Below are 50,938 nucleotides of genomic sequence, written 5' to 3'. Positions count from 1 at the left end.
GCCACAATCGCAAAATTCTTAACGGCAAGGACACCGCTAACGAATTTTACTGAGAGAGTAGCTTTACTATCTCTGCAGCCGACACCTGGCTCAAGGAAGCTCAGCGCAATATGGAAAGCGGTTTTCAGGCACGCGCTAATGGCCTTCAGGCTTAGTGCGGCTCCGAGCAGTAAGCAAGTAAACAGACACTCGCCTAGCTGCCCGTTGACGTCGATAAGCTTTCAGCCCAGCCAGCACTAGCCAAAGCGCGGCCAACACCCCTCTTTTTTACAAGTTCGTACTCCCCTCATGCTACGCTTAACGCTAATGTCTCGGCCCTTCAGGCGGTTCCCAATGCAGTTACAACATTATTTGCGAGTGCTTTTTGCAGCAACAACGCTAATGCTGACACTGCCCGCCCAGGCGCAAACTGGAGATGAGTGGGCCACGTACGACCGCGTGTTCGAGAACGGGGCGCGTCAGGCGCAGTGGTGGGAGGCGGGCTGGAGCGGCATTTACGCGGCCAGCCTGGTGGTCGATGCCTACCAGTCCAGCGAGGCCAGCAGCCGCGATGACCGTTTCGATGCGCGCATTGGCGTGGTGAAGTCGGCGCTGGCGCTGGCGGGGACGCTCACCGATCGCCAACCACATCGGGCGGCGCTGGCAGAGTATGAGCGGCTGAAGGCCCAGGGCGAGTTGAGCGGGGTGCAGGCGTTGGGCCTGCAGTTGGCCCAGGCAGAACGCGAACGCCGTGGCTGGGAAGCGCGGGTCAGCTCTCTGGTGGTGAACAGCGTGGCCGGCGCGGTGATTGCGGCCGATGGCCGGGAGCGGGATGGCGCGGTCAATTTTGCCACCGGCATGCTGATCAATGAATTACAGATCTGGACCCAGCCTAATCAGGCGTCCCGCGCGATCAACCACTTCCAACCGGCCCGTGTGTCGCTGGGCCCGGTCACGCTGGAAGGCGAATATGCCCTGCTGGTTACCCCTCAACAGCTGAGCGCGACCTGGCGGTTCTGAAGGTGGGCCAGGCTGCTTTCCGTGCTCGGCTTGCCGGGCACTTTTTATAGGTACGCTTGTCGTTGTCAGGGCCGCATGAGCGCGTAAAATATGCGGCTCTTTTTTGTTTCCCTATTCGTTATGTTATAACTTATTTATTCGTGAGTGAGGTTGCTCGATGAGTGAGCACATGCATCGCCATAACAAGGAAGGTCCTTGTCATTTTTCGCTGATGTCGTTGTCGGCCACCAAACGGCTGGGGTTGGTTGCCCTTCCCCTGCTGGCGTTGTGGGGGCTGGTGGCGTGGGCAGGCGGGTGGCCGCTATGAGTGAGCGTTCCTCTTCGCGCCTGCAACTGCACGACCTGCACCTGGCACAGGGTGGTCGCACCGTGCTGGAGCATGTGGACGGCGACATCAAGCGCGGCGCGATCACCGCGCTGATTGGTGCCAACGGCGCAGGTAAAAGCACCCTGATTCAGGCCATCATGGGCGAACTCCGGCCCATCAGCGGCAAAGTGGTGTGCACGGTAGACAAGGCGCGTCGTGCCTGGTTGCCGCAGCAGTTGGCTCTGGATCTGACCTTCCCCATGAGCGTGGAAGAGCTGGTGATGACCGGCAGTTGGCCAAGCCATGGAGCCATGAAAGGTTACTGCGCGGCGCACTACCGCAAGGGTCGCGAGATCATGGCGCGGCTAGGCATCTCCCATTTGGCACATCGGCCACTGGGCGAGCTGTCCGGCGGCCAGCGCCAGCGGGCGCTGATTGGCCGCACGCTGATGCAGGAAGCCGAGCTGCTGCTGCTGGATGAGCCGTTCGCCAATGTAGACAGCGACACAGTGGATATCTTGATCCGTATCCTGCGCCAGATGGCCGATGAAGGCGTGACGATCATCATCGTGCTGCACGACATGGACCACCTGCGCCGCCTGGCCGATGAGGTGCTGATGCTGAGCGGCGGCCATGGCCGTTGGGTGGCACCGAGTGCCTTGAACACACAGCACGCTCCCGCCCAGGTGGTGCCCTTCTCGTTGGGAGGTCGTCATGCTGGCACTGCTTGACGCGTGGTTTATCGCGCCGTTCGATTACGGCTTCATGCGCCGCGCCGTGGTGGGTGGGCTGGCACTTTCCTTGGCCGCGCCGCCGCTGGGCGTGTTTCTGGTGCTGCGCGGCATGAGCCTGATTGGCGATGCCATGGCCCATGCCATTTTGCCGGGGGTGGCGCTGGGCTTCTTGCTGGCGGGGTTTTCGCTGCCGGTGATGAGTGTGGGCGGCGTGCTGTTCGGGCTGATGGTGGCGCTACTGGCCGGGGCCGTTTCCAAAATGGGCGGCCAGCGGGAAGATGCAGCCATGGCGAGCTTTTTCATCATTTCGTTGGCGGCGGGCGTCATGTTGATATCCATGGGCGGCAGCAGCGTGGATTTAACCCACGTGCTGTTTGGCTCCATTCTGGCCATCAACTCGACCGCCCTGCTGCTGATTGCCGGTATCAGCACGCTCATCGTGGTCACGCTGGCGGTCGTTTTCCGCTCGCTGGTGGTGGAGTGCCTGGACCCGCTGTTCTTGCGCGGCCAAAGCCGCCGCAGTGGCTGGGTGCATAGCGTGTTTCTGGGGCTGCTGGTGCTGAACCTGACGGCGGGCTTCCAAACCCTGGGCACGCTGATGGCCGTGGGGCTAATGATGCTGCCCGCCACGGCAGCCCGGTTCTGGAGCAAGCGGCTGGAAGGGTTGATCGGCATCGCGGTGGTGCTGGCCATGGTGTCGAGCACTGGCGGGCTGCTGCTGTCGTTCCATTTTGATACCCCTTCGGGGCCAAGCATTATCCTGCTCGCAGGGGTGGCTTACTTGTTGTCAGCGCTGTTTGGCCGCTATCACAGCTTAGCGGCCAAGCTGCGACGCAAGACCACGCCACTCGCCCTGGAGCAGACATCCTGATCATTCACTAAAGGAGTTTGTCATGTCCCTTTCCCATACGTCCCGCTGGCTGGTAGGCGTTTCCGCCATGCTGGCCCTGCCTGCCGCCATCGCCAATGAGCGTGTGCAGGTGGTCACCAGCTTCTCGATTCTGGCCGATATGGTCGAGAACGTGGGCGGTGAGCATGTCGAGGTCACTTCCCTGGTCGGCCCTGACGGCGATGCACACGTCTACTCGCCGCGCCCAGGTGATGCCCGTGCGCTGGCCGAGGCCGACCTGGTGGTCTTCAACGGCCTGCTGTTCGAAGGCTGGATGGAGCGACTGATCGACTCCAGCGATTATCAAGGCCCGGTGGTCACCGCAACGGATGGCATCAACGCCCTGGCCTACGCGGGCCATGACGATCATGGGCATGACGATCACGACCACGATCATGGACATGACCACAGTCACGGTCATGACCACGAGCACGGCGACGATGATCCCCATGCCTGGCAGGACATGACCCAGGCGCGGGTCTACGTCGAGAACATCCGCGACGGCTTGATGGAAGTCGATGCGGACAACGCCGAGCAGTATCAGGCCAATGCCGATCGCTACCTGGCTGAAATGGCGGAGCTGGATGCCGAAATTCGTGCGCTGATCAGTGAGATCCCGGCTTCCGCCAGCGTCATCACCGGCCACGACTCCTTCGGTTACTTCTCCCGTGCCTATGGGGTCAACTTCCTGTCGCCGGTGGGGCTCTCTACCGAAGCAGATCCCAGCGGCGCCAGCATGGCAGCGCTGGTGGACGTGATCGAGCAGGAGAATGTTCAGGCGCTGTTCCACGAGAACATGACCAACCAGTCCATTATCGTGCAACTGGCCGAAGAAACCGGCCTGCCCATTGCAGGCACGCTTTACGCGGATGCGCTGGCCAGTGAGGGCGATGCCAGCACTTACCTGGGCATGATGCGCCACAACGCCACGGTGCTGCACGCTGCCCTGGCCGAACCGGGCCATGATGATCATGGTCATGGCGACCACGACCACGACCACGACCACGACCACGACCACGACCACGGTGATCATGGTCATCGTCACTGATCATTGAGGTCAACGGCTGCTTACCGCTCAGTCTCACGCAGGTTGATCGTGGTGAGCAGCCACTGCCTGAAAGACGCCATGGCATGGGTTTCTGCCCGCGCTTGCAGGCGTGTCAGCCAGTACCCCCCTAGACTGACAGTGGTGTCGAAAGGCTGCACCAGCGCACCACTGCTCAGCTGCCGAGAAAACATCAACGGTGGCGCCAATGCCACGCCCACCCCTTGAAGCGCGGCTTCCACCATGGCAATGGAAGAGTCGAAGACGATGCTCTGGGTCGTGGGAAGGCTACGAGGCAATCCGGCGGCCAACAACCACTCGGCCCACTCATCGGCACGATACGAACGCAGCCAGGTTTCATGCAACACATCGGCTGGCGTGTCGAGCCGTGCAGCAATATCCGGAGCACACAGCACCGAAAGCGATGCAGGCAGTAGTGGCTGAGCCGCCGTGCCATGCCAGGCGCCCGTGCCAAAGCGAATCGCAAAATCGAGACCTTCAGCGGCTAGATCGGCACGATTGTTGTGGGTGGAGAGCCGTAAATCGACGAACGGATACGCGTCATGAAAGTCTGCCAGCCGTGGCAGCAGCCAACCCACGGCAAACGTACCCACCACACCCACGTTCAAGACCTCACGATGACGGCTTTCGCCTAACCGCTCCAACGTATGCGACATCTGATCGAACGCATTCTTCAGCACAGGCAACAGCAGCTCGCCTTCCTGAGTCAGCATTAGCCCTCGGGGCAAACGTGTGAATAGCGGCACCTTCAATAGCCCTTCCAGGCGCTTGACCTGATGGCTCACGGCCGCCTGTGTCACGTGCAGCTCTTCTGCTGCACGCGTGAAGCTCAAATGTCTGGCCGATGCCTCAAAGGCCCGCAGAGCCTTCAACGGCAAATAGGAACGCACTGCGCCACCCCCAAATTTTTCTAATAGCTCATGCAAAATCTTGCCATTTGTGGAGACCCATCGCGCTCTTTATTTTAGTCACCCGTGGCTTCTGTATCGACCAGAGCTGCCTTCCACCGACATGACTCATCGCAACAGGAGTTTTGCATGCGCACGCCGTTTTCAGCACGCCGCTGTCTTCTCATGGCCTCCTCCTTACTTTTCAGCGGGGCAGCCTGGGCGCTCGAAGAGCCTAACGAGGCCGATCTTCAAGCGCTGCTGGACAGCACGATCCCCCCGCTGATGGAACAGTATCGTATCCCCGGCATGGCCGTCGCGCTCAGCATTCAGGGGCAGCCGCATTACTTTAATTATGGGCTTGCAAACCTGGAGACGGAGGAACCGGTCACGGATGAGACGCTTTTCGAACTAGGCTCCATCAGCAAGGTTTTCACGGCTGCACTGGCGGGCTACGCGCAGGCCAGAGGTGCCCTTTCCCTCTCTGACCCCGCCAGCGGCTACTGGCCAGCCCTTGAAGGCAGTGCCTTCGATGAGATCACCCTGCTGGAACTGGGCACCTACACGGCCGGCGAGCTTCCGCTGCAGTTTCCGGACTCGGTGCAATCAGAAGAGCAAATGATCGATTACTATCGCCAATGGCAACCCGAATCGGCTCCAGGGGCACAACGTCTGTATTCCAATCCGAGCATCGGTTTGCTGGGCTATCTCACCGCGCAACGTTTGGGCAGCCCTTTCGAGACGCTGATGGAAGAAGCGCTGTTCATACCGCTCGGGCTCGAACACACCCATTTTCAAGTGCCCGACGCGCAACGGGCACATTATGCCTATGGCTACTCGAAGGAGGATGAGCCCATTCGGGTGAATCCAGGCGTGCTGGATGCCCAGGCCTACGGGCTGAAAGCCAATGCCGCCGATGTGCTGACCTTTCTGGAGGCGAACATGCGAGACCCGGCCAATGCCAGCGGCACGACGGAACGGCTGGATGACGCCTTGGCAACGACACGCACAGGCTACTTCGACGTTGGCCCCATGACCCAGGGCCTGGGCTGGGAGCACTATCACTACCCGGTGACCCTGGAGACACTGCTGGAAGGCAATTCGCTCGAGATGATTTTGGCGACCAACCCGGCACATCGCCTCACGCCACCGCAAGCCCCTCGGCAAGCGGCCTACTACAACAAGACGGGCTCAACCAATGGCTTCGGCGGCTATGTGGTCTTCGTGCCCAGCGAGCAGATCGCCATGGTGCTGCTGGCAAACCGCAACTACCCCAATCAGGCGCGTATCGAGACGGCTCACCATATTCTCAGTGCGCTGACCGACACCCCGTAATGAAAAACCGCCGCTTTCGAGCGGCGGTTTGTTTGCAAATGACGAGGTCAAGCATGAGGGAAGATTGCGTTTTGCAGCGCTGATAAAGGAGACTAGCCCCTCTCCCTGCTCATCTCACTCATTGCAAAGAGCCAAGCCCATGCGCCTGAACGCCGATTTTAGCCACTTTGCCTGTATGACGCCGGAGCAGTATCACTGGGTCGCGTCGCCCAGTGCAGGCGTGGAACGTATGATGCTGGACCGGATTGGCGAGGAAGTCGCCCGCGCCACCAGCCTGGTACGTTACGCGCCGCACAGCCAGTTCAGCCACCATACCCATGGCGGCGGTGAAGAGATTCTGGTGCTGGAGGGCGTGTTTGCCGACGAACATGGCCGCTACCCTGCGGGCAGCTACCTGCGCAATCCCATTGGCACTGGCCATACGCCCCATATTGGCGAAGAAGGTGCGCTGATTCTGGTGAAACTGCATCAGTTCGATGACAACGACCTGCTGCAGCTGGCCATTCCTGCCCACCGCCTGCCCTGGCAGCCCGACCGGCGGCCAGGCATCGGCTACAAAATGCTGCACACCTACGCACAGGAGAAGGTCAGTCTGGAACGCTGGGAGCACGATGTGGCCATCGATTACCCTGCGCTACCGGGCGGGCTGGAACTGCTGGTACTGGAAGGCTCGCTCTACGAGGCGGGCAACGAATACCCGCAGGGCAGCTGGTGCCGCTTCCCACCTGGGGCTACTCCATCGCTGCGCGCCGGTGAACATGGCGTCATGATGTACATGAAGCGCGGGCACCTGACGGATGCGGTGTGCCAGGCTAACGCGCCAGCCCAATGAACGGCAGCAGGGTCAGCAGTGCGATCAGGATGACAGCGACCATCACCAGCGCGATCTGAATCGGCTGTTCCCGTAACCGCTTCCCCCAGGTCGGTGCTTCGTTGCGGGCCACCGCCTCCTGGTGGGCCTTTCGCGCGCTGGCCTGGCGTTCGACCTGGTACTGCGCCAGCAGCGCCTCGGCGTCATCTCGCTGGGCCGGGTTGCGCAGCCAGATGGCATCGACCCCCAGACGGAAGAACCCCGCCTGAGTCTCATACACGTCGAAGCCGTGTTCATCCAGCAGCTGGCGCACTTCCATGGCCTCTTCATCGGTCACGTGGCGCAACCGGAACAGCAAATGTGCCATATTAGCCGCCCAATGCGGCCATGCGATCCGCCTGAATCACTTCGATCCAGTAGCCGTCCGCGTCCTTGACGAAAATGACGTCTTTCATCTTGCCCTGGTCGGCACGCTTCACGAAGGTGACATCCTGCTCGTCGAACCAGGCCTGGGCGGCCTCCAGGTCCGGCACGCTGAAGCAGATGTGGCCAAACCCCTGGGGCTCGGCATTGCCGTCGTGGTAGGCAAAGTCCTGCTCGGTTTCGGTACCCCAGTTGTGGGTCAGTTCCAGCAGGCCCTTCTGGCTGAAAGTCCAGGCGGTGCGAGCGTTCTGCTCCTCCGGCACCTGGTCGTCGGCTTCCACGTTGGCCAGAAAATAGAGCGAGAACTGCATCTCTTCGAAATCCAGCCGCCGCAGCACCTGCATGCCAAATACGCGGGAATAGAACGCCAGCGCGCGCTCTGGGTCCTTGACCCTCAGCATGGTGTGATTCAACCGAAACCCTTGGGTCTGGGGAGCCGCAGGGGCAACACCGGGATACTGTTCACCTGAAAACGACATGACTCTCTCCTGTTGCTGTGTGATGTATCTGGCCATTGGTACCCAAGTAAGCACTTTGGTACGTAAATACTTTGACGAAGCCCATACCATGTACAAGGCTTTAGGCTGCTGTTAACGCGAACCCCATCGAATCCGCCGTTACCGCCCCTTGGACCATGTATGAGGGCGGTGCTGCGATAATTCTAGTCCCTGCCTGAGGAGGCCGCATGTCACGTGATCTCAATGTACTGGGTGAGCCGCTCACCCCCTGCTGTCACTCGCCCAAGACGGGGGGTTTATCGTGGACGCTCGATGAAATGCTGACCTACGGCACACCCAGCGCGTTTCGCTGATCTTTCCGCGCCATTGGCTTTACACTTCCCGCCTGGCCGAGGATAGTACGCCTACGACAGGGGCGCCGCGACGCGGCTGAGACGCACCCTTTGAACCTGAACCGGATAGCACCGGCGTAGGGAGTCGTGGTGCTTCCATTCACCACCTCCCTGCCGGGAGGAAGTCATGACCCTACCCAGCCCACGCGAGACGCTGCTCGCGCTGCGTGACCAGACCCCGCTGGTTCACTGCATCACCAACTACGTTGCCATGAACAGTACCGCCAACCTGCTGCTGGCCGCCGGGGCCTCCCCCGCCATGCTGCATGCCCAGGAAGAAGTGGCGGAATTTACCGCCATCGCGGGAGCGCTCTCGATCAACATCGGTACGCTCTCTACCCCTTGGGCCGAAGCCATGCAGCTGGCCGCCCAATCAGCCCAGGCCCACGCGGTGCCCTGGGTGCTGGACCCGGTTGCCGTGGGTGCCACGCGGCTGCGCCAGCAAACCTGCCTGTCCCTGCTGGCTTACTCGCCCAGCGTGATTCGTGCCAATGCCTCGGAAATCATGGCGCTGAGCGGCCTTGCCCACCAGGGCCGGGGCGTGGATGCCACGGTGAGCACCGACGATGCCACCCAAGCGGCCATCACCCTGGCGCGTCGGTATCACTGTGTCGTCGCCATGACCGGGGCCACCGATATCGTCACCGATGGCCAGTCGCTGTGTCGTTTGACCGGCGGCCACCCGCTGATGCCACGGGTAACCACCCTGGGCTGCGGGCTCAGCGCGCTGGTCGCCGGTTTCGTGGCGGCCAACCGTCACGCCCCGCTGGCCGCCACGCTCGGCGCCCTGACCTATTTCAATCTGGCAGGCAGTCGCGCCGGGCAGCGGGTCGAAGGGCCAGGCAGTTTCCATGTGGCGCTGCTGGATACCCTGTACTCGCTCACGGCAGATGACCTGCCTGCACTACCTCACTCGGAGACCCTGCATGTCGATTGATCTTACGCTCTACCTGGTCACGGATGCTCAGCTATGCGCCTCCACGGGCCTGGAACGTACCGTGGAAGCCGCCGTGGCAGGAGGCGTCACGCTGGTCCAGCTACGCGACAAGCAGGCCAGCGACGAGGCCATGATTGCCCAGGCCAAGCGTCTCAAGGAAGTGCTGGCAGGTAGCGGAGTGCCGCTGATCATCAATGACCGGCTGAACGTGGCGCACGCCAGCGGTGCCGACGGCTTGCACGTTGGCCAGAGCGATACGGACGTGATGCAGGCCCGCCAGGTACTGGGCGAGCAGGCGATCATCGGGCTCTCCATCAATACTCTGGAGCAGTTGCAGCGTGCCCCCGTGGCGCTGCTGGATTACGTGGGGCTGGGGCCTGTGTTTGCCACCGGGAGCAAGCAGGACCACGCGCAGCCCATCGGTTTTACCGGGCTGGCCCAACTGGCCAGTGCCTGCCCGCTGCCCAGCGTGGCCATCGGCGGCTTGAAAGCCGAGCACGCCGCCCAGGTGAAAGCCGCCGGTGCCCATGGGCTCGCGGTGATCTCGGCCATTTGCGGCCATCCTGCCCCCCGTCAGGCGGCCCAAGCGTTCTTCAGGTCATGACCCGGTTCGACCAACTGGCAGCCTTCGTCAAGGTGGCCGAGCTGGGCAGTTACACGCGGGCGGCGGAGGCCCTGGACCTCTCGCGCACCTTGCTATCGCGCCGAGTCATGGCGCTCGAGGAATCGCTGGGCGCGCGGCTGATACAGCGCACCACCCGGCGGCTGCACCTGACGGAAGCAGGCGAGAACACCATGACGACGACACTGACAACCCAAGCATCACACCTGCATGCCACTTCCCTGCTGCGCATCAGCCTGGGTATCATGACCCTGGCCCACGGGCTGTTGAAAGTATTCGTGTTCACCCTGCCTGGAACGGTCGGCTATTTTGAGTCGCTGGGCCTGCCAGGCTTTCTGGCCTACCTGACCATTGCGGCGGAAGTCGGCGGAGGCCTGGCCTTGCTGCTGGGTATCTATACCCGCTGGGTCAGCCTTGCCCTGGTACCGGTTTTGCTGGGAGCCGCCTGGGTACATATCGGTAACGGCTGGCTCTTCTCCAACCCGGGCGGCGGCTGGGAATTCCCGGTATTCTGGGCCATTGCACTGGTCGTGCAAGCCGGCCTTGGCGGCGGCAGCCTGGTCGTTGCACGCCGCTTCGCGTGAGCCACTGGCCTGCTGGCGTGCCTACGCTGGCAGGCCACACATTGAGGTGCCTTATGTTACCTAGCTTGTTTATCTCTCACGGCTCGCCCATGCTGGCGCTGACCCCCACGCCCGCTCACCGGTTCCTGCGTGAGCTGGGCCAGACGCTTCGCCCCAAGGCCATCGTTGTGGTCTCTGCCCACTGGGAAACGCCGGAGCTGCTCATCAGTCAGAGCGCTCACCCCGAGACCCTCCACGATTTTGGCGGTTTTCCGGCGGCGTTATTCGCCGTGCAGTACCCGGCACCGGGGGACCCAGCCCTGGCCGCAACGCTGGGCAAAACGCTCGGTGCCAGACTCGTGGAGCGCGGCATGGACCACGGCGCTTGGGTGCCACTTTCCCTGATGTACCCCGAGGCCAGGCTACCGGTCGTGTCGTTGTCGCTTCCCAGCCGGTGGAGCAACGCGGCGCTGATGGAGTTGGGCCAGCGGCTTGCCCACCTGCGCAGCGAAGGTATTCTGGTCGTGGGCTCCGGCAGCCTGACCCATAACCTGCATGCGCTACTGCCCCAGGGCAGCCAGGCACCAGGCTGGGTGGATGCCTTTGCCGATTGGGCACACACCCAACTGGAAAAAGACGCGCGGGAGGCGCTGCTGACATGGCAAACGGCTCCCCATGCCCAGCGCAACCATCCCACGCCGGAGCACTTCCAACCGTTACTGGTCGCCATGGGAGCCGGGGGTCAGGGCCAGCGGCTGCACCATAGCGTCGAGCACGGCGTGCTGGCGATGGATGTCTACGCGTTCAACTGACGGCCACGCCCAGATGGCTGGCCTGGGCGGAGGTGCGGGAGGGAGCGGTAGAAAGATCCCGCATCAACAGTGCAAACTCCCACTGCTCCGGGCCGATGGGCGCGCCAGGTAGCGCTATGCGGACACGATGCCCTGAGCCGGGTGCGGCAGTCTGATACTCGCCGCGCCCGTTTTCCATCTGCTTCAGCACGAAACGACGATTGCCAGAGGGCAGCATCAGCTCCATGGAATCGCCCACTTCGAAGCGATTCTTGACCTCGACGTCCAGCAGGCTGCCCGTGGCATCGACGCCGATGATGTCGCCCACGAACTGCTGGTGCACGCCAACGGAGTGGCCGCGCTCGTAGTTCTGAAACTCATCGTGCACATGGCGGCGGTAAAAGCCCTCGGTATAGCCTCGGTTGGCCAGGTTTTCCAACTGATCCATCAAGCCCATGTCGAAGGGGCGGCCTGCCACGGCATCGTCAATGGCCTGACGATACACCTGCGCAGTACGCGCCACATAGTAGTGGGACTTGGTACGTCCTTCGATCTTCAGTGACGCCACACCCAGGCGCGCCAGGCGTGCCACGTGCTGCACGGCGCGCAGGTCCTTGGAGTTGAACAGGTAAGTGCCGTGCTCGTCTTCGTAGATGGGCATCCGCTTGCCCGGCCGGGAGACATCTTCGATCAACGCGGCCCGCTCGGTGTCCGCCGTCACGGGTATCAGGTCGCCGGTGGCATCCCGGGTGGCATCCAGCGTCTTGTATTGCCAGCGGCAGGCGTTGGTGCAGGTGCCCTGGTTCGGGTCACGGCGATTGACGTACCCCGAGAGCAGGCAGCGCCCTGAATATGCGATGCACAGCGCACCGTGAACGAACGTCTCGATCTCGATATCCGGGCATTCGGTGCGGATCTCGGCCACCTCTTCCAGCGACAGCTCCCGAGAAAGAATGATGCGCTGGATCCCCTGCCGCTGCCAGAACTTGACCGCGGCCCAGTTCACCACGTTGGCCTGCACCGACAGGTGGATGACTTGTTCCGGCCAGCGCTCACGGATCATCATGATCAGCCCGGGGTCGGACATGATCAGAGCGTCCGGCCCAGCCTCGATCACCGGCTCCATATCCCGCAGATAGGTCGTGAGCTTGCTGTTGTGCGCAGCGATGTTGGAGGCCACGTAGAACTGCTTGCCTCTGGCATGGGCATACTCGATGCCCCGGTGCAGCGTCGCCACCTTGAAGTCGTTATTGCGCACCCGTAGCGAGTAGCGCGGCTGCCCGGCGTAGACCGCATCGGCCCCGTAGGCAAACGCGTAGCGCATGTTGTGAAACGTGCCCGCAGGCGAGAGAAGTTCGGGAGCTTGCATAACCGTCACCGTTGTTTGAACGGGCGGCATTATAGCCAGCGCACCTCGCCGGTTGCGGCCCGTCGGCCGGTTTGCTGACTTGGGTCAATTCCCGGTGCATGTCAAGCCGTGGGGCGACGTTTCAGGGTGGTGCGACGATCGTGATAGGCAATGGCCAGACCGCTACACATGATCAGCGCGCTGCCTACCCAGACCCAAACGTCCGGCAGCTCCCCCCAGAACCACCACCCCAACAACACGGCCCACAGCATGGCGGTATAATCGAAGGGCGCCGCTATGGCGGCGGGCGCATGGCGAAAGGCCAGAGTGATGAACGCCGTGGCTCCCACCCCCAACACTCCGGAGGCGGCAAAGCCCAGCCAGTGCCAGGGATGGGGCGTTTGCCATACCCAGGGCAGGCTGAGGCCCGTCAGTACCAGCGGCACGGCCGTCATGTAGAACACCATGGCCCACAGGTGCTCGTTGGCGCCATAGCGCCGCGCGGTGACCATCATCAGCGCGTAGAACACCGCCGCGCCCAGCACCACCATGGCCCCCAGTTGAAAGGCATCACCACCTGGCCGCACCACGATCAGCACCCCGACAAAGCCAAGCAGCGAAGCGGCCAGCACTGGCGGGTCGATACGCTCACCCAGTAACGGCACCGACAGCAGCGTCACGAACAGCGGGGCCACAAAGGCAATCGCCGTGGCTTCCGCCAGCGGCAGCAGGGTCAACCCCCAGACGAAGCACACCATGGTGGCGGTATAAATGAGCCCGCGCAGCAGGTGCACGCCCGGGCGACGCGTACGCAATTTGCGCAGCCCACCACCAAAATGGGCCAGCAGGGCGATCAGCGGTAGCGACACCAGCGTTCTGAAAAAAATGATTTGCAGCGGCGAGTGCACCTCACCCAACCATTTCGATACCGCGTCACCCAAGGCCAGAAACAGTACGCCTGCACACATGCAGAGAATGCCTTTCAGGGAAGATGTCATGGCGTTCCTCCTGTGGTCGCATAAAATAAAACGCCCCGCCAATGCTGCACTGGCGGGGCGTTGGCGTGATGAGTAGTGTCAAAGGCTGGCGTTCACCACCATGCAGTCCATCCCCTGTGCCTGCAGCGACTGACAGGCCTGACGGGCACGTATTTCGTCCAGCGCCACGACGCGTGCTCGGAAGACCGTCGAGCGCCCCTCGAAGGTATCGATGGCGACCTGCCCCCCCACCTCACTGGGCAGCCGCTGGGCAGCCTGTTGGGCCAGCTGTTCCGCCTGATGGGCCTGGCTGAAGGCACCCACTTGGATGCCCCAGTTACCACCGCCAGCGGCCGGTGCCGACCCCATCGAGGCAAAGCCACGCTCCTGCTCGATCAAGGCCAGCAGCGGGTCACCCTGAGGGGAAGGTGTAGGCGCCATGGTTTGTGACCACTGGGCCTCCACGGCCGCCGCCGTGACCGGTGCGCTGGTGTCGATATGCGCCATTATCGGCCGCGATGGGGGCTCGGGCGGAGGCGAGATCGCCTGCTGTGAACCCCCGAAGCTCATGTACTCCTGCGAGAAGCTGGTGTTGGCAATCCAGGTCTGGTGGTCACGTAGCGCTGCGCGCTCGAAACTGCGATCCAGCAGGCTGGCCATGTGCGTATCCCTGGAGGCGGCGGTGAATCCCCCCATCACCACCGCCACCATGCGTCGGCCGTTATGCACGGCAGTGGTGGCGACATTGAACCCGGAGGCACGGATAAAGCCGGTCTTCAGGCCGTCGGCGCCGGGATAGTCACGCACCAGGCGGTTGTGGCTAGTGTGGCGAGTGCCACGGTGGGTGAACTCCTGCAGCCCAAAGTAGTGGTAATACTGAGGAAAGTCCTGGATCACACGCACCGACAGGGTCAGCATATCCCGCGCCGTGGTGATCTGCTGGTCATCCGGCAACCCCGAGGCATTGCGGAAAGTCGTCCTGCTCATGCCCAGCTCACGGGCTCTTTCCGTCATCAGGTGGGCAAAGCGCTGCTCACTGCCGCCCAGAGCCTCGGCCACCACCACGGCCACGTCGTTGGCAGAGCGTACCGCCAGGGCGCGCATGGCGGTGTCCACGCTGATGGTGCTGCCTGCTGACAGCCACAGCTTGCTGGCGGGCATGGCCGCCGCCTGAGCCGACACCGGCAGCGCTTGGTCGAGGCGCAAGTCACCTCTCTCCAGCGCTTCGAAGGTGAGGTACATGGTCATCATCTTGGTCAACGAGGCAGGATAGCGCGCTTCGTCGGCGTTCTCGGCATAAAGCACTTCACCATGCTCCAGATCGACGACGATGCCCGCATAGCGAGGGTTGGCCTGCGCGTTGGTGATACTGCCGATCACCAATAGACCGAGCATCAACAGCCATACCGTTGCTGCTGTCCGTGAATACCTTGCCTCTGCTGACATACCTGCCCCTTGATGAATGTACATCACTGCTAAACGTCACTCGCGCCTGCTACCCTGGCACACACTTACTGATGACCTAGCACCGCCCTTGAATGGCCATGCTCAGCCGAATAAGACTAGCATGGCCTGCCGACAAATGGATGTGCCCGATGGCTTATATATAGATTAATCCAGGCCCGCCAGGCAATCCGTCTCTTTTCCATGGACATGAAACGATAGGCGTAAAAAAACCGCCCGGTGAGGGGCGGTTTTCATTGTGCCTTGGAAGGGGCGCTACGCTTACTCTGCAGCGGCTTCTTCCTGGGCTACCGGGCGGTCTACCAGTTCAACGTAGGCCATGGGGGCGTTGTCGCCGGTGCGGAAACCGCACTTGAGAATACGGATGTAACCACCCGGACGCTCGGCGTAACGCGGACCCAGCTCGTTGAACAGTTTGCCGACGGCTTCTTTGGAGCGCGTACGAGCAAACGCCAGACGGCGGTTTGCAACGCTATCCTGCTTTGCCAGGGTGATCAGCGGCTCGATAACGCGACGCAGTTCCTTGGCCTTGGGCAGGGTTGTCTTGATGACTTCATGTTCGACCAGCGAGACAGACATGTTCTTGAACATGGCCTGACGGTGCGAGCTGGTACGATTCAGATGACGACCACTCTTACGATGACGCATGGTTGTGATTCCTTACCAAACTGGGACTCAAGTCGACGCTTACGCGGAGGCCTTGTCGTCCTTCAGGCTAGCGGGTGGCCAATTTTCCAGCCGCATACCGAGGGGCAAGCCGCGCGCTGCCAATACATCCTTGATTTCATTCAAGGACTTCTTACCGAGGTTCGGGGTCTTCAACAGCTCCACTTCCGTGCGCTGGATCAGATCACCGATGTAGTAGATATTCTCGGCTTTCAGGCAGTTGGCGCTGCGAACGGTCAACTCGAGATCGTCTACGGGGCGCAATAGGATCGGATCAACGTGATCCTCTTCCTCTTCGACTTCCTGCTCTTTGTCAGCTTCCAGGTCGACGAAGGCGGCCAGCTGCTCTTGCAGAATGGTCGCACTGCGACGGATAGCCTCTTCCGGATCCAGTGTACCGTCGGTTTCCAGGTCGATAATCAGCTTATCGAGGTCGGTACGCTGCTCGACACGAGCGGCTTCGACCGAGTAGGAAACACGGCGAACAGGGCTGAAGGTGGCATCCAGCTGCAGGCGGCCAATAGCACGGGTCTCTTCATCAGAGCCACGAGCGTCAGCCGGTTCGTAACCACGACCCAGCGCTACCTTAAGCTGAATTTTCAGCTCGGCACCTTCATTGACGTGTGCAATGACGTGGTCCGGGTTGACGATTTCGACGCTATGATCAAGCGCAATGTCGCCAGCGGTGACGACGGCTGGGCCCTGCTTGTTCAGCGAGAGCACCGCCTCATCGCGGCTGTGCATCTTGATCGCAACATCTTTCAAGTTCAGGAGGATTTCGATGACATCTTCCTGCACCCCTTCGAGTGCACTGTATTCGTGCTCTACACCGGCGATTTCAGCCTCTACCACGGCAGCGCCGGGCATGGATGAAAGCAGAATGCGACGAAGTGCATTCCCCAGGGTGTGACCAAAGCCGCGCTCGAACGGTTCGAGAACGATTTTGGCATGATGTGCGCTGATCTCTTCGACCTTGATGTCGCGGGGGCGAAGAAACTCTGTCACTGAACGCTGCATATGAACACCTTTCAGGCTGCCAAACGGATACTGAGTACTCTAAAGCACAATACTCAAGAGCATCTGGGCGGTTAGCTTTGCTATCCCGCCCAGGCCTCAAGAAGCAGAAGCAACAAACAGACTGCTTACTTGGAGTACAGCTCGACGATCAGGTTTTCGTTGATGTCGGCAGTCAGGTCACCGCGTTCAGGCAGAGCCTTGAAAGTGCCTTCCATCTTCTTGGCGTCGATTTCGATCCAGGTGATATCGCCACGGTTGGCAGCAATGCTCAACGCGCTTTGGATACGAGCCTGGTTCTTCGCCTTTTCACGAACAGCTACCACGTCACCCGGCTTCACTTGGTAGGAAGCAACGTTAACGGTGCGGCCGTTGACGGAAATCGCCTTGTGGCTGACCAGCTGACGCGCTTCAGAGCGAGTCGAGCCGAAGCCCATGCGGTAGACGACGTTATCCAGTCGGGATTCAAGCAGTTGCAACAGTACTTCACCGGTCGCACCTTTCAGGCGAGCGGCTTCTTTGTAGTAGTTGCGGAACTGCTTTTCGAGTACGCCATACATACGGCGTACTTTCTGCTTCTCGCGAAGCTGCAAGCCGTAGTCGGAAAGACGCTGACGACGCTGGCCGTGTACACCCGGGATCTGCTCGGATTTACACTTTTTCTCGAAGGGAGTCACGCCACTCTTCAGGAAGAGATCGGTGCCTTCACGACGAGACAGTTTGCACTTCGGTCCAATATAACGAGCCATGAATCTGTCTCCTTAAACGCGGCGTTTCTTCGGCGGACGGCAGCCATTATGGGGGATGGGCGTCGCGTCTACGATGCTTTGCACGCGGAAGCCGGCGGCGTTCAGTGCGCGCACGGCGGATTCACGGCCGGGACCGGGGCCCTTGACCAGCACGTCTACGTTTTTCACACCATACTCGGCTGCAGCAGTTGCTGCACGCTCGCTTGCAACTTGCGCAGCGAACGGGGTGCTCTTGCGAGAACCACGAAAACCCGAACCACCGGCTGTTGCCCAAGAAAGAGCATTGCCCTGGCGGTCTGTGATCGTCACGATCGTGTTGTTAAAAGAGGCATGGATGTGCGCGACGGCGTCCACTACCTGCTTTTTAACCTTTTTACGGTTACTACGCGGGTTAGCCATGTTGATGTCTATTCCTGTCTTAACGTCAGCTCTCGATTAAAGAGCCTGCGTGTTATTTGCGGATCGGCTTACGCGGGCCCTTACGGGTACGCGCGTTAGTCTTGGTCCGCTGACCACGCAGCGGAAGACTACGACGATGACGCAGACCACGGTAGCAGCCTAAGTCCATGAGACGCTTGATGTTAAGCGTGACATCACGACGAAGGTCGCCTTCTACGGTGTACTTACCAACTTCAGAACGCAGGGTGTCCAGCTCTTCGCCAGACAGATCTACGATCTTGGTAGTCGGCGCGATACCGGCAGCAACACAGATGTGTTGAGCGCGAGTACGGCCAATCCCGAAGATATAGGTCAGCGAGATCGCCGCATGCTTGTTGTCCGGGATATTGACGCCTGCAATACGGGCCATCAGCTTACTCCGAAATTTGAGCGGCTTGCTCGTTTATTCATCTACAAAAGGCGCAACAGCATACCCCTTTAGGAGCCCGAAGGCAAGGGGTATGCCTGCACCCGCTTAAAACAGCCCAGGCTTAGCCCTGACGCTGCTTGTGCCGCGGCTCGACACAGATGACGCGTACAGCGCCATTGCGACGAATGATCTTGCAGTTACGGCACATCTTCTTTACGGAAGCTCGAACTTTCATCGTTCTTTCTCCAAAAACGGCTCGCGGCGCGCCAATTCGTTAGGGGCGCCTCAGCGCATGATGCCGCCGCTACCGTAGCCTTTCAGGTTGGACTTCTTCATCACTGAGTCATATTGATGCGACATGAGATGCGACTGCACCTGGGCCATGAAGTCCATGATGACCACTACCACGATCAGCAGCGACGTACCGCCAAAGAAGAACGGAACGTTCCATGCTACGATCAGGAACTGGGGCATCAGGGAAACCGCAGTGATATACAAGGCACCGAACAGAGTGAGACGAGTCATCACTTTGTCGATATAGCGAGCGGTCTGCTCGCCGGGGCGAATGCCCGGCAGGAAAGCGCCTGACTTTTTGAGATTGTCAGCCACATCCTTGGGGTTGAAGACCAGCGCTGTGTAAAAGAAGCAGAAGAATACCACTGCCGCAGCGAAAAGCAAGATGTAAAGCGGTTGGCCCGGGCCTAACGCCTGCGAGGCTCGCTGCAACCACTCCATGCCTTCGCCAGCACCTACCCACTGACCGATAGAGGCCGGGAAGAGTAGGATACTGGAGGCAAAGATCGCGGGAATGACGCCCGCCATGTTCACCTTCAACGGCAAGTAGCTGCTTTGACCTGCATACATCTTGTTGCCCACTTGGCGACGTGGGTAGTTCACCTTGAGGCGGCGTTGGCCACGCTCGATGAACACCACGAATGCCACGGTGGCAATACCTAGCACGGACAGCGCTAACAGCGGAAGAACATTCCAGGCCCCTTCGTTACGAGCAAGCTCGAAGGCTTGCCCCACGGCACTGGGCAGCCCAGCGACGATCCCCGCGAAGATCAGCAGCGAAATACCGTTGCCGATGCCCTTCTCGGTGATCTGCTCGCCTAGCCACATCATAAACACCGCACCCGACACAAACGTGATGATGGCGGTGAAATAGAAGCTGAAGTCAGCGCTGTAAGCGATGCCTTGGCTAGCCAGACCCACGGACATGCCGGTAGCCTGGACAAAAGCCAGTAACACCGTGCCGTAGCGGGTGTACTGGCTAATCTTGCGGCGGCCAGCCTCGCCCTCTTTCTTGAGCTGTTCAAGATGAGGGGAGACTGCAGTCATCAGCTGCATGATAATCGACGCCGAAATATAGGGCATGATGCCCAGGGCGAGGACGCTCATGCGCTCCAGGGCGCCACCCGAGAACATGTTGAACATGCCCAGGATGGTGCCCTGTTGCTCCCTGAACAAGGCAGCAAGCTGGTCAGGATTGATACCGGGAACGGGAATGTGGGCACCGATACGGTACACCACGATGGCGAGGAGCACGAAGCGCAAACGCGCCCACAGTTCACTCAGACCGCTGCCCATCGCCGGCATGTTTCCTGACTTGGCCATTTAGTCCTCTACCTTGCCGCCAGCGGCTACGATCGCTTCACGGGCACCTTTGGTGACCTTGATTCCACGAACGGTAACCGCTTTGTTCAGTTCGCCAGAAAGGATGATCTTCGCATGCAGCGTCGCATCCTTCAGCACGTTGGCTTGCTTCAGGGTTTCCATGGTGACTTCGTCACCGGCAACCTTGGCAAGTTCCGCCAGGCGTACTTCTTCAGATACCAGCGACTTGGCAGACGTGAAGCCAAACTTCGGCAAACGACGCTGCAGCGGCATCTGACCGCCTTCGAAACCAGGCTTGACGCTACCGCCACTGCGTGATTTCTGACCTTTGTGGCCACGGCCACCGGTCTTGCCCAGACCGGAACCGATACCACGACCAACGCGCTTTTCAGCGTGTTTGGAGCCCGGTGCCGGGCTCAGGGTATTGAGTTTCATGGATTACTCTCCCTCAACGCGCACAAGGTAGTTAACCTTGTGGATCATGCCGCGTACGGCAGGGGTGTCTTCCAGCTCAACCGTATGACCGATGCGACGCAGGCCCAGGCCTTTCATAGTAGCCTTGTGCTTGGGCAAAACGCCGATGGTGCTGCGGATCTGGGTAACCTTGATCGTTGCTGCCATGGTGCCTTACCCCGTGATCGCTTCGACAGACAGACCGCGCTTGGCGGCGATGTCTTCCGGTGCTTGCATGGCAGAGAGACCTTTGACAGTCGCCCGTACCACGTTAACCGGGTTGGTGGAACCGTAGCACTTGGCCAGTACATCGTGAACGCCTGCCAGTTCCAGTACGGAACGCATGGCGCCACCAGCGATGATACCAGTACCTTCGGAGGCCGGCTGCATGTACACCTTGGAAGCACCGTGACGGGCTTTTACCGGGTACTGCAGTGTGTGACCTGCAAGGTTGACCTTGACCATGTTGCGACGAGCCTGGTCCATCGCTTTCTGGATTGCGACCGGCACTTCACGCGCCTTGCCACGACCGAAACCGACACGACCTTTACCATCACCTACGACGGTCAGTGCGGTGAAGCCGAAAATACGACCACCCTTGACCACCTTGGCGACGCGGTTGACCTGCACTAACTTCTCCTGCAGATCACCGTTTTGCTGTTCGTTCTTCGCCATCGTAAAACCCTTTAGAATTCCAGGCCGCCTTCACGTGCGGCGTCGGCCAGAGCCTTGACGCGACCGTGATACTTAAAGCCAGCACGGTCGAAGGCCACCTGGGTGATGCCTGCTTCTTTAGCGCGTTCGGCAATCAGAGCGCCGACCTTGGAGGCCGCGTCTGAGTTACCGGTCGCACCCTCGCGCAGTGCTTTGTCCAGCGTAGAAGCGCTGGCCAGCACCTTGCCACCATCCGGCGAGATAATCTGCGCATAGATGTGACGCGGGGTACGGTTGACGCACAGGCGATACACGCCCAGCTCGCGGATCTTGGCGCGAGCGCGGCGGGCACGACGGAGACGAGATTCTTTCTTCGCGTTCATAACCCTGCCTTACTTCTTCTTGGCTTCTTTGCGACGCACCTGCTCGTCGGCGTAACGTACACCCTTGCCTTTGTACGGCTCAGGCGGACGGAAGGCGCGGATTTCCGCGGCGCACTGACCGAGCATCTGCTTGTCCGCGCTTTTCAGCACGATCACGGTGTTCTTCGGCGTTTCCGCTGTAACACCTTTAGGCAGTTCGTAGTCGACCGGGTGCGAGAAGCCCAGTGAAAGATTGAGCGTCTGGCCCTTAGCTTGGGCACGATAACCGACGCCAACAATTTCGAGAGTTTTTGTGAAACCCTCGGATACGCCCGTAACCAGGTTCTGAACCAAGGCGCGGGTAGTACCGGCCATTGCCCAGCTCTTGGCAGACTCACTCGGGGCGAAGGTCAGCTGGCCGTCTTCTTGACCAATCACCACGTCCTGGTGAATGGGCATAGACAGCGTGCCCTGGCCGCCTTTGGCGGTCAGCTGGCCAGCATCGATTTTGACATCAACGCCAGCAGGCACTTTAACCGGATATTTCGCTATGCGGGACATTCCAGCCTCCTAGAATACGGTGCAGATGACTTCGCCACCGACGCCAGCCTGGCGCGCGGCACGATCGGTCATGACACCATTAGAGGTGGTGACAATCGCGATACCCAGGCCATCGGCTACCTTGGGCAGGTTGTCCTTGCCCTTGTACTGACGCAGAGACGGCTTGGAAACCCGCTGAATGTGCTCGATAACCGGCTTACCCTCAAAGTACTTGAGAGTAACGGTCAGCTCGGGTTTGACGCCTTCAGCCACCGTAAAGTCGGTAATGTAGCCTTCTTCCTTTAGCACTCGGGCCACTTCGACTTTCAGTTTGGAGGACGGCATGGTAGCCGTCTCCTTGGTGGCCATCTGCGCATTGCGGATACGGGTAAACATATCCGCCAGAGTGTCTTGCATGCTCATTTAATGTGCGCTCCTGATGATTCTACGTGGCGTTACCAGCTGGACTTTTTGAGGCCAGGGACGTCGCCACGCATGGCGGCTTCACGCAGCTTGTTACGGCCGAGGCCGAACTTGTTGTAAAAGCCGTGCGGACGGCCAGTCACGCGGCAGCGGTTACGCTGACGCACCGGGCTGGAGTCGCGCGGCAGTTGCTGCAGCTTCAGCGTCGCCTCGAAACGATCTTCTTCAGAAGCGTTCACGTCCGAGATGATTTTCTTGAGCTCTGCGCGCTTAGCCGCATACTTCTCGACCAGCTGAGTACGCTTGAGCTCACGCTCTATCATACTTTTCTTAGCCATGATCCAACCCTTATTTCTTAAACGGGAAGTTCAGTGCTGCAAGCAGCGCACGACCTTCCTCGTCGGTGTTGGCGGTAGTAGTGATAGTGACGTCCAGCCCCCGTACGCGATCGACTTTATCATATTCGATCTCCGGGAAGATGATCTGCTCACGCACACCCATGGAGTAGTTGCCGCGACCGTCGAAGGACTTCGGGTTGAGACCACGGAAGTCACGCACGCGTGGGATGGCAATGTTCACCAGACGGTCCAGGAAGTCCCACATACGCTCGGAGCGCAGTGTCACTTTGATACCGATCGGCCAACCTTCGCGCACCTTGAAGCCCGCGATGGACTTGCGTGCCTTGGTCACCAGCGGCTTCTGACCGGAAAGCTTCTCCAGGTCGCCGATGGCATTGTCGATCAGCTTTTTGTCGCTGACCGCTTCGCCGATACCCATGTTCAGAGTCACTTTCGTGATCCGGGGTACCTGCATTACGTTGGCGTAGCTGAACTGCTCTTTGAGTTGAGCTACCACCTCGTTTTGATAACGTTCTTTCAAGTTCGCCATTATGCTACCCGACTCGCGTTAGGCGTCGATCTGCGTCTGCGTCGACTTGTAGATACGTACCTTGGTACCGTCTTCCTTCACCTGGAAGCCGACGCGATCCGCCTTACCGGTCTCCGAATTGAAGATGGCTACGTTGGACGCGTGAATCGGAGCCTCACGCTCGACGATACCGCCCTGATTTCCCGCCATGGGATTAGGCTTGGTGTGACGCTTGATCATATTCACACCGGACACCACGAAACGGTTTTCAAGTACCCGCTTCACCGTGCCGCGCTTGCCCTTATCCTTCCCGGCGATGACGATGACTTCATCGTCACGTTTGATCTTTTGCATATCCGCCTCGCTCCTTACAGCACTTCAGGCGCTAGGGAAATGATCTTCATGAACTTCTCATTACGAAGTTCACGAGTTACCGGCCCGAAGATACGCGTGCCGATCGGCTGTTCGTTGGTGTTATTCAACAAAACTGCCGCATTTCCATCGAAACGGATCAGCGAACCGTCACTACGACGGACGCCACTACGGGTACGAACGACTACTGCCTTGAGGACCTGGCCTTTTTTGACCTTGCCACGAGGAATAGCTTCTTTGACCGTTACTTTAATGACGTCACCAACGCGGGCGTAGCGACGGTGTGAACCGCCCAGCACCTTGATGCATTGCACCCGGCGCGCTCCGCTGTTGTCGGCGACATCCAGCATTGTCTGAGTCTGAATCATCGGTTTTCTCCAAACCTAATCTGACTGCACTGGTTGAACAGACGCAGGGGATTAACCCTTGGCCTGCTCGACCACCTCGACCAGCGTCCAGGCTTTCTTCTTGGAAAGCGGACGGCACTCCTGAATGGAAACCGTATCGCCTGCCTTTGCCTGGTTCGCCTCATCATGGGCGTGCAGCTTGGTGGAGCGCTTGACGTATTTTCCGTAGATCGGGTGACGCTCACGACGCTCGATCATGACGACGATGGACTTGTCCATCTTGTCGCTGACCACCTTGCCGGTCAGCGTACGTGTTTTTTTCTCTTCGGCCATCTCAATCACCTGCCTTCTCGTTGAGCACAGTCTTAACGCGGGCGATATCCCGACGGACCTGCTTGAGCAGATGAGTCTGGCTCAGTTGGCCAGTGGCCTTCTGCATGCGCAGGTTAAACTGCTCGCGGAGGAGCTCGAGGAGCTGCTCTTGGAGCTCTCCTACGGACTTTTCACGAATTTCCTGGGCTTTCATCACATCACCGTCCGTTTCGCAAAGGTGGTGGACAGGGGCATCTTCTGGGCGGCCAGTTCAAATGCTTCACGGGCCAGCTCTTCGGATACACCTTCAATTTCATACAGGACCCGACCCGGCTGGATCTGGGCTACCCAGTACTCAACGGAACCTTTACCCTTACCCATACGAACTTCGAGCGGCTTCTTGGAAATCGGCTTGTCAGGGAAAACGCGGATCCAGATTTTACCGCCACGCTTGACGTGACGTGTGATCGCACGACGGCCAGCTTCGATCTGACGCGCAGTGATGCGGCCACGACCGGTTGCCTTGAGGCCGTACTCCCCGAAGCTGATCTTGCTTCCGCGATGCGCCAGGCCACGGTTGCGGCCTTTCATCATCTTGCGGAATTTCATACGCTTGGGCTGTAACATCGACTCGCTCTCCCCTTACCTGGAACCTTTCTTCTTGGGCGCGTTGCCGGCAGGCTGTTGCTGTTGCTTGGCCTTGGCACGTACTTCCTCGATACCGCCGAGGATTTCACCCTTGAAGATCCACACTTTGACGCCGATGACGCCGTAGGTGGTGTGAGCTTCGTAAGTGGCGTAGTCGATGTCCGCACGCAGAGTATGCAGCGGAACGCGACCTTCGCGGTACCATTCGGTACGTGCGATTTCGGCGCCACCCAGACGACCTGACAGCTGAATCTTGATGCCGCCAGCGCCAAGACGCATTGCGTTCTGTACCGCGCGCTTCATGGCACGACGGAACATGACGCGACGCTCAAGCTGACCTGCCACGTTGGCAGCAACCAGCTTGGCATCCAGCTCGGGCTTGCGAACTTCTTCGATGTTCACATGCACCGGAACGCCCATCATCTCGGTCAGATCACGACGCAGACGGTCGACATCTTCACCTTTCTTGCCAATCACGATACCCGGACGGGCAGTGTGAATGGTGATGCGGGCATTGTTCGCCGGACGCTCGATGTGAATGCGGCTTACGGAGGCGCTTTTCAGACGCTCGTCCAGGAAGCTGCGCACTTCGAGATCGTTGTTGAGCTTATCGGCATAGGCGCCGCGCTCGGCATACCAGACAGAAGCATGGTCTTTGACGATGCCCAGTCGAATGCCTGTTGGATTGACTTTCTGACCCATCTGGTCGACTCCTACTTCTCGGCTACCTTGACGGTGATGTGGCAGGTGCGCTTCAAGATACGATCCGCGCGGCCTTTGGCACGCGGCTTGATACGCTTGAGCGTCATGCCCTCATCGACGCAGATGGTCGAGACACGCAGCTCGTCGATATCCATGCCGTTATTTTCTTCCGCGTTTGCAATGGCGGACTGCAGCACTTTCTTGACTAGCTTGGCAGCCTTCTTCGGTGAGAAGGTCAGCAGGTCGAGTGCTTCGGCGACCGGTTTACCGCGCACCTGGTCAGCCACCAAACGGGCCTTCTGGGCGGATAAACGAGCGCCACGCAGCTTAGCTGTGACTTCCATCTCTCAATCCTCTCTGGCTTACCGTTTGGCTTTCTTGTCCGCCGCATGCCCGCGATAAGTGCGAGTGGCAGCGAATTCGCCCAGCTTGTGACCAACCATTTCCTCGGAGACGTGCACCGGGACGTGTTGGCGACCGTTATGGACAGCGATTGTGAGGCCTACCATGTTTGGCAGGATCATCGAACGACGCGACCAGGTCTTGATCGGTTTACGGTCGTTCTTCTCCACTGCAGCCTCTACCTTCTTCAAAAGATGAAGGTCAATGAAGGGACCTTTCTTTAGTGAACGTGGCACAGCCGTTACCTCTTAATGTCTTGGCAATTTAGATCAACGCGTCTTGTTACGACGACGTACGATCAGCTTGTCGGTGCGCTTGTTCTTACGCGTCTTGTGACCCTTGGTCGGCACGCCCCACGGAGTAACCGGGTGACGGCCACCGCTGGTGCGGCCTTCGCCACCACCGTGCGGGTGATCCACAGGGTTCATCGCGACGCCGCGAACTGTCGGACGCACGCCTCTCCAGCGCTTCGCACCGGCCTTGCCAAGTTGACGCAGGCTGTGCTCGGAGTTGCTCACTTCGCCCAGGGTCGCGCGGCACTCGGCCAGCACCTTGCGCATTTCGCCAGAGCGAAGACGCAGGGTGGCGTAGTTACCTTCACGAGCAACCAGCTGAGCGCTAGTACCGGCACTGCGAGCAATCTGCGCGCCTTTACCCGGTTTCAGTTCGATACCGTGAACGGTAGAACCGAGCGGGATGTTACGCAGCGGCAAGGCATTGCCTTTCTTGATGGGCGCGTTGACACCAGATTCCAGCACGTCACCGGCGCTGACGCCTTTCGGTGCAATGATGTAACGACGCTCGCCATCGGCATATTTCAGCAGCGCAATGTGCGCACTGCGGTTCGGGTCGTGCTCCAGACGCTCAACGGTGGCCGGAATGCCATCCTTGGTGCGTTTGAAGTCGATCAACCGATAGTGATGACGGTGACCACCGCCCACGTGGCGGGTGGTGATGCGACCGTAGTTGTTACGGCCACCGGACTTGGACTGTTTTTCCAAAAGCGGTGCATAAGCACGGCCCTTGTACAGCTCCTCACCAACGATCTTGACGACGTGGCGACGACCGGCGGATGTGGGTTTGGTCTTGACGATTGCCATTATCCGTACTCCTGCCCTTATTCGGCGCCAGAGAAGTCTTCGAGCGTTTCACCCGCAGCCAGGGTCACATACGCCTTGCGGTAACCCTTACGCAGGCCAACGCCGTGAGCAGTACGCTTGGTTTTACCCTTGACGTTCAGTACCTGAACGCCACCGACCTTCTTGCCGAACAGTGCTTCAACGGCTTTCTTGATCTCGGGCTTGGTAGCATCGGGTGCCACCTTGAAAACGTACTGGTTGCGCTCGGCTGCCATCGCGGCCTTTTCGGTCACGTGCGGTCCAAGCAGAACCTTGAATACGCGTTCCTGGTTCATGCCAGCTTCTCCTCGAATTTACGCAGGGCGGAGACGGTGACCAGGACCTTGTCAAAGGCAACCAGGCTCACCGGATCAGCGGCAGCGACATCCACCACGTCAACGTGGGGAAGGTTGCGTGCGGCCAGATAGAGCGTTTCGTCGACTTCTTCAGTGACGATCAACACTTTCTCAAGGTTGAGCTCTTTCAGCTTGGCAGCTACCTGCTTGGTCTTCGGCGCTTCTACGCTGAACTCTTCAATCGCGACCAGGCGCTCTTGACGGACCAGCTCAGACAGGATGGAGCGCATCGCCGCGCGGTACATTTTGCGGTTTACTTTCTGGGTGTAGTCCTGAGGACGCGCCGCGAAAGTAACACCACCACTGCGCCACAGCGGAGAGCGGATAGTACCAGCGCGTGCACGACCGGTACCCTTCTGACGCCACGGCTTCTTACCACCGCCACGCACGTCGGAACGGCTCTTTTGAGCGCGTGTACCCTGACGACCAGCTGCCAGATAGGCAGTGACGACCTGATGCACCAGCGCTTCGTTGAATTCTTTGCCAAAAGTGGCGTCGGCTACTTCAACGGTACCCGCGCCTGCAGCAAGATTCAGATTCATTGGTAATTATCCCCTTCAGCCAGCTTTCACGGCGCTGCGAACGATCACGTTGCTACCGGTCGCTCCCGGTACAGCGCCCTTGATCAGCAGCAGGTTACGCTCGGCGTCGACACGGACGATCTCAAGGCTCTGCACGGTGCAACGGGTGTTACCCATTTGACCGGCCATTTTCTTGCCCTTGAATACGCGACCAGGTGTCTGACACATGCCGATAGAACCCGGCGCACGATGCGACAGGGAGTTACCATGGCTGTTGTCTTGGGTACGGAAGTTCCAGCGCTTAACAGCACCCTGGAAGCCTTTACCCTTGGAAGTGCCAGTCACGTCGATCTTTTGACCAGCTTCGAAGAGGGATACGGTGAGTTCGCCACCCACTTCAGGAGCTTCTTCGCCTTCTGCAAGGCGGAATTCCATCAGTGAACGACCAGCCTCGACACCCGCCTTGGCAAACTGACCCGCTTGCGCTTTGGTGAGGTGTTTGGCTTTACGAGAACCAGTAGTGACCTGAACCGCTGCGTAGCCGTCAGACTCAAGCGTCTTGACGCGCGTTACACGGTTAGGATCAACTTCAATAACGGTCACGGGCACAGATGCGCCATCTTCGGTAAAGACGCGGGTCATCCCGGCCTTGATACCGACTAAACCGATAGTCATGCTCAGTCTCCTATAGTGTACGGGGCTATCACCCGCTATGGCTGCCCTTTCCAGAGCATTCCACTAGCACATTGTGTGGCGCCTCACGGCGCGGCGGCTGCTGCTCTCGACAGATGGCGATGAGCGCTGGGCCGCAAAGTGTCTAGTGTATTAGTCGAGCTTGATTTGCACGTCTACGCCAGCGGCGAGGTCGAGCTTCATCAGCGCATCAACGGTTTTCTCGGTCGGCTCAACGATGTCGAGCACACGCTTGTGAGTGCGAATCTCATACTGATCGCGCGCGTCCTTGTTGACGTGCGGAGAAATCAGGATGGTATAGCGCTCGCGGTTGGTCGGCAGCGGGATCGGACCACGAACCTGAGCACCAGTACGCTTAGCGGTTTCAACGATTTCCGCAGTGGACTGATCGATCAGGCGATGGTCGAACGCTTTCAACCGAATGCGAATCTTTTGGTTCTGCATTTGCCCTAAACTCCAATGGATGTCGACGGCGCGAGCCGTCTACCCACGCATTCAAAGGATGCGCATTATAGGCACGCCAATCGGCCATGTCAAACATTTGCGATTGGTGCGCAGAAAAGGGGGCTCTTGCGAGCCCCCTTGCATCATCAAGCCAACAGCTTACTTGACGATCTTGGCTACGACGCCAGCACCTACGGTACGGCCACCTTCGCGGATAGCGAAGCGCAGACCTTCGTCCATGGCGATCGGAGCGATCAGGGTGATAACCATTTTGATGTTATCGCCCGGCATTACCATTTCAACGCCTTCCGGCAGTTCACAAGTACCGGTTACGTCAGTGGTACGGAAGTAGAACTGCGGACGGTAGCCCTTGAAGAAAGGCGTGTGACGACCGCCTTCTTCCTTGGACAGTACGTATACTTCGGCTTCGAACGTGGTGTGCGGGTTGATGGTGCCCGGCTTGGCCAGAACCTGGCCACGCTCGACGTCATCACGCTTGGTACCACGCAGCAGGGCGCCAACGTTCTCACCTGCACGACCTTCGTCGAGCAGCTTACGGAACATTTCAACGCCAGTTACGGTGGTTTTGGTGGTATCGCGGATACCCACGATTTCCACTTCTTCACCGGCTTTCACGATGCCGCGCTCTACACGACCGGTAACAACAGTACCACGGCCAGAGATAGAGAATACGTCTTCGATCGGCATCAGGAACGGCTGGTCGATGGCACGCTCCGGCTCAGGGATGTACTCATCCAGAGCCTTGATCAGGTTGGTCACGGCAGTAGTACCCATGCCGTTCTCGTCTTCACCGTTCAGAGCCATCAGCGCAGAACCAGTGATGATCGGCGTGTCGTCACCCGGGAAGTCGTACTCGTTCAGAAGTTCACGAACTTCCATTTCGACCAGCTCGAGCAGCTCTTCGTCATCGACCATGTCCGCTTTGTTCAGGAACACAACGATGAACGGAACACCAACCTGACGAGACAGCAGGATGTGCTCGCGAGTCTGCGGCATGGGGCCGTCAGCGGCAGAACATACCAGGATAGCGCCGTCCATCTGAGCAGCACCAGTGATCATGTTCTTGACGTAGTCAGCGTGTCCCGGGCAGTCAACGTGCGCGTAGTGACGCTCTTCAGACTGGTACTCAACGTGAGAAGTCGCGATGGTGATACCACGCTCACGCTCTTCCGGTGCGTTATCGATAGTATCGAATGCACGCCAGTCGCCGCCGAAAACCTCAGCAGACACGCGGGTCAGGGCCGCTGTCAGAGTCGTTTTACCGTGGTCGACGTGACCGATGGTGCCGACGTTGACGTGCGGTTTGGAACGTTCAAATTTTTCCTTAGCCACTGCTATAACCTCTTTACGTTAGCTAACGGTTAACCGTTTTGGTTGATGACGGCTTCAACGACGCTGGAGGGCGCCTCCTCGTACTTCGCGAACTCCATAGAGTAGCTCGCACGGCCCTGGGTCTGTGAGCGCAGATCGGTTGCGTAACCGAACATCTCACCCAGTGGCACCGTTGCACGAATGACTTTACCAGAGGAAGAGTCATCCATGCCCTGCACCAGGCCGCGACGACGGTTCAGGTCGCCCATGACGTCACCCATAAAATCTTCGGGGGTCACGACTTCGACCTTCATCACCGGCTCCAGCAGCACGGCCTTGGCCTTCCGGGCACCTTCTTTCACTGCCATGGAAGAAGCAATCTTGAACGCAGTCTCGTTCGAGTCCACGTCATGGTAGGAACCATCAAACAGCGTGACTTTGACGTCGATCATCGGGTAACCGGCGATGACACCGTTTTTCAGCTGCTCGAAAGCACCCTTCTCAACCGCAGGGACGTATTCCTTGGGAACCACACCACCCACGATTTCAGAGTTGAACTTGAAGAAGATCTCTTCTTCGCCTTCACCCTTCTCTTCTGCAGTCAGCGGCTCGATGCGCAGCCAGACGTGACCGAACTGACCACGACCACCAGACTGACGAACGAACTTGCCTTCCTGCTCGACGCTGCCGCGAATGGTTTCGCGGTAGGCGACCTGCGGCTTACCGATATTGGCTTCTACCTTGAACTCGCGACGCATACGGTCAACGATGATGTCCAGGTGCAGCTCACCCATACCGGAGATGATGGTCTGACCGGTCTCTTCGTCGGTCTTGACCTGGAACGAAGGATCTTCCTGGGCCAGCTTGCCAAGCGCAACGCCCATTTTCTCTTGATCAGCTTTAGATTTCGGCTCAACAGCAACCGAGATCACCGGATCCGGGAACTCCATACGCTCGAGAACGATCTTGTCATCGATATCGCACAGGGTGTCACCGGTGGTGACGTCTTTCAGGCCGATACAGGCCGCGATGTCGCCCGCCAGTACTTCCTTGATCTCTTCGCGTGTATTAGCGTGCATCTGAACGATACGACCAACGCGCTCTTTCTTCTGCTTGACGGAGTTGTAGACGCCGTCACCAGACTTCAGAACGCCCGAGTAGACGCGAATGAAGGTCAGAGTACCAACGAAGGGGTCGGTAGCAATCTTGAACGCCAGTGCAGCAAACGGAGCATTATCGTCAGCTTCACGAGTTGCGACAGTACCATCCTTGTCGTCCAGCTCACCTTCAATGGCCTTGACTTCCGTTGGTGACGGCAGATATTCAACTACTGCGTCCAGAACCGCCTGAACACCTTTGTTCTTGAAGGCAGAACCACAGGTGACTAGAACGACTTCGCTTGCCAATGTACGGGCGCGCAGGCCTGCCTTGATCTCAGCGACGCTCAGCTCGCCTTCTTCAAGGTACTTGTCCATCAGCTCTTCAGAGGCCTCGGCAGCGGCTTCGACCATCTGCTCACGGTACTCTTCAGCGGTTTCGACCAACTCTGCAGGGATATCTACAAGCTCATAGCTCGTTCCAAGGTCTTCCTCGTTCCAGAGGATAGCCTTCATCTCGATCAGGTCGATAACGCCCTTGAAGTCTTCTTCCGTGCCCCAGTTGATCTGGATCGGCACGGCGTTGGCACCCAGGCGCTCTTTCAGCTGGTCGACAACCATGAAGAAATCAGCGCCGGTACGGTCCATCTTGTTGACGAACACCATGCGCGGAACTTCGTACTTGTTGGCCTGACGCCATACGGTTTCGGTCTGCGGCTGAACGCCGGAGGAACCGCACAGTACAACGACCGCACCATCGAGAACACGCAGAGAACGCTCAACTTCGATAGTGAAGTCAACGTGCCCGGGGGTGTCGATGATGTTGATACGGTGCTCATCAAACTGATGATTCATCCCCTTCCAAAAGGTGGTTACAGCAGCAGAGGTGATAGTGATACCACGCTCCTGCTCCTGCTCCATCCAGTCGGTCGTAGACGCACCCTCATGCGTTTCGCCCAGCTTGTGGTTTACGCCAGTGTAAAACAGTACACGCTCAGTGGTGGTAGTTTTACCTGCGTCGACGTGAGCCACAATCCCCAGGTTACGGTAGCGATTAAGCGGTGTTTTGCGTGCCACGGTGAAACTCCCGTTAGTTGGCGATGCTCGTTGATCCAGCGGTGCCATTTCTGCTTATGCCACCGCCGCCATCGACAACGATAGCGGCGGCGTGTTGCAACATGACGATAAAGACTTTTAACGCACTGCAACCGACAGAAAAAGACACGAGCCCAGAAACGTCGAGCTTAGAAACGATAGTGAGAGAAGGCCTTGTTGGCTTCTGCCATACGGTGCACGTCTTCACGCTTCTTGACAGCAGAGCCTTTGCCCTCAGCGGCATCCAGCATTTCACCTGCCAGGCGCTGAACCATCGTTTTCTCACCGCGACGACGCGCAGCGTCTACCAGCCAGCGCATTGCCAGCGCTTGGCGGCGTGACGGACGAACTTCAACCGGCACCTGATAAGTAGCACCACCCACGCGGCGCGACTTTACTTCGACCATCGGCTGGATGGTTTCCAGCGCCTTGTCGAAGATTTCCAGCGGCTCTTCTTTACTACGCTCGGCAACCTTGTCCAACGCACCATAGACGATGCGCTCAGCTACGGACTTCTTGCCGCTGACCATCAGGTGGTTCATGAACTTCGCCAGACGCTCACTTCCGAACTTGGGATCCGGCAGGATTTCGCGTTTAGCTACAACTCTTCTTCTAGGCATGATAAGCCCTCAATTAAGGATCCTTCAGGTAAACCCGGAACCTGCTTGCGCCTTTGGCGCCGCCCGACCTTACTCTTATCAGACCATCATATTCGGTTAAAAGGTAACACCGCAGCGCTCCATGAGGCTGCGTTCAGCGCCTTAGGACTTCGGACGCTTGGTACCGTACTTGGAACGACCCTGCTTACGGTTCTGTACGCCAGAGGTGTCAAGGGCGCCACGAACGGTGTGATAACGCACACCTGGCAAATCCTTTACACGACCGCCGCGAATCAGAACAACAGAGTGCTCCTGGAGGTTGTGACCTTCACCACCGATGTAAGAAGAGACTTCGAAACCGTTGGTCAGGCGCACACGGCAAACCTTACGCAGGGCCGAGTTCGGCTTCTTGGGGGTGGTGGTGTAAACGCGCGTACAAACGCCGCGCTTTTGCGGGCATGCCTGAAGCGCAGGCACGTCACTCTTGGTGACGGGGCGCTTGCGCGGCTTGCGCACTAGCTGATTAATCGTTGCCATGGTGTTTAGCTGACTCCAATGGTTGCCTTGGCCTATTAACAAATGCAAGCAGCGGATGCGGGCGCACCCACCCCACTGTTAAAGGCTGCGCATTCTAAAGGCTGACCCTGCCTGGCGTCAAGCCCTGGCGGTGGTTTACCGCCAGGTTCCTGCCATTCAGGGCCAGCCGCTCTTGGCTGCTCGTGGCCTGTCCTGGGTTACAGATCGTCGTCTGAATCCAGGGCGGTCAACTGAGCACCCAGCTCCTGCTCAACCTCGGTAGCCGAGGGGTTGAACAGACGCTCTACGTCTTCGCGCTTGCGACGACGCTCTGCGTGGTGAGTCAGACCGGTACCTGCCGGAATCAGACGTCCAACTACCACGTTTTCTTTCAGGCCACGCAGGTAATCGCGCTTGCCGGTTACCGCCGCTTCGGTCAATACGCGGGTCGTTTCCTGGAACGACGCCGCCGAAATGAACGATTCGGTGGCCAAGCTGGCCTTGGTGATACCCAGCAGCAAGCGTTGGTACTTGGCCGGGAACTTGCCTTCTTTCTCCAGACGCTCGTTCTGCTCCAGCACGCGCACCAGTTCTGCCTGGTCGCCGGTGATGAAGTCAGAGTCGCCGGAATCGGTGATCTCTACCTTGCGTAGCATCTGACGCACGATGACTTCGATGTGCTTGTCGTTGATGCCTACACCTTGCAGACGGTATACGTCCTGTACTTCGGCAGTGATGTACTTGGCCAGCTCCGCCACACCCAGCAGGCGCAGGATGTCGTGCGGGTTGCTCGGGCCATCGGAAATCACTTCGCCCTTCTCGACGGCTTCGCCTTCGAAGACGGCGATTTGACGCCATTTCGGAATCAGCGCTTCGAACGGATCGCCAGACTCCGGGGTAATCGTCAGACGACGCTTGCCCTTGGTCTCTTTACCGAAGCTCACCACACCGCTGATTTCCGCGAGAATGGCCGACTCTTTCGGCTTACGCGCTTCGAACAGGTCGGCTACCCGCGGCAGACCACCGGTGATGTCCTTGTTACCCGAGGCTTCTACCGGGATACGGGCAACGACTTCACCCACACCGATGGTCGAGCCGTCGTCCACGGAGATGATCGAGTTGCCGGGCAGCAGGTACTGTACCGGCGTGTTGGAACCGGACACGGACACGTACTCGCCTGCGGCGTCCTGCAGCATCACCATCGGGCGCTTGTCGCGGCCGGCCATCGGGCGGGCAGCCGTCTCGATGACCTCGATGGAGGAGAGGCCGGTCATTTCATCGACGCTGCGGTGCATGGTGACACCTTCGTCGAGATCGATGAACTGGGCCTTACCTTCCACTTCCGCAATGATCGGATGGGTGTGCGGGTCCCACTTGGCCACGACCGTGCCAGCGTCGACGACGTCACCGTCGCGAACCGACAGCTCGGCACCGTAAGGCAGCTTGTAGTACTCACGCTCACGACCGTGATCGTCGGCGACGGCCAGGGCGCTTGAACGAGACACCACCACCAGCTTGCCGTCGGCACGCTCAACGTGCTTGATGTTGTGCAGGCGTACTTTACCGCCGTGCTTCACCTGTACGCTGTCGACCGCCGAGGAACGCGATGCCGCACCACCGATGTGGAACGTACGCATGGTCAGCTGGGTACCCGGCTCACCGATGGACTGGGCAGCGATGACACCCACCGACTCACCGATGTTGACCTGATGGCCACGCGCCAGGTCCCGACCGTAGCAGGACGAACAAACGCCGTGCGCGGTGTCACAGGTGATGGTGGAGCGCACGATGATCTCGTCCACCCCCATGGTGTCCAGCGACGCACACCACTTCTCGTCGAGCAGCGTGTTGCGCGGGATCAGCACTTCTTCGGTGCTCGGATCGATGACGTCCTGCGCCACTACCCGGCCCAGGACACGCTGTGACAGCGGTACGATGATATCGCCACCCTCGATGATCGGGTGCAGCGTCAGACCGTTCTCGGTGCCACAGTCGGTTTCGGTGATCACCAGATCCTGGGCCACGTCGACCAGACGACGAGTCAGATAACCGGAGTTGGCCGTTTTCAGGGCCGTATCCGCCAGACCTTTACGCGCACCGTGGGTCGAGATGAAGTACTGCAGTACGTTCAGACCTTCACGGAAGTTGGCCACGATGGGGGGTTCGATGATCGAGCCATCCGGCTTGGCCATCAGACCACGCATACCCGCCAGCTGACGGATCTGGGCGGCGCTACCACGGGCACCGGAGTCGGCCATGATGAAGACGCTGTTGAAGGAGTCCTGCTCCACTTCATTGCCTTCACGGTCGACGACGGTCTCCTTGGAGATACCCACCATCATCGCCTTGGCCACCTTGTCGTTGGCCTTGGACCAGATGTCGATAACCTTGTTGTACTTCTCGCCTGCGGTCACCAGACCGGACGAGAACTGGTCTTCGATCTCTTTGACTTCGGCTTCGGCCGCGTCGACGATCTCGGTCTTGGCGTCGGGAATGACGAAGTCGTTGACACCGATCGAGGCGCCGGACCAGGTCGCCAGACGGAAGCCGGTGTACATCAGCTGGTCAGCGAAGATGACCGTGGGCTTGAGGCCCGCACGGCGATACACTTCATTGATCAGGCTGGAGATCGCCTTCTTCTTCATCGGCTGATCGATCAGCGCGAACGGTACCCCTTCCGGCAGAATGCGGAACAGCAGGGCACGGCCCACCGTGGTGTCGTACAGGCGACGATGCTCGGAGCGCTCGCCGGTCTCTTCGTCGACATCCACTTCATCCAGGCGCACTTTGACGCGAGCATGCAGCGAGACGGACTGAGTACCGAAGGCACGCTCTACCTCGTTGAGGTCAGAGAACACCATGCCTTCGCCCTTGGCGTTGATCTTTTCGCGGGTCATGTAGTACAGACCCAGAACAACGTCCTGCGACGGTACGATGATCGGCTCGCCGTTGGCTGGCGACAGCACGTTGTTGGTGGCCATCATCAGCGCACGCGCTTCGAGCTGGGCTTCCAGGGTCAGCGGTACGTGGACCGCCATCTGGTCACCGTCGAAGTCGGCGTTGTAAGCCGCACACACCAGCGGGTGCAGCTGGATCGCCTTGCCTTCGATCAGCAGCGGTTCGAACGCCTGGATACCCAGACGGTGCAGGGTCGGTGCACGGTTGAGCAGTACCGGGTGTTCGCGGATGACGTCGGCCAGAATATCCCAAACTTCCGGCAGTTCGCGCTCGACCATCTTCTTCGCGGCTTTGATCGTGGATGCATGGCCCAGCGACTGCAGCTTGGAGTAGATGAACGGCTTGAACAGCTCGAGGGCCATCTTCTTCGGCAGACCACACTGGTGCAGACGCAGGGTCGGGCCCACGGTGATGACCGAACGGCCGGAGTAGTCGACACGCTTACCCAGCAGGTTCTGACGGAAACGGCCCTGCTTACCCTTGATCATGTCGGCAAGGGATTTCAGCGGACGCTTGTTGGAGCCAGTGATGGCACGGCCGCGACGGCCGTTGTCCAGCAGCGCATCCACCGCTTCCTGCAGCATACGCTTCTCGTTGCGCACGATGATGTCCGGCGCATTGAGGTCCAGCAGACGCTTCAGGCGGTTGTTACGGTTGATCACACGACGGTAGAGGTCGTTGAGATCGGAGGTCGCGAAGCGGCCACCGTCCAGCGGTACCAGCGGACGCAGGTCCGGCGGCAGCACGGGCAGCACTTCCATGACCATCCACGCCGGCGCATTGCCGGAGTGGTAGAACGCTTCGAGCAGCTTCAGGCGCTTGGAGAGCTTCTTGATCTTGGTTTCAGAGTTGGTCTGCGGAATCTCTTCGCGCAGCGTGTTGATCTCTTCTTCCAGATCGATGTCCTTGAGCAGTTCCTGAACGGCTTCGGCACCCATGCGGGCGTCGAAGTCATCGCCGAACTCTTCCAGGGCTTCGAAGTACTGCTCGTCGTTGAGCAGCTGACCACGCTCCAGCGTGGTCATGCCCGGGTCGATGACCACGAAGCTTTCGAAGTACAGCACGCGTTCGATATCACGCAGGGTCATATCGAGGAACATGCCGATACGCGACGGCAGTGATTTCAAAAACCAGATGTGAGCGACCGGCGAGGCCAGCTCGATATGGCCCATGCGCTCACGGCGCACGGCAGCCTTGGTGACTTCGACGCCACACTTCTCACAAATGATGCCACGGTGCTTCATGCGCTTGTACTTGCCGCACAGACACTCGTAGTCCTTGACCGGGCCAAAGATCTTGGCGCAGAACAGACCATCCCGCTCCGGCTTGAAGGTACGGTAGTTGATGGTCTCGGGCTTCTTCACCTCGCCAAACGACCAGGAGCGAATCATGTCCGGCGACGCGAGGGTAATCTTGATCGCGTCGAACTCTTCGGACTGAGACTGCGATTTGAGTACTTTCACCAAATCTTTCATATGACGGCTCCTAGCTCTCTAACTCGATATCGATGCCCAGCGAGCGGATTTCCTTCACGAGTACGTTGAAGGATTCCGGCATGCCTGCCTGCATGGTGTGGTCGCCATCCACGATGTTCTTGTACATCTTGGTGCGGCCTTCGACGTCGTCCGACTTGACGGTGAGCATCTCTTGTAGCGTGTACGCAGCGCCGTAGGCTTCCAACGCCCACACTTCCATCTCACCGAAGCGCTGACCACCGAACTGTGCCTTACCACCCAAGGGCTGCTGAGTCACCAGCGAGTAAGAACCGGTAGAACGCGCGTGCATCTTGTCGTCTACCAAGTGGTTGAGCTTCAGCATGTACATGTAGCCAACGGTGACCGGGCGGTCGAAGGCATCGCCGGTACGACCATCGTACAGCGCCATCTGACCGGATTCCGGAATGTCTGCCAGCTTCAGCAGGTGCTTGATCTCGTGCTCTTTGGCACCGTCAAACACCGGCGTGGCCATGGGCACACCGCCTTTGAGGTTTTTCGCCAGCGCGATGATTTCCTCGTCGGTCAGCGAATCGATGTCCTCCATGCGGGTGCCAGGCGTGTTGTAGACCTGCCCCAGGAAGTCACGAATTTCCGCAACCTGCTGGCCACGCGCATCACGCAGCATGGCCTCGATCTTGACGCCCAGGCCGCGTGCCGCCATGCCCAGGTGGGTTTCCAGGATCTGACCGACGTTCATGCGCGACGGTACACCCAGCGGGTTCAGTACCACGTCCACCGGCTCGCCCTTCTCGTCGAACGGCATGTCCTCGATGGGCATGATCGCGGAGATAACACCCTTGTTACCGTGACGACCGGCCATCTTGTCGCCTGGCTGGATGCGACGCTTGACCGCCATGTAGACCTTGACGATTTTCAGCACGCCCGGCGCGAGATCGTCGCCCTGGGTCAGCTTGCGTTTCTTGTCTTCGAAACGCTCGTCCATCTCTTTACGGCGGTTTTCGAGCTGCTCATCGGCTTGGGCCAGCAGTTCGTTGTAGGCTTCGTCCTGCATGCGCAGCTTGAACCACTGCTGACGGGGCAGTTCGTCCAGGTACGTCTCGCTCAGCACGTCGCCTTTTTTCAGGTTCGGGCCACCGTTGACGGCCTGACCTTCCAGGGTGCGCTTCAGGCGCTCGAACGTCGCGTCTTCGGCGATCCGGTAGGTCTCCTGCAGGTCCTTGCGTACTTCGTCCAGCTGCATCTGCTCGATGGACAGGGCACGGGAGTCCTTCTCGACGCCGTCACGGGTGAACACCTGAACGTCGATGACCGTACCCTTCATGCCGGTGGGGGCGCGCAGGGAGGTGTCTTTCACGTCAGAGGCTTTCTCACCGAAGATGGCGCGCAGCAGCTTCTCTTCCGGCGTCAGCTGGGTTTCACCTTTCGGCGTTACCTTACCCACCAGAATATCGCCGGGGCCGACTTCAGCGCCGATGTACACAACGCCCGCTTCGTCCAGCTTGCCCAGCGCCGATTCACCGACGTTGGGGATATCGGAAGTGATCTCTTCCGGCCCCAGCTTGGTGTCACGAGACACACAGGTCAGTTCCTGAATGTGAATCGTGGTGAAGCGATCTTCCTGAACGACACGCTCGGAGAGCAGGATGGAGTCTTCGAAGTTGTAACCGTTCCAGGGCATGAACGCGATGCGCATGTTCTGGCCCAGAGCCAGATCCCCCATGTCGACAGACGGGCCGTCGGCCAGAATATCGCCGCGTGCCACGCTGTCGCCAGGCCGCACAATGGGGCGCTGGTTCATACAGGTGTTCTGGTTGGAGCGGGTATACTTGGTCAGGTTGTAGATGTCGACGCCGGCTTCGCCGCCGATGATCTCATCTTCATTGACCCGCACCACCACACGACGCGCATCCACGGAGTCGATGACGCCGCCTCGGCGCGCCACGGCACATACGCCGGAGTCGCGGGCCACGAAACGCTCCATGCCGGTACCGACCAGCGGCTTGTCGGCACGCAGGGTCGGAACGGCCTGACGCTGCATGTTCGCACCCATCAAGGCGCGGTTGGCATCATCGTGCTCCAGGAACGGGATCAAGGCTGCTGCGACCGATACCACCTGACGCGGAGACACGTCCATCAGCGTCACTTGCTCAGGACGCATGAAGGTGGTTTCGCCGCGATGGCGTACCTGCACCAGGTCATCGATCAGCTTGCCAGACTCGTCTACTGCCGCCGACGCCTGGGCGATAACGAAGTCGCCCTCCTCGATCGCCGACAGGTGAACGATGTCGTCAGTGACCTGACAGGCATTCACTTTGCGGTACGGCGTTTCCAGGAAGCCATAGCTGTTGGTATGGCTGTAGGTGGCCAGCGAGTTGATCAGACCGATGTTCGGGCCTTCCGGCGTTTCGATCGGGCACAGACGACCGTAGTGCGTAGCGTGTACGTCACGGACTTCGAAGCCTGCGCGCTCACGGGTCAGACCGCCCGGACCGAGTGCCGATACACGACGCTTGTGAGTCACCTCGGAAAGCGGGTTGTTCTGGTCCATGAACTGGGACAGCTGGCTGGAACCGAAGAACTCTTTCACCGCCGCCGCCACGGGCTTGGCGTTGATCAAGTCCTGGGGCATCAAGCCTTCGCTCTCCGCCATGGACAGACGCTCTTTCACCGCACGCTCGACGCGCACCAGGCCTACACGGAACTGGTTCTCGGCCATTTCGCCAACGCAGCGGATACGACGGTTGCCCAGGTGGTCGATATCGTCGACGTCACCAAAACCGTTACGGATGTTGATCAGCTCGCGCAGCACATCGAGGATGTCCTTGCGGTCCAATACACCGGAGCCCACGTCGGAGTCACGACGCAGACGACGGTTGAACTTCATCCGGCCCACGCCCGACAGGTCGTAGCGGTCTTCGGTGAAGAACAGGTTGTGGAACAGCGTTTCGGCGGCTTCCTTGGTGGGCGGCTCGCCAGGACGCATCATGCGGTAGATTTCGACCAGCGCTTCCAGCTGCGAGCTGGTGGTGTCCAGCTTCAGGGTGTCGGAAACGAAGGAACCGCAGTCCAGGTCATTGGTGTAGAGCGTTTCGATCTGGGTAATGCCGCCCTGAGCCATGCGCTCCAGCACTTCTGGGGTAATTTCGGTGTTGCACGGGCAGATCAGCTCGCCCGTCCTGGTGTCGATCTGGTCTTTGGCCAGCGTCTTGCCGAACAGGTACTCCATCGGCACTTCCAGACGCTCCAGACCCGCTTTTTCCAACTGGCGGATGTGCTTCTGGGTGATCCGACGACCTTCTTCGACGATCAGTTCACCATCGGCACCCTTGATGTCGAAGGTGGCGGTTTCACCGCGCAGACGCGACGGAACCAGCTCCACGGAGAAGCCAGACTTTTCGATATGGAAGGTACTGGTTTCGAAGAACTCGTCGAGGATCTCTTCGGTACTCATGCCCAGCGCGCGCATCAGCACGGAAGCCGGCAGCTTGCGACGACGGTCGATACGCACGAAGACGTTGTCTTTCGGGTCGAACTCGAAGTCGAGCCATGAGCCACGGTAAGGAATCACGCGAGCAGAGTAGAGCAGCTTGCCGGAAGAGTGGCTCTTGCCCTTGTCATGATCGAAGAACACACCGGGTGAGCGGTGGAGCTGGGAAACGATTACCCGCTCGGTACCGTTGATAACGAAGGTACCGTTCTCGGTCATCAGGGGGATTTCCCCCATGTAGACTTCCTGCTCTTTGATATCCTTGATAGCCTTGTTCGAGGAGTCGCGATCATAGATGATCAAGCGAACCTTGACGCGCAGCGGGGCGGAGTAGGTCACGCCACGCAGCTGACACTCCTTCACATCGAACGCCGGCGTACCGAAGCGATAGCTGACATACTCCAGCGCGGCGTTACCCGAGAAGCTCTCGATCGGGAACACGGACTTGAATGCCGCGTGCAGACCCACTTCGTGCCGCTCATCAGGCGAACGATCCTGCTGGAGAAAGTCGTAGTAGGAATCAAGCTGGATGGCCAGCAAGTAAGGCACATCCATCACTTGGGGCAGTTTGCCGAAATCCTTGCGGATGCGTTTTTTCTCAGTATATGAGTAAGCCATCTGTATTCCCCAGCTTGTTCACCATGGGTGACCGATGCGTGGTCATCTGCCCGCGGGCGTTTCAGACGCAGACAGCAAGCTCCTTAATCGGTAGCTCGCCGTCAAAAATCTTGATAGATAACAGTGTTACGGTAGTGCTGTCCGCGCTTCGTTGTTGCCTGCCGACACGCTCACGCTTTACAACTGACGCATTACAACAACGTACGCTTCACAACAACGGTCCTGCTATTGTGCTGCTTTTTACCGCAGCGGCTCTGTCGTTTCGCTGCACGGCAGCATATTACAACAGAAAAAGGCCGGCAGCGGGATAGCCCGCCGCCAGCCGTGGAAGCTTACGCAGCGCGTAAAGCCATCAGCACAAGGATTACTTGAGCTCGACGGTTGCGCCAGCTTCTTCCAGCTTCTTCTTGGCAGCTTCAGCGTCGTCCTTGGACATCGCTTCTTTGATGGTCGCCGGAGCGCCGTCAACAGCGCCTTTGGCTTCTTTCAGGCCAAGACCGGTGATTTCACGAACGGCTTTGATGACGTTAACTTTCTTGTCACCAGCAGACGCCAGTACCAGGTCGAATTCGGTCTGCTCTTCAGCAGCTTCGCCAGCAGCAGCCGGACCAGCCATAACAGCTGCGGCAGCAGAAACGCCGAATTTCTCTTCCATCGCTTCGATCAGCTCGACAACTTCCATTACGGACATGTCGGCTACAGCATTGATGATATCGTCTTTGGTCAGTGCCATTGTTCCATTCCTAACTTTGCGGGAGTCTCGGACAACCGAGAACTCGGGATTTATTGCAGGTTCAGGCGGCGTGTCGATAACGCGGCCCGCAAGAAACGCTGCTTAGGCAGCTTCGGCTTCTTGCTTCTGGTCGCGCAGGGCGGCCAGGGTACGAACCAGCTTGCCAGCGGAGGCTTCTTTCATGACCGACATCAACTTGGCAATTGCCTCGTCGTAAGTCGGCAGGGTTGCCAGACGATCGATGTCAGCAGCCGGAATCAGCTCACCTTCGTAGGCCAACGCTTTGACTTCGAAGTTCTGCTCGGCTTTGGCAAACTCCTTGAACAGACGAGCGGCAGCGCCCGGATGCTCAGTGGAGAAAGCCAGCAGAGTAGGACCAACGAAGCTCTCGTTCAGACACTCCCACTGGGTGCCTTCGAGTGCGCGGCGAGCCAGCGTGTTACGAACAACACGCAGCTCTACACCATTCTCACGCGCCTGCTTGCGCAGATCGGTCATTTTACCGACCGTGACGCCGCGAGAATCGGCAACTACGACGGAGAGTGCGCCCTTGGCCGCTTCACTGACCTCGGCAACAATCGCTTTCTTGCCTTCAAGTGCTAGTGGCACAGTGATCACTCCTTCGTGCCGAAACCCGTCAAGGTTCCGGAGGTTACCATCTCTTCCAGGCCCAACAGCGGCACAGGAAGCCTTAGGGGATGGTGCTCACCAGAAAGCGGTTGCTAAAAGCGTTAACCAACTGGCGGCCACACCATCTGCGCAGGCGCTTTAGGGCGATTAAGCCGCCACTTCAGAAAAGCGGCGGCACCTGCGGTCTTTGACGGTGCCTCATCTGGCATAAAGCTCAGCGAGGGACCGCAAAGTTCTTGCTCGGTTCCAGCCACCGGCAACACGAGATTTCGCTCGTGCCGCCAGCGGGACTATCCTCGACTCGCTTAAACCAGCGAGGAGTGGTCGATAGTCAAACCCGGGCCCATGGTAGTGGACAGGGTGAATTTCTTGAAGTAGATGCCTTTGGAAGAGCTCGGCTTGAGCTTCTTCAGGTCAGCTACCAGTGCTTCCAGGTTACCCTGAACAGCGGTCGCGTCAAAATCGACCTTACCCAGCGTAGTATGGATGATGCCGTTCTTGTCGGTACGGAAACGCACCTGACCCGCTTTGGCATTCTTGACCGCAGTGGCCACATCAGGCGTCACGGTACCGACCTTCGGGTTCGGCATCAGGCCGCGCGGACCGAGGATCTGGCCCAGCTGACCGACAACGCGCATGGCATCCGGAGAAGCGATGACGACGTCGAAATCCATCACGCCTTTCTTGACCTGCTCGGCCAGCTCTTCCATACCCACGATGTCAGCGCCAGCTTCTTTAGCCGCATCGGCGTTGGCACCCTGAGTGAACACAGCCACGCGAACCTCTTTACCGGTGCCGTTAGGCATGACGGTAGCGCCACGAACGACCTGGTCGGATTTACGCGGGTCAACACCCAGGTTGATCGCAATGTCCAGAGACTCTTTGAACTTCACGGTTGACAGCTCAGCAAGCAGGGCAACGGCTTCTTCCAGAGAGTAAGCCTTGTTGCTGTCTACTTTCTCGCGAATCATCTTGGCGCGCTTGGACAGTTTAGCCATGATTAGAGACCCTCCACGTTTAAGCCCATGCTGCGAGCGCTACCAGCGATGGTACGCACTGCGGCTTCAAGATCAGCAGCCGTCATGTCAGGCTCTTTGGTCTTGGCGATCTCTTCCAGCTGCGCACGTGTCACGGTGCCAACCTTCTTCTTGTTCGGCTCACCAGAACCGGACTTGATGCCCGCTGCTTTTTTCAGCAGTACGGCAGCAGGCGGTGTCTTGGTGACGAACGTGAAGCTACGGTCTGAGTAGACGGTAATTACGACAGGCGTCGGCAGGCCCGGCTCAACTTCTTGAGTCGCGGCGTTGAACGCCTTACAGAATTCCATGATGTTCACGCCGTGCTGACCCAGCGCGGGGCCTACGGGCGGACTCGGGTTGGCTTTACCTGCAGCAACCTGCAGTTTGATGTAAGCCTGTACTTTCTTGGCCATGATAATTACTCCAATTGGGTGATAACGCCTGACGGCTCCCCGGTACGCGTAAAGCAGCGCGGGGCTGCTTTACATGAATCCAGGACGGCACCCACGGCGCCATCCTGCAACAATTTGAAATTACTCTTTTTCTACCTGAGAGAACTCAAGCTCTACAGGCGTCGCACGGCCAAAGATCAGCACGCTGACCTGCAGACGGCTCTTGTCGTAGTTCACCTCTTCAACAACACCGTTGAAATCGGCAAATGGACCATCGATGACACGCACGGACTGACCCGGCTCGAACATGGTCTTGGGACGCGGCTTGTCGGTGCCGTCCTTCACACGACGAAGAATGGCTTCGGCTTCGCGACTGGTGATGGGCGCCGGCTTCTCTTTGGTGCCACCAATGAACCCCATGACACGCGGCGTTTCGTTCACCAGATGCCAGGTTTCGTCGACCATCTCCATCTCGACCAGCACATAGCCAGGATAAAACTTGCGCTCACTCTTGCGGCGCTTGCCGTCGCGCATCTCGACCACTTCTTCCGTCGGCACCAGGATTTCGCCAAAGCGATCTTCCATGCCATACATTTTCACACGCTCGATCAGCGAGCGCATGACATGCTTCTCAAAGCCGGAATAAGCGTGGACGACGTACCAACGTTTGGACATGAAAACTCCTAACCAATAACGCCGGACATCGCCCAGCCAAGAAGAGTGTCAATCAACCACAGCATCAACCCCACCACCAGCACCGCCACCAGTACGATGGCAGTCGTTTGAATGGTTTCAGGACGGGTTGGCCATACAACGCGCTGAATCTCTTTCCTGGCGCTGACAGCAAGCTCGATCAGGTCGCGACCCTTGGCGGTAGTGAGTGCAATCAATCCTGCCAATGCACACAGCACAACGACACCAAGGACACGATAGAGCAGGCCAATATCGGCGAAATAGGTATTACCAACGATTGCAACAACAAGCAGCGCTACAGTCGCCGCCCACTTGAGCCCGTCATGGCGCGTCTGTTGCACCTCATCGCCATGTTTTACGGAACTAGGCTTCATAAAAACGAGACTCCTAAGGGTGCAGCGAGCGACAAAGGAATTCTAGAAAGACATGCCAACCTGGGGAAGATTGGCAGGCCAGGAGGGAATCGAACCCCCAACCTGCGGTTTTGGAGACCGCTGCTCTGCCAATTGAGCTACTGGCCTGTATCGTCAAATGCGCAATTTACTACCTGCGCAAGAGCGGGCGCCATGATAGCGAAAATTTTTCCGCCTGACAACCCTTACATCACACCCGCTGCCGCGGGCGAATACAAAAAAAGCGAGCATCGCTCGCTTTTTTCGCAATATGGAGCTCATGGACGGAATTGAACCGTCGACCTCACCCTTACCAAGGGTGTGCTCTACCCCTGAGCTACATGAGCCAAACACATCAAACTGGAGCGGGCGGCGGGAATCGAACCCGCACCATCAGCTTGGAAGGCTGAGGTTCTACCATTGAACTACGCCCGCCGAACTTGCCTGAAGAATGACAATCCGCTGCACGAGAAACAGTAGCTAATGCCCGCTTACCGGCCTTTCATTCACAAGCACTGACAAATCAGCACTCATACAATCTGGTGGAGAGGGAAGGATTCGAACCTTCGAAGCTTTCGCGGCAGATTTACAGTCTGCTCCCTTTGGCCACTCGGGAACCTCTCCAGCTGTGGCGGCACATTATGCCAGCCCTCAAAACAGTGTCAAGCCAAAATCTCTTTATTTTCGAGACTTTTACTGTCTACTGATTTAACCAATCAGCGTTGCGACTCGACCACATCTGCTTTGGAACGCGCTGCATTCTGTCAAAGCAGCATGGAGAATGCAAGCCCTGCGCGAATTTTTTCCAACGAAACCGGCTCCGGCACCTGCGGCGCACCCGACATCTTGCCTGCGCGCTCGGCGAAGGTCAGCGGAAATGTGGCTTCGAGGCCGCCATACACCATGTCGGGCCAGACGGCATGGGGCACCTGGACCCCGCGCGACACCACCCGCGCATCCCCGCCCGTCAACAGCATGGGCAGCGCCACGCCTTGCTGGTCACATACCTCACTGTAAATGCGATTGATGGCACTGACCGCCGCCATGTAGATGCCATGGTTGACGGCATCCACCGTGCGCCTGCCAGGCTCCAGCAGCGCATCGGCCTCGCTATCGGGGTCGATGGCCACATTGCGGGTGCCCAGCTTGAGACTCTCCTTCATCAACCGTAACCCCGGGATGATGAAGCCCCCCAAATGCCCCCCGCCCGGCAACACGAAGTCGATGGTAATGGCACTGCCGCAGTCCACCGCACAGCAGCCGCCGGCCAGCTGGTAACCCGCCAAGGCCCCCATCCAACGGTCTACGCCCAGGCGGCCGGGCTCCTCATAGCCATTGACGACGCCCAGCGCCTCGGGTGTCGAGCGCGCCACATGGACCTGACGCACCTGGCGGCGGAGCAGGGCGACAGTTTCGTCCAGCACGGCGGCCCTGGCCACGCTGGAAATGCGCACCGCTTCTACTACGCCCAGGTCCGGAATATCCGCCCCTGGACGCCACTCCTCCCGGGTCCATACGGCCCCGCGTGAGCGGATCTCGCTGCTCTCGGCATCCTTGAGCCGCCACTTCGACAGCGTGTTGCCGATATCCAAATCCAGAATCATAGACGCCTACGTACGCTAATCTCACCGCCCGACAGGCGTCGCGAGTGACCGTTTTCAGTAACCCACAGGTTACCACTTTCATCGACATCGCCTGCAACGGCGTCGCTGGTGCGCCCCCCCTGGATGACCCGAATGGGCAACCCTGAGTAAGCATGGCGCTGGTTCCAGGCGTCGAGCCAGGGCGCGAACCCACCGCTCTCGAACCCCGCCAACATGCTCAGCAGCCCAGCGACCATGTCTGCCGCCAGCTGATTACGTGAGATACCGGGCTGCGTATCGAATAACGCGGCCACCGGCTGGTCGATGGTCGCCCGCAGGCTATCCGGCAGCATCAAGTTCATGCCGATGCCGATTACTACTTCACAGGGGCCAGCGGCATCGCCGGTCACTTCGATCAAAATGCCCGCCAGCTTGCCCAGCTCGCCCTCGTTTTCGGCCAACAGCACGTCGTTGGGCCACTTCAGCTTGGGCGCCACGCCATACTGCTCGAGCACCTGAGAGACCACGACGCCCACCGCGAGACTTAGCCCCTCCAGAGCATTGACGCCGGATTCGAAGCGCCAGCCCGTGGACACCATCAGACTCTGCCCCCAGGGCGTCGACCAGACACGGCCGCGCCGCCCCCGCCCTGCCGTCTGCAACTCGACGAAACACACTTCGCCGTGGCCTGCACCCTGTGAAAACCGCTCACGCAGGTACTCGTTACTGGAAGGCAGCTGGTCTTCGACGAACAGACGCGCCAGCAGGTGGCGGGCATCCGCAGGTAGCCGTTCGACGATACGCGCGCCATCCAACGGCTCGAGCGGGTAAGCCAGGCGATAGCCTCGCCCTTTGACGGCGACCAGCTCGACGCCCAGCGCTTCGAGTTTCTTCAACTGTTTCCACACGGCGGCTCGGGAAACGCCTAACGCCTCCCCTAACTGTTCACCGGAATGAACCTCGCCATCGCTCAACAAACGCATCAGGTTACCGATGGTCATGTGCCTGCCCCAACTGGGAAAACGCCTATCTTAACGGAACCGTCACGAAGGCGAAAACTGCCGCGTTTAGGTTATTGACTTGGTGCTTTATTTAAGACAGCGCTGGTAGTGGACCGTACCCAGACCCTATAATGCCGCCCTATTTTTCCAGCAGGATCGCGTCGTGATCGAGAATCTTCGCAACATTGCCATTATTGCCCACGTTGACCACGGTAAAACTACCTTGGTAGACAAACTGTTAAGCCAGTCCGGAACGCTCGACCGCAAGGCCGAGGGTCAGGAGCGAGTCATGGACTCCAATGACCAGGAGAGAGAGCGCGGCATCACCATCCTGGCCAAGAATACGGCTATTCAGTGGCAAGATAGCAATGGCAAGGATTACCACATCAACATCGTGGACACCCCTGGGCACGCCGACTTCGGCGGTGAAGTAGAGCGCGTCATGTCCATGGTGGACTCTGTGCTGCTGCTGGTCGACGCCGTGGACGGCCCGATGCCACAAACTCGCTTCGTGACCCAGAAAGCCTTCTCGCAGGGCCTCAAGCCCATCGTGGTGGTCAACAAGATCGACCGCCCCGGCGCACGGCCTGACTGGGTCATCGACCAGATCTTCGATCTGTTCGACAACCTGGGCGCCACCGACGACCAGCTCGACTTCCCGATCATCTACTGCTCGGCCCTGAACGGCATTGCGGGCATGGACCCGGAAGAGCTGGCCGACAACATGGACCCGATGTTCCAGGCCATCGTCGATATCGTCGAGCCGCCGAAAGTCGAAGTCGATGGGCCGTTCCAGATGCAGATCTCTGCCCTGGACTACAACAGCTACGTCGGCGTCATCGGCCTGGGCCGCATCAAGCGCGGTTCCGTGAAGCCCAACCAGCAGATCTCGGTGATCGGCGTGGATGGCAAGGTGCGCAAGGGCAAGATCGGCCAGGTCATGACCCACATGGGCCTCGAGCGCGTACAAACTACCGAAGCCACCGCTGGCGATATCGTGTGCATTACCGGTATCGAAGAGCTGTCCATCTCGGACACCCTGTGTGACCCGAGCGCCGTCGAAGCCCTACCGCCGCTGTCCGTAGACGAGCCCACCGTCTCGATGACCTTCCAGGTCAACGACTCGCCGTTCGCAGGCAAGGATGGCAAGTTCGTCACCAGCCGCAACATCAAGGATCGCCTGGACCAGGAGCTGATCCACAACGTGGCGCTGCGCGTCGAGCAGGGCGAAACGCCCGAGAAGTTCAAGGTCTCTGGCCGTGGCGAACTGCACCTGTCGGTACTGATCGAAACCATGCGTCGTGAAGGCTTCGAGCTGGCCGTTGGTCGCCCCGAGGTCATCATCAAGGAGATCGACGGCGTCAAGCAGGAGCCCTACGAAGAAGTCATCATCGACTGTGAAGAGCAGCATCAGGGCTCGATCATGGAAGAGCTGGGCTACCGCAAGGGCGAGCTGACCAACATGAACCCGGATGGCAAGGGCCGTGTGCGCCTCGACTTCATCATCCCGGCACGTGGCCTGATCGGCTTCCGTGGCCAGTTCCTGACGCTGACGTCGGGCACCGGCATTCTGACCAGCCGTTTCGACCATTACGGCCCGCTGAAGCCCGATGCCGCCATCGAGCGTCGCAACGGCGTCATGGTCTCCATGGTGGATGGCAAGGCGCTGGCCTACGCTCTGTATACACTGCAAGAGCGCGGCAAGCTGATCATCGACCACGGTACCGAAGTGTACGAAGGCATGCTGGTCGGTATCCACAGCCGCGCCAACGACCTGGTGGTCAACCCCACCAAGGGCAAGAAGCTGGATAACATGCGCGCGTCGGGCAACGATGAAAACATCGTGTTGACGCCGCCGGTGAAGTTCACGCTGGAACAGGCTATCGAGTTCCTCGACTCCGATGAGCTGGTCGAAGTGACGCCGAGCTTCATCCGTCTGCGCAAGAAGCTGCTGAAAGAGAACGAGCGCAAGCGCTCCAGCAAGAAGTAAGCTGACCGCTGACACCGAAAGCCCGCCATCGTGCGGGCTTTTTGCTATCTCGACCCATGGTCGACTGGGCTGAACGGGCCACAAATATCATCATTAACGCAACCTAAACGCTAGCGCGCTGGAAAGCGCGGGCATTCTATCGCACAGTAATGCAACCGTTGACGCCCAAGGTGCGTTGACACGCTACACTTCCTACAAGTGTTTGGATACCTACCCCCATCCGACACCACTATCAGGGACACTCCTGCGCATGAGCGGTCTTGACGTCCTCCCCG

61 protein-coding genes, 4 tRNA genes, 1 pseudogene and 1 riboswitch are annotated in these 50,938 nt (G+C 59.1%); of the genes and pseudogenes, 14 read left to right on the top strand and 52 right to left on the bottom strand.

Going from position 1 to position 50,938, the window contains the following annotated elements:
- Positions 1 to 333: 333 nt before the first annotated feature.
- From B7L71_RS16860 to B7L71_RS16845, 5 genes are all read left to right on the top strand, one after another.
- Positions 334 to 999: a hypothetical protein gene (locus B7L71_RS16860; protein ID WP_139790161.1), complete on the top strand. Its 666-nt coding sequence runs from the start codon at positions 334 to 336 to the stop codon at positions 997 to 999.
- 157 nt (positions 1,000 to 1,156) lie between these two features.
- Entirely contained in the window at positions 1,157 to 1,306 is a 150-nt protein-coding gene (locus B7L71_RS17405; protein WP_167385702.1) for a hypothetical protein, read from the top strand.
- Positions 1,303 to 2,037, top strand: coding sequence for a metal ABC transporter ATP-binding protein (locus B7L71_RS16855; protein ID WP_081139262.1), 735 nt, complete (start codon positions 1,303 to 1,305; stop codon positions 2,035 to 2,037). The genes B7L71_RS17405 and B7L71_RS16855 overlap by 4 nt, the downstream gene beginning before the upstream one ends.
- Positions 2,021 to 2,911 carry a metal ABC transporter permease gene (locus B7L71_RS16850; protein WP_081139260.1) on the top strand — a complete coding sequence of 297 codons (891 nt, stop codon included), beginning with the start codon at positions 2,021 to 2,023 and terminating at the stop codon, positions 2,909 to 2,911. The genes B7L71_RS16855 and B7L71_RS16850 overlap by 17 nt, the downstream gene beginning before the upstream one ends.
- A gap of 22 nt (positions 2,912 to 2,933) precedes the next feature.
- Positions 2,934 to 3,977 carry a metal ABC transporter solute-binding protein, Zn/Mn family gene (locus B7L71_RS16845; RefSeq protein WP_081139259.1) on the top strand — a complete coding sequence of 348 codons (1,044 nt, stop codon included), beginning with the start codon at positions 2,934 to 2,936 and terminating at the stop codon, positions 3,975 to 3,977.
- 20 nt (positions 3,978 to 3,997) lie between these two features.
- Here the strand turns inward: B7L71_RS16845 and B7L71_RS16840 are convergent, their stop codons facing one another.
- On the bottom strand, positions 3,998 to 4,885 hold the full coding sequence (locus tag B7L71_RS16840) for a LysR family transcriptional regulator (RefSeq protein WP_212636770.1): 888 nt from the start codon (positions 4,883 to 4,885) through the stop codon (positions 3,998 to 4,000).
- Positions 4,886 to 5,032: 147 nt separating this feature from the next.
- On the opposite strand from B7L71_RS16840, the gene ampC reads away from it, so the two are divergent.
- Both ampC and B7L71_RS16830 read left to right on the top strand, forming a co-directional pair.
- Positions 5,033 to 6,217: a class C beta-lactamase gene (gene ampC, locus B7L71_RS16835; protein ID WP_081139257.1), complete on the top strand. Its 1,185-nt coding sequence runs from the start codon at positions 5,033 to 5,035 to the stop codon at positions 6,215 to 6,217.
- A gap of 139 nt (positions 6,218 to 6,356) precedes the next feature.
- Entirely contained in the window at positions 6,357 to 7,049 is a 693-nt protein-coding gene (locus B7L71_RS16830; RefSeq protein WP_016915804.1) for a cupin domain-containing protein, read from the top strand.
- Here the strand turns inward: B7L71_RS16830 and B7L71_RS16825 are convergent.
- The gene (locus tag B7L71_RS16825; protein ID WP_016915803.1) at positions 7,030 to 7,395 is read right to left on the bottom strand and encodes a DUF6164 family protein; all 366 of its coding nucleotides are present in this window, start codon (positions 7,393 to 7,395) and stop codon (positions 7,030 to 7,032) included. The two genes, B7L71_RS16830 and B7L71_RS16825, sit on opposite strands and share 20 nt — an antisense overlap.
- Before the next feature lies 1 nt (position 7,396).
- On the bottom strand, positions 7,397 to 7,930 hold the full coding sequence (gene gloA / locus B7L71_RS16820) for a lactoylglutathione lyase (RefSeq protein ID WP_081139256.1): 534 nt from the start codon (positions 7,928 to 7,930) through the stop codon (positions 7,397 to 7,399).
- Positions 7,931 to 8,136: 206 nt separating this feature from the next.
- Here gloA and B7L71_RS17820 point away from each other — a divergent pair, with 206 nt between their 5' ends.
- From B7L71_RS17820 to B7L71_RS16800, 6 genes and pseudogenes are all read left to right on the top strand, one after another.
- Positions 8,137 to 8,262: a DUF2237 domain-containing protein gene (locus B7L71_RS17820; RefSeq protein WP_232710727.1), complete on the top strand. Its 126-nt coding sequence runs from the start codon at positions 8,137 to 8,139 to the stop codon at positions 8,260 to 8,262.
- A 48-nt stretch (positions 8,263 to 8,310) separates the two neighbouring features.
- Positions 8,311 to 8,402, top strand: a riboswitch (TPP riboswitch).
- Between the two features lie 26 nt (positions 8,403 to 8,428).
- Positions 8,429 to 9,238 carry a hydroxyethylthiazole kinase gene (thiM, locus tag B7L71_RS16815; protein WP_081139254.1) on the top strand — a complete coding sequence of 270 codons (810 nt, stop codon included), beginning with the start codon at positions 8,429 to 8,431 and terminating at the stop codon, positions 9,236 to 9,238.
- The gene (thiE, locus tag B7L71_RS16810) at positions 9,228 to 9,842 is read left to right on the top strand and encodes a thiamine phosphate synthase (protein ID WP_081139253.1); all 615 of its coding nucleotides are present in this window, start codon (positions 9,228 to 9,230) and stop codon (positions 9,840 to 9,842) included. The genes thiM and thiE overlap by 11 nt, the downstream gene beginning before the upstream one ends.
- Positions 9,839 to 10,027, top strand: a pseudogene (locus B7L71_RS17400) (helix-turn-helix domain-containing protein); the annotation flags it as partial. The gene thiE and the pseudogene B7L71_RS17400, both read left to right, overlap by 4 nt.
- Before the next feature lie 6 nt (positions 10,028 to 10,033).
- On the top strand, positions 10,034 to 10,444 hold the full coding sequence (locus B7L71_RS16805) for a DoxX family protein (protein ID WP_170919527.1): 411 nt from the start codon (positions 10,034 to 10,036) through the stop codon (positions 10,442 to 10,444).
- A 53-nt stretch (positions 10,445 to 10,497) separates the two neighbouring features.
- The gene (locus B7L71_RS16800) at positions 10,498 to 11,235 is read left to right on the top strand and encodes a DODA-type extradiol aromatic ring-opening family dioxygenase (protein ID WP_081139250.1); all 738 of its coding nucleotides are present in this window, start codon (positions 10,498 to 10,500) and stop codon (positions 11,233 to 11,235) included.
- Here the strand turns inward: B7L71_RS16800 and trhP are convergent.
- The 49 genes from trhP to B7L71_RS16555 form a co-directional block, all read right to left on the bottom strand.
- Positions 11,228 to 12,583 (bottom strand): prephenate-dependent tRNA uridine(34) hydroxylase TrhP, encoded by a 1,356-nt coding sequence (gene trhP, locus B7L71_RS16795; protein ID WP_081139248.1) that lies wholly within the window; start codon positions 12,581 to 12,583, stop codon positions 11,228 to 11,230. The two genes, B7L71_RS16800 and trhP, sit on opposite strands and share 8 nt — an antisense overlap.
- 101 nt (positions 12,584 to 12,684) lie before the next feature.
- Complete coding sequence (locus B7L71_RS16790) at positions 12,685 to 13,560, bottom strand: DMT family transporter (RefSeq protein WP_016915793.1); 876 nt, start codon at positions 13,558 to 13,560, stop codon at positions 12,685 to 12,687.
- Between the two features lie 78 nt (positions 13,561 to 13,638).
- A complete protein-coding gene (locus B7L71_RS16785; protein ID WP_081139247.1) occupies positions 13,639 to 14,934 on the bottom strand; it encodes a D-alanyl-D-alanine carboxypeptidase family protein in 1,296 nt (431 codons plus the stop codon).
- A gap of 330 nt (positions 14,935 to 15,264) precedes the next feature.
- Positions 15,265 to 15,651 (bottom strand): 50S ribosomal protein L17, encoded by a 387-nt coding sequence (gene rplQ, locus B7L71_RS16780; protein WP_016915791.1) that lies wholly within the window; start codon positions 15,649 to 15,651, stop codon positions 15,265 to 15,267.
- Positions 15,652 to 15,690: 39 nt separating this feature from the next.
- Positions 15,691 to 16,686: a DNA-directed RNA polymerase subunit alpha gene (locus B7L71_RS16775; protein ID WP_081139245.1), complete on the bottom strand. Its 996-nt coding sequence runs from the start codon at positions 16,684 to 16,686 to the stop codon at positions 15,691 to 15,693.
- 125 nt (positions 16,687 to 16,811) lie between these two features.
- Complete coding sequence (gene rpsD, locus B7L71_RS16770) at positions 16,812 to 17,432, bottom strand: 30S ribosomal protein S4 (protein WP_016915789.1); 621 nt, start codon at positions 17,430 to 17,432, stop codon at positions 16,812 to 16,814.
- A 12-nt stretch (positions 17,433 to 17,444) separates the two neighbouring features.
- A complete protein-coding gene (gene rpsK / locus B7L71_RS16765) occupies positions 17,445 to 17,831 on the bottom strand; it encodes a 30S ribosomal protein S11 (protein WP_009099028.1) in 387 nt (128 codons plus the stop codon).
- 52 nt (positions 17,832 to 17,883) lie between these two features.
- Positions 17,884 to 18,240, bottom strand: coding sequence for a 30S ribosomal protein S13 (gene rpsM / locus B7L71_RS16760; RefSeq protein WP_016915788.1), 357 nt, complete (start codon positions 18,238 to 18,240; stop codon positions 17,884 to 17,886).
- A gap of 121 nt (positions 18,241 to 18,361) precedes the next feature.
- Positions 18,362 to 18,475 (bottom strand): 50S ribosomal protein L36, encoded by a 114-nt coding sequence (gene rpmJ, locus B7L71_RS16755; RefSeq protein ID WP_081139244.1) that lies wholly within the window; start codon positions 18,473 to 18,475, stop codon positions 18,362 to 18,364.
- Positions 18,476 to 18,525: 50 nt separating this feature from the next.
- Entirely contained in the window at positions 18,526 to 19,857 is a 1,332-nt protein-coding gene (gene secY / locus B7L71_RS16750) for a preprotein translocase subunit SecY (RefSeq protein WP_016915787.1), read from the bottom strand.
- Entirely contained in the window at positions 19,858 to 20,292 is a 435-nt protein-coding gene (gene rplO / locus B7L71_RS16745; RefSeq protein ID WP_016915786.1) for a 50S ribosomal protein L15, read from the bottom strand.
- A 3-nt stretch (positions 20,293 to 20,295) separates the two neighbouring features.
- Positions 20,296 to 20,478, bottom strand: coding sequence for a 50S ribosomal protein L30 (gene rpmD, locus B7L71_RS16740; protein WP_009723888.1), 183 nt, complete (start codon positions 20,476 to 20,478; stop codon positions 20,296 to 20,298).
- A gap of 6 nt (positions 20,479 to 20,484) precedes the next feature.
- A complete protein-coding gene (gene rpsE, locus B7L71_RS16735) occupies positions 20,485 to 20,985 on the bottom strand; it encodes a 30S ribosomal protein S5 (protein ID WP_016915785.1) in 501 nt (166 codons plus the stop codon).
- Positions 20,986 to 20,996: 11 nt separating this feature from the next.
- Complete coding sequence (rplR, locus tag B7L71_RS16730) at positions 20,997 to 21,347, bottom strand: 50S ribosomal protein L18 (RefSeq protein WP_008959159.1); 351 nt, start codon at positions 21,345 to 21,347, stop codon at positions 20,997 to 20,999.
- A 9-nt stretch (positions 21,348 to 21,356) separates the two neighbouring features.
- Entirely contained in the window at positions 21,357 to 21,887 is a 531-nt protein-coding gene (rplF, locus tag B7L71_RS16725; protein ID WP_016915784.1) for a 50S ribosomal protein L6, read from the bottom strand.
- A 9-nt stretch (positions 21,888 to 21,896) separates the two neighbouring features.
- Positions 21,897 to 22,289, bottom strand: coding sequence for a 30S ribosomal protein S8 (gene rpsH / locus B7L71_RS16720; protein WP_009723892.1), 393 nt, complete (start codon positions 22,287 to 22,289; stop codon positions 21,897 to 21,899).
- Between the two features lie 32 nt (positions 22,290 to 22,321).
- Positions 22,322 to 22,627, bottom strand: coding sequence for a 30S ribosomal protein S14 (rpsN, locus tag B7L71_RS16715; protein ID WP_009099007.1), 306 nt, complete (start codon positions 22,625 to 22,627; stop codon positions 22,322 to 22,324).
- A 10-nt stretch (positions 22,628 to 22,637) separates the two neighbouring features.
- Complete coding sequence (rplE, locus tag B7L71_RS16710) at positions 22,638 to 23,177, bottom strand: 50S ribosomal protein L5 (protein WP_016915781.1); 540 nt, start codon at positions 23,175 to 23,177, stop codon at positions 22,638 to 22,640.
- Positions 23,178 to 23,195: 18 nt separating this feature from the next.
- Positions 23,196 to 23,510: a 50S ribosomal protein L24 gene (gene rplX, locus B7L71_RS16705; RefSeq protein WP_009723895.1), complete on the bottom strand. Its 315-nt coding sequence runs from the start codon at positions 23,508 to 23,510 to the stop codon at positions 23,196 to 23,198.
- Positions 23,511 to 23,524: 14 nt separating this feature from the next.
- On the bottom strand, positions 23,525 to 23,896 hold the full coding sequence (gene rplN, locus B7L71_RS16700) for a 50S ribosomal protein L14 (RefSeq protein WP_009723896.1): 372 nt from the start codon (positions 23,894 to 23,896) through the stop codon (positions 23,525 to 23,527).
- Between the two features lie 51 nt (positions 23,897 to 23,947).
- The gene (gene rpsQ / locus B7L71_RS16695) at positions 23,948 to 24,208 is read right to left on the bottom strand and encodes a 30S ribosomal protein S17 (protein ID WP_009723897.1); all 261 of its coding nucleotides are present in this window, start codon (positions 24,206 to 24,208) and stop codon (positions 23,948 to 23,950) included.
- A gap of 1 nt (position 24,209) precedes the next feature.
- The gene (gene rpmC / locus B7L71_RS16690) at positions 24,210 to 24,401 is read right to left on the bottom strand and encodes a 50S ribosomal protein L29 (RefSeq protein ID WP_016915779.1); all 192 of its coding nucleotides are present in this window, start codon (positions 24,399 to 24,401) and stop codon (positions 24,210 to 24,212) included.
- Positions 24,401 to 24,814: a 50S ribosomal protein L16 gene (rplP, locus tag B7L71_RS16685; RefSeq protein ID WP_007112000.1), complete on the bottom strand. Its 414-nt coding sequence runs from the start codon at positions 24,812 to 24,814 to the stop codon at positions 24,401 to 24,403. Before rplP ends, rpmC begins: the two co-directional genes overlap by 1 nt.
- 15 nt (positions 24,815 to 24,829) lie before the next feature.
- Positions 24,830 to 25,537 (bottom strand): 30S ribosomal protein S3, encoded by a 708-nt coding sequence (gene rpsC, locus B7L71_RS16680; RefSeq protein ID WP_016915778.1) that lies wholly within the window; start codon positions 25,535 to 25,537, stop codon positions 24,830 to 24,832.
- Between the two features lie 11 nt (positions 25,538 to 25,548).
- Positions 25,549 to 25,881, bottom strand: a complete 333-nt coding sequence (gene rplV, locus B7L71_RS16675) for a 50S ribosomal protein L22 (RefSeq protein WP_010626471.1) — start codon at positions 25,879 to 25,881, stop codon at positions 25,549 to 25,551.
- Between the two features lie 18 nt (positions 25,882 to 25,899).
- A complete protein-coding gene (gene rpsS, locus B7L71_RS16670) occupies positions 25,900 to 26,175 on the bottom strand; it encodes a 30S ribosomal protein S19 (protein ID WP_009098993.1) in 276 nt (91 codons plus the stop codon).
- Positions 26,176 to 26,208: 33 nt separating this feature from the next.
- Positions 26,209 to 27,039, bottom strand: coding sequence for a 50S ribosomal protein L2 (gene rplB / locus B7L71_RS16665; RefSeq protein ID WP_016915777.1), 831 nt, complete (start codon positions 27,037 to 27,039; stop codon positions 26,209 to 26,211).
- A gap of 17 nt (positions 27,040 to 27,056) precedes the next feature.
- On the bottom strand, positions 27,057 to 27,353 hold the full coding sequence (gene rplW, locus B7L71_RS16660; RefSeq protein ID WP_016915776.1) for a 50S ribosomal protein L23: 297 nt from the start codon (positions 27,351 to 27,353) through the stop codon (positions 27,057 to 27,059).
- Positions 27,350 to 27,955, bottom strand: coding sequence for a 50S ribosomal protein L4 (gene rplD, locus B7L71_RS16655; RefSeq protein ID WP_081139242.1), 606 nt, complete (start codon positions 27,953 to 27,955; stop codon positions 27,350 to 27,352). Before rplD ends, rplW begins: the two co-directional genes overlap by 4 nt.
- 15 nt (positions 27,956 to 27,970) lie before the next feature.
- A complete protein-coding gene (gene rplC / locus B7L71_RS16650) occupies positions 27,971 to 28,609 on the bottom strand; it encodes a 50S ribosomal protein L3 (protein ID WP_016915774.1) in 639 nt (212 codons plus the stop codon).
- Positions 28,610 to 28,759: 150 nt separating this feature from the next.
- On the bottom strand, positions 28,760 to 29,071 hold the full coding sequence (gene rpsJ, locus B7L71_RS16645) for a 30S ribosomal protein S10 (protein WP_009098983.1): 312 nt from the start codon (positions 29,069 to 29,071) through the stop codon (positions 28,760 to 28,762).
- Between the two features lie 159 nt (positions 29,072 to 29,230).
- The gene (tuf, locus tag B7L71_RS16640) at positions 29,231 to 30,424 is read right to left on the bottom strand and encodes an elongation factor Tu (RefSeq protein WP_081139241.1); all 1,194 of its coding nucleotides are present in this window, start codon (positions 30,422 to 30,424) and stop codon (positions 29,231 to 29,233) included.
- Positions 30,425 to 30,453: 29 nt separating this feature from the next.
- A complete protein-coding gene (gene fusA / locus B7L71_RS16635) occupies positions 30,454 to 32,577 on the bottom strand; it encodes an elongation factor G (RefSeq protein ID WP_016915772.1) in 2,124 nt (707 codons plus the stop codon).
- Between the two features lie 167 nt (positions 32,578 to 32,744).
- A complete protein-coding gene (gene rpsG / locus B7L71_RS16630; protein ID WP_016915771.1) occupies positions 32,745 to 33,215 on the bottom strand; it encodes a 30S ribosomal protein S7 in 471 nt (156 codons plus the stop codon).
- A gap of 141 nt (positions 33,216 to 33,356) precedes the next feature.
- The gene (rpsL, locus tag B7L71_RS16625) at positions 33,357 to 33,731 is read right to left on the bottom strand and encodes a 30S ribosomal protein S12 (RefSeq protein ID WP_009098973.1); all 375 of its coding nucleotides are present in this window, start codon (positions 33,729 to 33,731) and stop codon (positions 33,357 to 33,359) included.
- Positions 33,732 to 33,928: 197 nt separating this feature from the next.
- Positions 33,929 to 38,143, bottom strand: coding sequence for a DNA-directed RNA polymerase subunit beta' (gene rpoC / locus B7L71_RS16620; protein ID WP_081139239.1), 4,215 nt, complete (start codon positions 38,141 to 38,143; stop codon positions 33,929 to 33,931).
- A gap of 10 nt (positions 38,144 to 38,153) precedes the next feature.
- Positions 38,154 to 42,230: a DNA-directed RNA polymerase subunit beta gene (gene rpoB / locus B7L71_RS16615; protein WP_016915769.1), complete on the bottom strand. Its 4,077-nt coding sequence runs from the start codon at positions 42,228 to 42,230 to the stop codon at positions 38,154 to 38,156.
- A 364-nt stretch (positions 42,231 to 42,594) separates the two neighbouring features.
- Positions 42,595 to 42,963 (bottom strand): 50S ribosomal protein L7/L12, encoded by a 369-nt coding sequence (gene rplL / locus B7L71_RS16610; RefSeq protein ID WP_016915768.1) that lies wholly within the window; start codon positions 42,961 to 42,963, stop codon positions 42,595 to 42,597.
- 102 nt (positions 42,964 to 43,065) lie between these two features.
- Entirely contained in the window at positions 43,066 to 43,572 is a 507-nt protein-coding gene (rplJ, locus tag B7L71_RS16605; protein WP_081139238.1) for a 50S ribosomal protein L10, read from the bottom strand.
- A gap of 326 nt (positions 43,573 to 43,898) precedes the next feature.
- A complete protein-coding gene (gene rplA, locus B7L71_RS16600) occupies positions 43,899 to 44,591 on the bottom strand; it encodes a 50S ribosomal protein L1 (protein ID WP_081139236.1) in 693 nt (230 codons plus the stop codon).
- A 2-nt stretch (positions 44,592 to 44,593) separates the two neighbouring features.
- The gene (gene rplK, locus B7L71_RS16595) at positions 44,594 to 45,025 is read right to left on the bottom strand and encodes a 50S ribosomal protein L11 (protein WP_081139235.1); all 432 of its coding nucleotides are present in this window, start codon (positions 45,023 to 45,025) and stop codon (positions 44,594 to 44,596) included.
- Between the two features lie 120 nt (positions 45,026 to 45,145).
- Positions 45,146 to 45,679, bottom strand: coding sequence for a transcription termination/antitermination protein NusG (nusG, locus tag B7L71_RS16590; RefSeq protein WP_016915764.1), 534 nt, complete (start codon positions 45,677 to 45,679; stop codon positions 45,146 to 45,148).
- A gap of 8 nt (positions 45,680 to 45,687) precedes the next feature.
- Positions 45,688 to 46,071, bottom strand: coding sequence for a preprotein translocase subunit SecE (gene secE, locus B7L71_RS16585; RefSeq protein ID WP_016915763.1), 384 nt, complete (start codon positions 46,069 to 46,071; stop codon positions 45,688 to 45,690).
- A 71-nt stretch (positions 46,072 to 46,142) separates the two neighbouring features.
- A tRNA-Trp gene (locus tag B7L71_RS16580) sits at positions 46,143 to 46,218 on the bottom strand.
- Between the two features lie 143 nt (positions 46,219 to 46,361).
- Positions 46,362 to 46,436 (bottom strand) — tRNA-Thr (locus B7L71_RS16575).
- 14 nt (positions 46,437 to 46,450) lie between these two features.
- Positions 46,451 to 46,524 (bottom strand) — tRNA-Gly (locus tag B7L71_RS16570).
- A gap of 105 nt (positions 46,525 to 46,629) precedes the next feature.
- Positions 46,630 to 46,713: transfer RNA gene (locus B7L71_RS16565), tRNA-Tyr, on the bottom strand.
- A 140-nt stretch (positions 46,714 to 46,853) separates the two neighbouring features.
- A complete protein-coding gene (locus tag B7L71_RS16560) occupies positions 46,854 to 47,693 on the bottom strand; it encodes a type III pantothenate kinase (protein WP_081139233.1) in 840 nt (279 codons plus the stop codon).
- Positions 47,690 to 48,673 carry a biotin--[acetyl-CoA-carboxylase] ligase gene (locus tag B7L71_RS16555; protein ID WP_081139232.1) on the bottom strand — a complete coding sequence of 328 codons (984 nt, stop codon included), beginning with the start codon at positions 48,671 to 48,673 and terminating at the stop codon, positions 47,690 to 47,692. Before B7L71_RS16555 ends, B7L71_RS16560 begins: the two co-directional genes overlap by 4 nt.
- A 163-nt stretch (positions 48,674 to 48,836) precedes the next feature.
- Between B7L71_RS16555 and typA the strand changes: the two genes are divergently transcribed.
- Entirely contained in the window at positions 48,837 to 50,663 is a 1,827-nt protein-coding gene (gene typA, locus B7L71_RS16550) for a translational GTPase TypA (RefSeq protein ID WP_016915760.1), read from the top strand.
- Positions 50,664 to 50,938: the final 275 nt, after the last annotated feature.

The organism is Halomonas sp. BC2, assembly GCF_002078115.1.
Classification (GTDB): domain Bacteria; phylum Pseudomonadota; class Gammaproteobacteria; order Pseudomonadales; family Halomonadaceae; genus Vreelandella; species Vreelandella stevensii.
Note: the sequence above shows the minus strand (reverse complement) of the source record. Positions and strands in the feature narration are given on the sequence as shown.

Bases quoted from the DNA above. Each gene is read 5' to 3' on its own strand.
- B7L71_RS16860 (WP_139790161.1), top strand. From the start codon at position 334: ATGCAGTTACAACATTATTTGCGAGTGCTTTTTGCAGCAACAACGCTA.
- B7L71_RS17405 (WP_167385702.1), top strand. From the start codon at position 1,157: ATGAGTGAGCACATGCATCGCCATAACAAGGAAGGTCCTTGTCATTTT.
- B7L71_RS16855 (WP_081139262.1), top strand. From the start codon at position 1,303: ATGAGTGAGCGTTCCTCTTCGCGCCTGCAACTGCACGACCTGCACCTG.
- B7L71_RS16850 (WP_081139260.1), top strand. From the start codon at position 2,021: ATGCTGGCACTGCTTGACGCGTGGTTTATCGCGCCGTTCGATTACGGC.
- B7L71_RS16845 (WP_081139259.1), top strand. From the start codon at position 2,934: ATGTCCCTTTCCCATACGTCCCGCTGGCTGGTAGGCGTTTCCGCCATG.
- ampC (WP_081139257.1), top strand. From the start codon at position 5,033: ATGCGCACGCCGTTTTCAGCACGCCGCTGTCTTCTCATGGCCTCCTCC.
- B7L71_RS16830 (WP_016915804.1), top strand. From the start codon at position 6,357: ATGCGCCTGAACGCCGATTTTAGCCACTTTGCCTGTATGACGCCGGAG.
- B7L71_RS16825 (WP_016915803.1), bottom strand. From the start codon at position 7,395: ATGGCACATTTGCTGTTCCGGTTGCGCCACGTGACCGATGAAGAGGCC.
- gloA (WP_081139256.1), bottom strand. From the start codon at position 7,930: ATGTCGTTTTCAGGTGAACAGTATCCCGGTGTTGCCCCTGCGGCTCCC.
- B7L71_RS17820 (WP_232710727.1), top strand. From the start codon at position 8,137: ATGTCACGTGATCTCAATGTACTGGGTGAGCCGCTCACCCCCTGCTGT.
- thiM (WP_081139254.1), top strand. From the start codon at position 8,429: ATGACCCTACCCAGCCCACGCGAGACGCTGCTCGCGCTGCGTGACCAG.
- thiE (WP_081139253.1), top strand. From the start codon at position 9,228: ATGTCGATTGATCTTACGCTCTACCTGGTCACGGATGCTCAGCTATGC.
- B7L71_RS16805 (WP_170919527.1), top strand. From the start codon at position 10,034: ATGACGACGACACTGACAACCCAAGCATCACACCTGCATGCCACTTCC.
- B7L71_RS16800 (WP_081139250.1), top strand. From the start codon at position 10,498: ATGTTACCTAGCTTGTTTATCTCTCACGGCTCGCCCATGCTGGCGCTG.
- trhP (WP_081139248.1), bottom strand. From the start codon at position 12,583: ATGCAAGCTCCCGAACTTCTCTCGCCTGCGGGCACGTTTCACAACATG.
- B7L71_RS16790 (WP_016915793.1), bottom strand. From the start codon at position 13,560: ATGACATCTTCCCTGAAAGGCATTCTCTGCATGTGTGCAGGCGTACTG.
- B7L71_RS16785 (WP_081139247.1), bottom strand. From the start codon at position 14,934: ATGCTCGGTCTATTGGTGATCGGCAGTATCACCAACGCGCAGGCCAAC.
- rplQ (WP_016915791.1), bottom strand. From the start codon at position 15,651: ATGCGTCATCGTAAGAGTGGTCGTCATCTGAATCGTACCAGCTCGCAC.
- B7L71_RS16775 (WP_081139245.1), bottom strand. From the start codon at position 16,686: ATGCAGCGTTCAGTGACAGAGTTTCTTCGCCCCCGCGACATCAAGGTC.
- rpsD (WP_016915789.1), bottom strand. From the start codon at position 17,432: ATGGCTCGTTATATTGGACCGAAGTGCAAACTGTCTCGTCGTGAAGGC.
- rpsK (WP_009099028.1), bottom strand. From the start codon at position 17,831: ATGGCTAACCCGCGTAGTAACCGTAAAAAGGTTAAAAAGCAGGTAGTG.
- rpsM (WP_016915788.1), bottom strand. From the start codon at position 18,240: ATGGCCCGTATTGCAGGCGTCAATATCCCGGACAACAAGCATGCGGCG.
- rpmJ (WP_081139244.1), bottom strand. From the start codon at position 18,475: ATGAAAGTTCGAGCTTCCGTAAAGAAGATGTGCCGTAACTGCAAGATC.
- secY (WP_016915787.1), bottom strand. From the start codon at position 19,857: ATGGCCAAGTCAGGAAACATGCCGGCGATGGGCAGCGGTCTGAGTGAA.
- rplO (WP_016915786.1), bottom strand. From the start codon at position 20,292: ATGAAACTCAATACCCTGAGCCCGGCACCGGGCTCCAAACACGCTGAA.
- rpmD (WP_009723888.1), bottom strand. From the start codon at position 20,478: ATGGCAGCAACGATCAAGGTTACCCAGATCCGCAGCACCATCGGCGTT.
- rpsE (WP_016915785.1), bottom strand. From the start codon at position 20,985: ATGGCGAAGAACGAACAGCAAAACGGTGATCTGCAGGAGAAGTTAGTG.
- rplR (WP_008959159.1), bottom strand. From the start codon at position 21,347: ATGAACGCGAAGAAAGAATCTCGTCTCCGTCGTGCCCGCCGCGCTCGC.
- rplF (WP_016915784.1), bottom strand. From the start codon at position 21,887: ATGTCCCGCATAGCGAAATATCCGGTTAAAGTGCCTGCTGGCGTTGAT.
- rpsH (WP_009723892.1), bottom strand. From the start codon at position 22,289: ATGAGCATGCAAGACACTCTGGCGGATATGTTTACCCGTATCCGCAAT.
- rpsN (WP_009099007.1), bottom strand. From the start codon at position 22,627: ATGGCTAAGAAAAGTATGATAGAGCGTGAGCTCAAGCGTACTCAGCTG.
- rplE (WP_016915781.1), bottom strand. From the start codon at position 23,177: ATGGCGAACTTGAAAGAACGTTATCAAAACGAGGTGGTAGCTCAACTC.
- rplX (WP_009723895.1), bottom strand. From the start codon at position 23,510: ATGCAAAAGATCAAACGTGACGATGAAGTCATCGTCATCGCCGGGAAG.
- rplN (WP_009723896.1), bottom strand. From the start codon at position 23,896: ATGATTCAGACTCAGACAATGCTGGATGTCGCCGACAACAGCGGAGCG.
- rpsQ (WP_009723897.1), bottom strand. From the start codon at position 24,208: ATGGCCGAAGAGAAAAAAACACGTACGCTGACCGGCAAGGTGGTCAGC.
- rpmC (WP_016915779.1), bottom strand. From the start codon at position 24,401: ATGAAAGCCCAGGAAATTCGTGAAAAGTCCGTAGGAGAGCTCCAAGAG.
- rplP (WP_007112000.1), bottom strand. From the start codon at position 24,814: ATGTTACAGCCCAAGCGTATGAAATTCCGCAAGATGATGAAAGGCCGC.
- rpsC (WP_016915778.1), bottom strand. From the start codon at position 25,537: ATGGGTCAGAAAGTCAATCCAACAGGCATTCGACTGGGCATCGTCAAA.
- rplV (WP_010626471.1), bottom strand. From the start codon at position 25,881: ATGGAAGTCACAGCTAAGCTGCGTGGCGCTCGTTTATCCGCCCAGAAG.
- rplB (WP_016915777.1), bottom strand. From the start codon at position 27,039: ATGGCAATCGTCAAGACCAAACCCACATCCGCCGGTCGTCGCCACGTC.
- rplW (WP_016915776.1), bottom strand. From the start codon at position 27,353: ATGAACCAGGAACGCGTATTCAAGGTTCTGCTTGGACCGCACGTGACC.
- rplD (WP_081139242.1), bottom strand. From the start codon at position 27,955: ATGAATCTGAATCTTGCTGCAGGCGCGGGTACCGTTGAAGTAGCCGAC.
- rplC (WP_016915774.1), bottom strand. From the start codon at position 28,609: ATGACTATCGGTTTAGTCGGTATCAAGGCCGGGATGACCCGCGTCTTT.
- rpsJ (WP_009098983.1), bottom strand. From the start codon at position 29,071: ATGCAGAACCAAAAGATTCGCATTCGGTTGAAAGCGTTCGACCATCGC.
- rpsG (WP_016915771.1), bottom strand. From the start codon at position 33,215: ATGCCTAGAAGAAGAGTTGTAGCTAAACGCGAAATCCTGCCGGATCCC.
- rpsL (WP_009098973.1), bottom strand. From the start codon at position 33,731: ATGGCAACGATTAATCAGCTAGTGCGCAAGCCGCGCAAGCGCCCCGTC.
- rpoC (WP_081139239.1), bottom strand. From the start codon at position 38,143: ATGAAAGATTTGGTGAAAGTACTCAAATCGCAGTCTCAGTCCGAAGAG.
- rpoB (WP_016915769.1), bottom strand. From the start codon at position 42,230: ATGGCTTACTCATATACTGAGAAAAAACGCATCCGCAAGGATTTCGGC.
- rplL (WP_016915768.1), bottom strand. From the start codon at position 42,963: ATGGCACTGACCAAAGACGATATCATCAATGCTGTAGCCGACATGTCC.
- rplA (WP_081139236.1), bottom strand. From the start codon at position 44,591: ATGGCTAAACTGTCCAAGCGCGCCAAGATGATTCGCGAGAAAGTAGAC.
- rplK (WP_081139235.1), bottom strand. From the start codon at position 45,025: ATGGCCAAGAAAGTACAGGCTTACATCAAACTGCAGGTTGCTGCAGGT.
- nusG (WP_016915764.1), bottom strand. From the start codon at position 45,679: ATGTCCAAACGTTGGTACGTCGTCCACGCTTATTCCGGCTTTGAGAAG.
- secE (WP_016915763.1), bottom strand. From the start codon at position 46,071: ATGAAGCCTAGTTCCGTAAAACATGGCGATGAGGTGCAACAGACGCGC.
- B7L71_RS16560 (WP_081139233.1), bottom strand. From the start codon at position 47,693: ATGATTCTGGATTTGGATATCGGCAACACGCTGTCGAAGTGGCGGCTC.
- B7L71_RS16555 (WP_081139232.1), bottom strand. From the start codon at position 48,673: ATGACCATCGGTAACCTGATGCGTTTGTTGAGCGATGGCGAGGTTCAT.